The organism is Chloroflexota bacterium, assembly GCA_026708035.1.
Lineage (GTDB): Bacteria > Chloroflexota > UBA11872 > UBA11872 > UBA11872 > JAJECS01.
In genome coordinates this window covers 1-56,489 of the sequence record JAPOVQ010000019.1, presented here as the reverse complement: position 1 = coordinate 56,489, position 56,489 = coordinate 1, and the positions used below count along the sequence as shown (strand labels likewise).

Genomic DNA, 56,489 nt, shown 5'->3' with positions numbered 1-56,489 from the left:
CGCTACGACCGGTTAATCGCCGACGACTCGACGGGCGACGGGGTGCGGCTGCACGTGCGGCGCCGGGGCGAGGACTTTTCCGTCGCCGTGGGCCACCCGCTCAGCCGGGGCACGCTGCAGCAGATCTACCTGGCCTTGCGCTTGGCGATGGTGGACCAGGTGGAGGGCGAGGACGCCGAGCGGCTGCCGCTGTTCATGGACGAGATGTTCGTGAACTGGGACCCGTCACGCACCGGCCGCGGCATGGCCGTGCTGCGCGAGATCGGCCGAACACGGCAGGTGTTCCTCTTCACCGCCGATCCCGCCTGGGCGGAGCGCACGAGCACGCAGGCGGATGCGGTCGTGGTCGCCACGCCAGGGCTCGCCGGGTGAGACCGGCAGGAAAACTCCGAACAGTATGGATCAGATGGCGTGCAGGGGGCCCGAGGTCGTAGCCAGACCTGCCTTTGTTCCAATCCGGCAACTCTGTCCCGGAGCATGCCGTCCGAGGGCGTGCGGACAGGCTAGCGGGGCGGACCGCGCTTCACCAGAGGCGGCGAATGGCGTAGCGGTCGAAGGTGGACTCGTTGGAGACGAGCACGAGGTCGCGTGCGAGGGCCTGGGCGATGAGCATGCGGTCGAAGGGGTCGTTGAGAGGGCCCGACAGCGCGCCGGCGCGCGCGGCTTCCGCGACGGTGATCGGCAGCTCGTCGAAGCCTTGGTCGGCGATGGCGCCGGGAACGTCGGAAGCGATCGGGTCGGCGCCCGGCAGCTTGCCCAGGCGGTGCTTGGTGGTGATCTCCCACGCCGAGGCGGCGCTGATCAGCACCTCATTGTTGTCATCGTCCACCGCCTGTCTCGCGGACCAGGACATCCGGATGCTCCCCTCGTACCACCAAAGGAACGCATGGGTATCGAGCAGCAGCCGCACGTCTCAGCCGCCTTCCCACAAGCGCAGCTCCTCCTCCGGAAGTGGGTCGAAGAAGCTGTCGTCGACCGTAATCTTTCCCTTGAGAGCGCCGAACTGCCTCTTGCCCCGCGGCTTGCACGCCACCAGCCGGGCCACGGGCTTGCCGTTGCGGGCGATGGTGACTTCTTCACCCGCCTCGACCTGCGCTAGCAGGCGCGACAGGTGGGTCTTGGCTTCGTGGACGTTTACCGTGACCATGACCGACTCCTCGGGTACCTCAGCCGTTTACTTGACTAAGAATATGACTAACACCGGAGCTCAGCAAGAATCGGGTAGTGGGTAACTCTGCCTGAAGGTATCCCACAGTGAGCTGTCGGCCAGGGCGAGACGCCCGGCGCCCCCGATTGGGTCGCAAGTGAGGTGGGGCATGGATTCCCGCCTCCGGAGAACTTTGCAAGAGCCGGTAGGGAGGAGTCTGAGACACGCCCGGCCCCGAGCATCCGGCGCGCCTTCAGATTCGACCGAGCTGGATTCCGGCCTCTGCCGGAGTGACGGAGGGGTTACGCAAGGGTCTCCCTTCCCGGGATTGACGGACTCAAAGTCCGCCACTACCGACGCTTTGACGCGGTGGATGCGGTTGGGTAGCGTGCGGGCAAGCCGGTTGGGCGGACCGGTGGGGTAAGGAACGGCTTTTGCCGAACAGTTCTGTCCTTGCCTGACACCGTGGCGCCGCCGCGGGATCGGCAGGGCGGGGGAGCATGCCGATGGCCAGCGTCACGCTTGATAACGTCACGAAACGGTTTGGCGACGTTGTCGCCGTCGACGACGTGTCCATCGAGGTCCAGGACCGCGAGTTTCTCGTGCTCGTCGGGCCGTCGGGCTGCGGCAAGTCCACCACGCTGCGGATGGTGGCGGGGCTGGAGGAGCTGACCGGCGGCAACATCTACATCGGCGACCGTCTGGTGAACGACGTGCCGCCCAAGGACCGCGACATCGCCATGGTGTTCCAGAGCTACGCCCTCTATCCCCACATGAGCGTTTACGACAACCTGGCGTTTGGCCTGAAGCTGCGCAAGACGCCCAAGGCCGAAATTCAGCGGCGCGTGGCCGAGGCCGCCGACATGCTGAACATCAGCGAACTGATGGACCGCAAGCCGCGCGCGCTTTCCGGCGGTCAACGGCAGCGTGTGGCGGTGGGGCGGGCCATCGTGCGCGACCCTGCGGTATTCCTGATGGACGAGCCGCTGTCCAATTTGGACGCCAAGCTGCGCGTGCAGACGCGGGCCGAGCTGATTCGCCTGCACGAGCGTTTGCAGGCCACCGTGATCTACGTGACGCACGACCAGATGGAAGCCATGACCATGGGCACGCGCATCGCGGTGCTGCGGGACGGCGTCTTGCAGCAGTTGGGGCCGCCGCAGGAGGTCTACGCGGCGCCGAGCAACGTGTTCGTCGGCGGCTTCATCGGCAGCCCGGCGATGAACTTCTTCGACGCGCGCATCTCGGGCGAGGACGGCCTGTGGGTTGAGACGGAAACCCTGCGAATTCCCGTGCCGCCCGACCGGCGCGATGCCGTGGCGCCCCATGCCGGCAAGGACGTGATTTTCGGCATACGTCCGGAGAACATCGCCGACCCGCAGTTTGCGGCCGGCGGCGTGAATCACGAGACGACCATCACGGCGACGGTGGACGTGATGGAGCCGCTGGGCAGCGAGGTCATTCTCTACATGCTGGCGGGCTCGGACTCATTCGTCGCCCGCGTCGACCCGCGGACCACGGCACAGGCCAATCAGCCCTTCGAGCTGGCCTTCGAGATGGACCGCATGCACCTGTTCGACCGCGCGACGCAGGAGGCGATTGCGTAGCGCGGGACGAGCCTAAGCGCCGCGGGAAGCGGCGGCGCTCACCTCGGGACTGCGCGGCTCAGCAGTCCCGCAGCCCGAGTTCGTCGAGATCGTTGAAGCGTATGGGCGGCATCCCTTTGGGTAGGCATCCCGTGAGCTGATTGCTGCCACCCAGGAACAGAAGTGTGAGTTTGGAGAGGTCGCTGAAAGCGGCGGGTATTTCGCTCACGAGCTCGTTTGCGCTGAGGTCGAACAGCAGCAAGTGGACCAGGCGGCCCAACTCGGGCGGAATGGCGCCCGTCAACTGGTTTTCCTGGAGCAACAGGTGTTCCAGCCAGATGAATCCGCCCAGCTCGGGCGGGATCTCCCCCGTCAACTCGTTGGCATTGAGATGCAATCTGAGGAGGCCGCGAAGATCGCCGAGCTCCGACGGAATCGATCCGGTGAGTTGGTTCCTGCTGAGCGACAGCTCAACCAAGTTGTAGAGACGTCCCAACTCGGGGGGAATCGTGCCCGTGAGCTCGTTCTCATCCAGACCCAACACCGTCAGGCTGGAGAGATTGCTCAATTCTGGCGGTATGTTCCCACTGAGGCGGTTGCTCTCGAGGACCAGCAGCTGCAGGCCGGACAGACCCCCCAGTTCGCGCGGAATTGAGCCGGTGAGCCGATTGTCGTTGAGCACTAGGAATTCGAGATCGGCAAGGCTACCCAGCTCGGGCGGAATCGAGCCGGTGAGTTGATTGTCGTTGAGCACCAGGTATTTCAGCTTGGCAAGGCTACCCAGCTCGGGCGGAATCGAGCCGGTGAGCTGGTTGTCGTCAAGGGCCAGAGTCTGCAAGTTGCCGAGGCGGGCCAGCTCAGGGGGGATGGCGCCAACGAGCTGATTTGTCCCCAATCCCAAACTTTCCAGGCGGGACAGATTTGCGAGTTCCGGCGGAATCTCACCACTCAGTTGATTCTCGCGGAGGCCAAGCCCGACGAGTTGCGATAGGCGCCCCAGCTCCGCCGGCAGCATTCCTCGAAGCTGATTGTCGTTGAGCACCAGTTCCGTGACCCGGCCGCCGTCGTCGTCCGTCGATATGCCGTGCCAGGTGAAGAGCGGCGACTCGCTGAGCCAGTTGGTGTTGTTGATCCAGTTCGGACCGTCGGTCGCGTGGTAGAAGGCGACCAACACGTCGCGGTCGGTGGCGGGTGCATCGACTGGAATTCGCGCCGATTCCGTCACCGGACTCGGCGCGGGTGTGGCGGTTGGGGTGGGGCTGGGCGTCGCCGTCGTCTCAGGTGCGAGTGTCGGGCTCGGCGTGGGCATCGGTTCGGGCGTGGGAGTTGGGTCTGGCGCCCCGGTCGCGTCGCCGCAAGCCGCCGCCGCCAGCGCAAGGACGAGAATGAGAGACAGCGCGGCGGCGTGAACGGTCGCGGGCAATCCATCCGCGGCGCCGCACGCGCCGTCAACTGTTCGCCGACCCAGGTCCATGGCGACAGGCTTACACAGTCGCGTCTTGCCGTCGTCCTCGCTCGCGCTCCGCCAAATCACCGAGCGGCGACTTCCGCTCGCGCCCGACCCCAGCCCGGCGTGCCGTATTCACACTCGATATGGGGATCGGGATTCAGTTCGGGCCGCAGTTCGGCAGCCCGAGCGAATCCAGGTCGTTGTTCTCCGTATCTTCCAACTCGTCCGGGATGCAGCCCCTGAATTGGTTGCCGCCAAGGCCCAGCCACCGCAGGTTGGCGAGATCGCCAAGAGTGGCCGGCACCTCGCCGACGAACTGGTTGTTCCTGAGGTCCAGGGTTTGCAGCCTGCCGAGGTCTCCCAACTCCGGCGGGATTTCCCCCTGCAGCCGGTTCTCCGCGAGCAGCAGGGCTCGCAGGTTGTCGAGGCTGCCGAAGTGGCGAGGGATCGTCCCGTGCAACTGGTTTCTCGTGAGCACCAGGTCTTGCAGGTTGGTGAGGAAGCTCAGCTCGCGGGGAATCGTTCCGCTCAGCCCGTTATCGCTGAGCCACAGCTCCCGCAGCCTGGCCAGGTCTCCCAGCTCCGGCGGGATCTCCCCGGTCAACTGGTTGGACTCGAGCCGCAACAATTCCAGTCTCGACAGCTCGCCCAACTCGGGGGGGATCGGACCCTTCAGCTGGTTGCCCCCCAGGGAGAGCTGGACGAGGCTGTACAGGCGGCGCAGCTCAGGCGGAATCGATCCACTCAATTGGTTCTCATGCAGATTCAGCACCTGCAGGTCGAGAAGGCTGCCCAACTCCGGCGGAATCTCGCCCTGCAACCGGTTGGCCCCGAGCTCAAGGATTTGGAGACCGAAAAGGTTGCCAAGCTCGGCGGGAATCTCTCCCTCCAGTTCGTTTTTCCAAAGGTGCAGCTCCTTGAGGTACCCGATGTTGCCCAGCTCCGGCGGGATCGGACCGCTGAGGCGGTTCTCCTGGAGCCACAGTTCCTCGAGGACGTAGATGCGACCCAACTCGGGCGGAATCCGCCCCTGCAACTGGTTCGCCCCAAGCGCCAAGATATTCAGATTCGAGAGGCTGCCCAGGTCGGCGGGAATCGCCCCATGCAACGCGTTGTCGGAGAGGCGCAGCTCGATGAGTTCGGCCAGCTGGCCCAACCCGCGTGGAATCCGGCCGCGCAACCCATTCTGGCTGAGGTCCAGGCTGGTGACCCGCCCCCGGCTGTCGGCGACCACGCCGTGCCAGCCGCTCAGCGGCTCGTCACTGAGCCAGTTTGCGTTGTTGGTCCAGTTCGGACCGTCGGTCGCGTGATAGAGCGCAACCAGTGCGGCCCGATCGGCGCCGGATTCGGGCGACGGCGTCACGGTCGGCGGTGGGTCGGCGGCGCTGCAATCCGGTAGTCCCAGGTCGTCCAGGTCGTTGTATTGGATCTTCTGCATCCACTCCGGAATGCACCCCGTCAGCTGATTGCCGCCGCCGAGAAACAGCACTTGCAGCCTGGTGAGGTCGTCGAGCTCGGGCGGTATGGCCCCAACCAGCATGTTCTCGCGGAGCATCAGCGTGTGCAGGTTGGTGAGATTGCCCAGCTCGGGCGGTATCAATCCGGTCAGCTGGTTCGCCGCGAGGCTCAGCGTTTGCAGTCGGTACAGGCGGCCCAGCACCGGCGGAATCGCGCCGGTGAGGTGGTTCCCACGGAGACTCAACTCCTGCAGGCTGAAGAGGAAGCCCAGCTCAGCCGGAATCGCGCCCGTCAGCTCGTTGTTATCCAGCCGCAACCCCGCGAGGCTTCCGAGGTTGCCCAGCTCCGGTGGGATTTCCCCGGTGAGCTGATTGCCGTCGAGGAACAGCGCCCCCAGGCTGAAGAGGCCCTCCAACGCCGGCGGAATTGATTCGGTGAGCTGGTTGTCGCTGAGCAGCAGCTGTTTAAGGTTGGCCAGGCGGCCCAGCTCGGGCGGGATCGATCCGGTGAGCTGATTGCCCTGGAGCAGCAGGTATTCCAGCTTGGCGAGGCGCCCCAACTCCGGCGGAATCGAGCCCGTGAGCTGGTTGTCGTGCAGCGCCAGGAATTTGAGGTTCGCCAGGCGGCCCAGCTCGGGCGGGATTGAGCCGGAGAGCTGGTTGTCCTCAATCGCCACAAACTCCAGGTTGGTTAGGCGACCGAGCTCGGTGGGGATGACTCCAATGAACTGATTCACCCCTAGCCCGAGCCCCTTCAGGCGGGTGAGATTGCCCAGGGCGGCTGGAATCTCGCCACTCAGCGCGTTTTCGCGCACGGAAATACCCTCGAGGTGTGACAGGTGTCCCAACTCCGACGGCAGCTCCCCGCGTAGTCCGTTGCCGTGGAGCACCAACTCCGTCACCCGGCCGCTGTCGTCCGTGGTGACCCCGTGCCACTCGTCGAGCGGCGCCTCGCTGAGCCAGTTGGTGTTGTTCGTCCAATTCGGTCCGTCGGTGGCGTGGTAGAACGCGACCAGCGCCTCGCGGTCCGAGATCGGTTGGGGTGCGGGCGTCGGGGTCGCCGCTTGGACGGTCGCGCTCTCGGGGGGCGCACAAAAGGAAAGGCCGGTTTCGCCAAAATCATTGACGCGTACCTTCCCCAGTTCGAGGGGAATGCACCCCGTGAACTGGTTGTCGCCGGCGAGGTGAAGCGTGACCAGATTCGCAAGGCTGGCGAGCTCGAATGGGATTTCCCCACCAAGCTGGTTGTAGCCGAGATTCAGCCATTGCAGGCTGGCAAGGCGGCCTAGCGACGACGGGATCGCACCTTGCAACTGGTTGAAGCCGAGCGACAGCCACTGCAGATTTGCGAGCTGGCCCAACTCCGGTGGGATTTCGCCGCTCAGCTCGTTGTCCGTGAGATCGAGGAGTTGGAGGCTGCTGAGACGGCCCAGCTCAGACGGGATGGTCCCACTGAGCTGGTTTTGGCTGGCTTCGAGCACCGTGAGGGCTGCAAGATCGCCCAACTCCGGCGGAATAGGCCCGCCGAGCTGGTTATTGCCGAGCGTCAGATGCGTCAACGTTTGGAGGCGGCCCAGTTCGACCGGGATGGTCCCGCTGAACTGGTTCTGGCGGAGGTCGAGCAGCACGAGAGCCGCGAGATCGCCAAGCTCCGGCGGAATCTGCCCGCTCACCTGGTTACTTTCGAGCGACAGCACCTGAAGCTTGGCAAGGCGTGCCAACTCCACCGGAATCTCGCCACTCAACTGGTTCTCATCAAGCACCAGCCCTTCGAGATTGGCGAGGCGGCTCAGCTCCGGCGGAATCGTCCCGGTCAACTGGTTCTCGCTGAGCACCAGCGCTTCGAGGTTGCCCAGGCGGCTCAGCTCCGGCGGAATCGTCCCTCGTAGGTGGTTGCCGCGCAGGCGGAGCTGTTTCAGCTTGGCCAGCCGGCTCAGCTCCGGCGGAATGGTCCCGCTCAACTGGTTCGCACTGAGATGCAGCACTTCGAGGTTGGCCAGTCCGCTCAACTCAGGCGGGATCGTTCCGCTGAGCTGGTTTGCGCTCAGCCTGAGGAATAGGAGGCTGGAAAGGCCGCCCAGCTCAGGCGGGATATGGCCGCTCAATGCGTTGTCGTTGAGCACGAGCTGTTTCAGATTGTCCAGTCCGCCCAACTCCGCCGGGATCACCCCAGTCAACTGGTTGTGGCCGAGCCCCAGCGAATTCAGTTGCGTGAGACGCCCCAGCGCGGGCGGGAGCTCCCCTTGCAGCTGGTTGTCGAACAGCCAGAGTTCCGTGATCCGGCCGGCGGCGTTCGCGGTGACGCCGTGCCAGTCGTTGAGCGGGGCGTCGCTGAGCCAGTTGGTGTTGTTCGTCCAATTGGGTCCATCGGTTGCCTGGTAGAAGGCAATGAGCACCCTCCGGTCGCGGTTGGGAGCAATTGTCGGCGTGGCGGCCGGCGTCGGGGTTGGGTCGGGTGCAGGCGTCGGCGACGGCGCAGCCGTGGGGCTAGGCGTTGGCTGGGGCGTCGGCGTGGGCGAAGGCGCGATCGTGGGCGTGGGATTGGTCCTCGCGGAGGATGGAGTCGCGACCGTGGGCGCTGGCGTTGGGGTTGGGTTGGCCCTCGACGCGGGCGACGCGGTCGGCGCCTCGGCCGGGACGCGCGTGGCAGCGGGCGAAGGCGTCTCAGCCGCAACTGGCGTTGGCGCCGGATCCGCCGGCTCGGCCCTTTCGGCAGGCGCGTCGCCGCAGGCTGCCGCAGCCAGCGCAATGACGAGCGTTAGCGAAAGGGCAGCCGTGCGAACGGTCGCGGGCAATACCGCCACAGCGCCGCGCGCGCCGTCGAGCATTCGCCGACCCAAGACCATGGCGACAGGTTGACACAGGCACGTCTGGCCGAAGTCCTTGCACGAGCCACGCCAAATTACCGGGCGGCGTCATCCAATAGTGGCCGCCCTCGGCTCCAGCAACCCGCCGACGCGCCCGGCCGTGCGCGCAGGATTTAGCTTGTTCCGCAGAACGGCAGGCCCAGCCCAGTGAGATCGCTAAAGACGAGATCAAGCAGACCGTCGGGAATGCATCCCGTCAATTGGTTGCCGGCGAGTTGCACCCACGTGAGATGGGCCAGGTCTCCCAAGCCAGGTGGAATCTCGCCGCTGAGCTGATTGCCCTCGAGCAACAGGTCTTGCAGGTTGGCGAGGTTCCCGAACTCGGCGGGGATCGGCCCCTGCAATTCGTTGAACGAAAGGCTCAGCTTGGTCAGATTGGTGAGGCGGCCCAACACCGGCGGGATCATTCCGCTGAACTCGTTCGCCAACAGCACCAGCTGTTCGAGATTGGCGAGACCTCCTAATCTTGGCGGGATCGCACGGCTCAGGCGGTTATTCGCCAAATCCAGCACGGCGAGATTGGCGAGGTCGCCCAACGCCGGTGGGAGGTCACCACGTAGGGCGTTGTTGTCGAGCCGTAGCTCTTTCAACTTGGCGAGGTTGCCGAGCTCGGGCGGGATTCCGCCGCGCAGCTGGTTATCGCCGAGGTCCAGCACGGTGAGACCGGCGAGGCCGCCCAGCGCAGGAAGAATGTAGCCGCGCAGCCGGTTACCTTCGAGTTGCAGCTTTGAGACCCGGCCGCCGTTGGTGGCGACGCCGTGCCAGTCGCTGAGCGGCGCGTCGCTGAGCCAGTTGGTGCTGTTCGTCCAATTGGGGCCGTCGGTGGCGTGGTAGAAGGCGACCAGCACATCGTGGTCAGAGGTGGGCTGGCGGTCGGCGGTTTCACCGCGCGCCGATCCGGTCGTGGCGCAGAGCGGCAAGCCAAGCGCGTCGAGGTCGCTGTCCTCGATATCCCGCAGCCCGTCGGGGATGCACCCCGTCAGCTGGTTGCCACCGCTGAGCCTGAGCCACCGCAGGTTGGCAAGGCGGCCCAGCTCGGGCGGGATCGCGCCGCTGAGCTGGTTTCTCGCGAGTCCCAGCTGTTGCAGTTTGGAGAGGTTGCCCAACTCGGGCGGTATCGCTCCCTGCAGTTGGTTGTCCCAAAGCGCCAGCGTGCCGAGATGGGTGAGGTCGCCCAACTCAGGCGGAATCGTCCCTTGGAGCTGGTTGTCAAAGAGCGCCAGCGCGAGCAGGTTGTCGAGGCTGCCCAGCTCGGGAGGGATCGTCCCACCCAACTGGTTGTGCATGAGCAGGAGTTCTTCGAGGCGCGTGAGAAAGCTCAGCTCACGGGGAATCGTTCCGCTCAACGCGTTGTCGCTCAGCCACAGTTCCCGCAACCTGGCCAGGTGTCCCAATTCCGGCGGGATCTCCCCAATCAACTGGTTGGTCTCGAGCCTCAATATCTCCAGTTGTGACAGCTCGCCCAACTCCGACGGAATCTCTCCCCGCAGCCCGTTCTGACTGAGCTGCAGCTCGGTCACTCGGCCGCTGTCGTTCGTGCGAACGCCGTGCCACTCGCTGAGCGGCGCGTCGCTGAGCCAGTTGGCGTTGTTCGCCCAAAAGGGTCCGTTGGTCGCCTGGTAGAGCGCAATCAGCACGTACCGGTCCGGGCTGGACCGGGGCGTGGGCGTAGGTGTAGGCGTCGGCATGGGCGTGGGCGCTGCGGTCCGCCGAGGATCCGGGGTCGTCGTGGGTGTTGGGGCTGGCGAGGGGGTCGGTTGGGTCGATATCGCCGGGGTTGTGGTTTGGCGGCCTTGGTTTCCGGCAGCCTCGCAAAACGGCAGCCCGAGCTGGTCAATATCACTCGCCAAGTCTTGCAAGGCGTCCGGGACGCAGCCCGTGAATTGGTTGCCGCCACTCAAGCTCACGTATGCCCGTCCGGCAAGATTGCCCAACTCCGGCGGGATAGCGCCTGTCAATGAGTTGCGATGGAGCAGCAGCCGTACCAGCCGAGGGAGGCTGCCGAGGTCGGGAGGAATTGGTCCAGTCAAGTTGTTGTCATTGAGAAACAGCTCGCTCACGTTGGCGAGTCCGCCGAGCTCGGGCGGAATGGATCCGGAAAGCTCGTTGTGATTGAGCGCCAACTCCCGCAGTTCGGAGAGACGTCCCAACTCGGATGGAATGCGCCCGGTGAGGGTGTTCGCGTTGAGACGCAACACCCAGAGATTGGAGAGGTTGCCCAACTCGGGCGGAATCGCGCCGCTGAGCCGGTTGCGCTCAAGTGCCAGGATCCCCAGTCTTCCGAGATTGCCCATCTCGGGCGGTATTTCACCGGTGAGTCGGTTGCCCCACAGCACCAGGTATCCCAGGTTGGCCAGGCGCCCTAGCTCGGGCGGGATCGTTCCGCTGAGCTGGTTGTCTTCGAGCGCCAGATCTTCCAGCTTGGCAAGTCGGCCCAACTCGGGCGGAATCGCGCCGACGAGCTGGTTGTCATTGAGCACCAGCGATTTCAAGTGGGCCAGATTGCCCAGCTCGGCAGGGATGGCCCCGTGCAATCGGTTGCCCCAGAGCGAAAGCTCCGCAAGCTTGGACAGCCGGCCCAACGCCGACGGCAACTCTCCCCGCAGCTAGTTCTCACGCAGCAGCAGTTTGATGACCCGGCCGTCGTCGTCGTCCGTCGTTACGCCGTACCAGGTGAAGAGCGGCGCGTCGCTGAGCCAGTTGGTGTTGTCCGTCCAGTTCGGACCGTCGGTCGCGTGATAGAAGGCGATCAGCGCTTCGCGGTCGGTGGCGGGGGAATCGGCCCGAGTCTGGGCCGCGTCCGTCACCGGACTCGGCGAAGGTGTGGCGGTCGGGGTGGGGACTGGCGTCGGCGTCGTTTCGGGCGTGGTCGTGGGGCTCAGGATCAAAGGACTGGGCGCGGGCATTGGTTCCGGCGTGTCGGTCGCATCACCGCAAGCCGCCGCCGCCAGTGCAAGGACGATCGAGAGCGCGAGCGCGGCTGCGCGAATGGTCAGCGGGCATCTCTCCGTGGGGTCACTCGTGCGGTACGGCACGCGCGGACCTGCGACTGTAGGAAGCCTCTGAATAGGAAGCGCCTCATTTCGTGCAAGAACCCAATCCGTTCGATAAGCCCATCGACAAGCTCAGGGCGAACGGATTGGGGTATTGCCAATGCCCCGATTTCGACCCTTCCTAGCGACAGGTTGACACAACTGCCACTCTCCGAATCCCTGGGGTCGGCCTGGCATCGCCAAGGCCAGTTGGCCCGACCCCCGTGGCCGAACGCTACGCTGGGGCGTCGCACGCACTACCTCCGAGGCGCCATGTTTCTCGCCTATGCCCCCGATCGGATCGCCAAGGACATCGGCGCCGATCGCCAGCTCTTCATCGACGACGACGTGGTCGCGGTGGTCAAGAACATCACCCGCCGCTTCCACCACCCGGTCAAGCACCCGGCCAACCCCCTGATCGAGAACGATCAGCCGTGGGAGGTGGTGCCCTATTTCCGCAGCTGCTCGTTCAACGTCCTGCAGGATCCGGAGGACGGGCTCTTCAAGTGCTGGTACGAGGACTATCCGAACTATTGGGGCAGCAAGGGCGTCCCGCGCCTGGGCAGCCGCATCTACTACGCCGAGTCGACCGACGGCATCACCTGGGAGAAGCCGCTGCTGGGGCGCCACACCATCGACGGCCGGGACACCAACACGCTCATCGTGTCGCCGGACGCCAACGACGAGTCCACCCTGTTCCCGTCGATCATGCTGGACCCGATCGAGACGGACCACAGTCGCCGGTTCAAGAAGGTCCACGTCTACCGCGTCGGCAGGCGGGGGATGGGGCTGGGCCTCGCGATGTCGGGCAACGGCCTGGACTGGACCCGCCATCCCGCCAACCCGATCATCCCGGAGTGGGCGGCCGACTGCCAGGTGCTGACCTACGACTCGATCGATGAGAAATACGTGCTCTGGGGCCGCTACGGCGACTCCGCGGGCGAGGCCTGGCACCCCGAGTTCGACCACTGGTTCGCCCCCGTGTGGCCGAGCCAGCCGGAGGGCGTGTGGGGCACCCGCCGCCGCGTTTGGCGGCAGGAGAGCCAGGACCTGGTCAACTGGTCGCCTGCGGAGTTGATCTTCGAGCCCGGCGCGGCGGACAACCTGGACGACGGGCACTACAGCTTCGTGCCCTGGCGCGCGGGCGAAATGCACCTGGGCATCCTCAACATGCTGCACACGGTGGACGACACGCTGGACCTTTACCTGCACTACAGCCGCGACGGGCACAACTGGCATCGGTTCAACGACCACCGGCCGTTCATCCCGCGCGGTCCCGAAGGGTCCTACGACGCGCTGGACAACGAGACGACGGTGCAGCCGCTCGTGGTCGGCGATGAGCTGTGGTTCTACTACGGCGGCAACAACATTCACCACGACTGGTGGATCATCGGCAGCGGGCAAGGTCTGGACGTGCCGGAGGTGCACGACCCGAGCATCGCCGAGAACGGCCACCACCTGTGCCTGGCCACGCTGCGCTTCGACGGCTACGTGTCGCTGGACGCCACGGTGCGCGAGGGTTACGTGGAGACCAAGCCCGTGAGGCCGTCCGCCGGCCAGCTTTTCATCAACGCCCGCTGCGAGCCGGGCGGCTACATCGAAGCCGAGGTGATGGACCCCTACAACGACGTCTGGCCGGGATTCGAGCGCTCCGCCTGCCAGCGGTTCGAGGGCGACAGCATCCGCCACAACCTCACCTGGTCAGGCGGCGCGCCCGGCGACCTGCGGGGCGGCCTGAAGCTGCGCTTCCACCTGCGCGGCGCCGAGCTGTATAGCTTTGGCTTCGGCAGCGACTGACGCGGCTGCTGGCGCGTCCGGTACCGTGACGGCCTGAAGGGCGGCCACGGGAGAACGCCATGACGGAACGAGAGCTTGGGTCGACGGGCATCCGCGTGAGCAGCCTCTGCATGGGGTGCTGGGAGATCGGCGGTCTGTCGTGGGGGCCGATGGCCTCGCTGGATGCGGTGGCGCTTGTGCGCGCGGCGTTCGACGCGGGCATCACGACCTTCGACACGGCGGAACAATACGGCGGCGGACGCAGCGAGACCGTGCTGGGCAAGGCGCTGGAAGGCGTGCGCGGCGAGACGGTGCTGGTGACCAAGGTCGGGTACCTGCCCGGCAGCGACGGCGCCCAGGACCTGCACCTGGACTACGAGCCCCAAGACTTCTCTCCGTCACGCATTCAACAGGCGTGCGAGCTGTCGCTGCGGCGTCTGCGCACGACCTACATCGACGCGCTGCTGCTGCACGACCCGCCGCTGGACATCGTGCGGCAACCCGAACCGTTCGAGGCGCTGCGGCGCTTGCAGCAGGCGGGCAAGATTCGCTGGTGGGGCGTGTCCGCGTCGGCCCCGGCCGCGGCCGAGGCCATCCGTCTGTGGGACGCGCCGGTCGTCGAGTCCCCGTTCAGCCTCGCGGACGACGGCGTCGCTCGACACGTGCTGCCGCTGGCCGCCGAGCGCGGCACGGGCGTGCTGGCAAGGTCGCCGTTCGGCAGCGGCGTCCTCATGCTCGACGAGGCGGGCATCGACCGCCTGCCGGTCACCGACTGGCGCCGCCGCGAGTCCTTCCGCAATCGCGTGCGCCAGCTGGCCGGCCTGCGCGAGCGCCTGCATGCCACGGCGGACGCGCGGGACGAGCCCGCGCACGAGACGGCCATTCGCTACGTGCTCGGGCACGAGGCGGTGTCGTGCTCGATCGTCGGCATTTCGAGCGAGCTGGACATCCAACGCAACGCGCCCGCCGGGGAACCGCCCCACCTTAGCGCCAAGGAGATCGTGGAGCTGCAGGGAGACTAGGAAACCTCCGGCGAGACTCATTCCGTTTCACGCGGACCCACTCGTCATTCCGTCGGAAGCCGGAATCCAGGTCCGCTCAATCTCGCGCATGAAGTTCGGGCGGGTTTGAAACCCGCCCCTACCGGACGATGCCGATATCTCCCGCCGGCAGTCGGTCGGGACGGAGGTGGTTCCGGACACTCCAGACGGCGCACGTCTGCCAGCCGACGTCGATAAGCCGCCGTCAGCCCTGCTCCGCCCGGAACCGCTGGAAGAGTCCGTCGATGTCCATGTCGTCCGGTCCGCCGTCGTGGGCCACGAACCGCGCGCCGAGGGTGAAGGACTCCCCCGGGTCCAGCGTCATGGCACTGTGCCGCCACGGTCCCACGTAGATCGGGCCGTAGTCGCGCGTGAACCAGGGCGTATCCGCGACCTCGGGATAGGGAAAGATGGCAATGCCGGCGACGTGGTCGTTCGTGACCGGACCGGAGTAGTCCACCCAGTCCGCGTGCGTGTCGAACGTCGCGGGCTCGTTGCGGGCGCCCGTCGCGCTGAGAATCTCGCCGCCGTCCAGGACGTCGATCTGGTCGGCGATGCGCAGAGCCAATCCGGCGTCTTTGTCCTGGCCGAACTCCACCGGCGCATCCGGAGCCGTAAGGGTGGAAACCACGTCCACGGCCACGTGACCGGCCCAAAGGCGCACGCCGGTCCGACGCCGCTCGCCCAGCACCAACCCGCCATCGCCGTCGACCCACTCGATGCGCTGATCGAATTCGACACCCTCGGCTGAGACATCGGTCCGGGTGTCGCGGACCAGGATCCGCGGCGGTGGAAAAATGCCCAGCGTCTCGGGGGCCCAGAAGTTGAGGCCGTTGACGTCCGTGTGCCCGATCCAAAGCGACAGATGGTGCGGGTGGTCCGCCGGACCGGCCTGCGTGACCAGGTGGCCGTGCACGGTTCGCACCGGAAAGACATAGGGCCGATAGAGCCCCTGCTGCACGGCCGCCAGGTACCGCCCATCGGCATATACCTTCAGCTGGCGCTGGCGCTCGAAGACCTCGTAGGTGGGCATGGCCGTCCTGATTGGGTCGGTCGATTGACAGGCAGTCTACGCAAGTGGACGTGACGGCTCCGACTACGACGCCACCAGCCCCACGCAGTCCAGATCGACAACCGCGCCGGCGATGCGTTCGGCCAGGACGTCGAACACCGACCAGCCGGCTGTGCCTTCGGGCAAGACTCGCGTCGTAAGCACGACGATGCGCGAGAGCACGTCCGCCATGGCAAGCCGGTAGTCGGTCAGGCACTGCTCGGCGGTGTAGCCGGTCACGCCGCCATGCGCCAGCGCCTGCCGATAGGCGCGCAGCGTGTCCATTTCCAGCCAGCGCCGCGTGTCGCGGTCCGTCGCCGACACCAGGAAATAGGCGACGTCCATAAGGCCCGGCCCGCGGAGCATCACCTGCCAGTCGACAAATGCCGCCGGAGCGCCGCTTCCGCCCGCGGCGAACATCACGTTGTCGGGGCGGAAGTCGCCATGCAGCAGGGTCGGGGACGCCTGGGACAAAGCGCAGCGCACGGTATCCAGGCCGTCGAGCAGTGCGGGTCCGACGCGGTTGCAAAGGCCGGGGAACTGACCGCGATATCGGTCCACGAACTCCGGCCACGCCTCGCGGCAGATTGCGTGGCGCGTGGCGGTCAGATCGGCGAACTCGGGTATCCAGTCGAGTGAGGCGAGCGCCGGGCTATCCCACCACGCGGCGTGCATTCCGGCCACGTTGGCGACGGCTGCCTGGCACTGCTCCGGGGAGCATCCCGCCGCCGGATCGCCGGCGCGGGCCGGGGCGAGGTCTTCCAGCAGCAGGACGTAGCGCTCGCCGTCGTGGGCCGCGAAGTGGAGCGACGCGGTCGGCACGCCCGCTCGAACGGCCAGCTCGCGGTAGAAGCGGATTTCGCGCGATGCCGCGCCGATGCGCTGGATCAGCTCGCGCGTGATGGCGTTTGGGCTGTGCAGCTTGACGATGAAGCTCGGCGGTGCGCCGTGCGCCTTGCCGTCATAGGTTGTCCGCAGTCGCCGCAACTGCCCGGCGAACCCCTGGCTGCCGCCAAGTGGTTCGACCTGCACGGACGCAACCGCTCCATCCGTCAGCATCCCGCTCGACTGCAGCGCGCGCGTGAGCCAGGCCGCGTCGATGGCCGCCGCGTCGGCGGGAATGTCAGGCATGGGCGGTTTCATGAAGGGATCGAGCGAAACACTGCCTACTCATGATGCCTGCCTCCGGGTGACCAGCTCGCACAGCAGCGGCCGCTACTCCGTCATTCCGGCGAAGGCCGGAATCCAGTTCGGTCGAATCTCGAGGCACGCTGAATGCTTGGTGTCGGGCGGGTCTGAGACCCGCCCCTACCCGACTTTGCCGTGGTCTCCCGTCGCGGGAATGCCGGACGGGTGTGCAACGGCCTCTGGAAATGGGAATCCGGGCTCACCTCGTTCGCGGGGCAACAGCACTCGCCGCACCCCGGCACGCTGTGGACGACTACACTCTGGCCGCGCCACCCACACAAGCCACCCGCAGGCCCCCGCCATGCCCAACCACGCATTCACCTACAGCCTGGTGATCAACGAGGTCAGCGACGACCTGGACCAGTCCATGTCATTTGCTCGGACCCACGGCATGACGGCCCTCGAACTAGACACGGTGTGGGGCGTGCCCATCGAGACGGCTGACGCCGACGACCACGCGCGCGTCCGGGACGCCCTGCAACGCACGGGACTGGAACCGGCCATGGTGCTCTCGCCCGCCTTCAAGGCCCTGCGGCTGGCCGACGCCGATCCGGAGGACATCGCCTCGCTGCCCGGCTGGCGCGAGCACCTGGACGAGCTCGAAGCGGCGATGGACTTCGCCTCGGCCATCGGCTGCCCGCGCGTGCGGCTGTTCACCGGACGCCGCGACGTGGGCGGCGACAACCCCAGCCCCCGCCTTCCCGACGGGGGCGGCCTGCCCGCCGCGCGCCGGGCCGCGATCCGGGCGATCTTGCTGGATGCCGCCGGTCGCGCCGAGGACGTCGGGCTGACGCTGTGCGTGGAGAACGTGCGGAGCTGCTTCGGGAACACCGGCCGCAACACGGCGGCGATTCTGGCGGCGGTGGACCATCCGTCCGTGCGCGCCATCTGGGACCCGGCCAACGACTTCGTCTCCGGCGGCGATGACTTTCGCGCCGGGTACGAGGCGGTCAAGCCCTGGATGGTCCACGTCCACGCCAAGGACGCCATGGAGGTCGATCCTGCGACCGGGCTCACCGCGTGGACCGCCATCGGCCAAGGCGACCTGGACTGGCCGGCCCAGATTCGCGCCTTGATCGACGACAGCTACGACGGCCACATCAGCCTGGAAACCCACTGGCACCCCGAAGGCCGCAGCCGCGCGCAGAATTCCCACGACTCGTTCATGGGCCTGCGCCGGGCGGTTCAAGACGCTGCCGGCCTCGGCTCCTCTGGGAGTTGACAGGCGTCAGCCCCCTAATCCTCGATCGAATCCTTGCCTATCCGTCAATCCGTGTCGGGACGGCCCTCGTGGCTGCCCTCTTCACCGGCGGAATGGGCGCCCACTAGGGGCGCCCCTACGCGGCGGCCGCGACCGTGGGCGCAATCTCGGGCGTCGGAGCCCCTCACCCCGACCCTCTCCCCGTGGGAGAGGGAGCCGGATCCCAGTGGGCACAGTGGGAAATCCGTCAGGCAAAGGGTGCCCACCCGGGGCGCCCCGACGAATCCAGGCACAGGCCGCTCGATGGTCGAGGACCGGTATGGGACCAAAGTCCGGTCCGGTCCCCTCTCCCGCGGGGAGAGATGCATGCACAGGCCGCTCGCTGGGCGAGGACCGGTGTGGGGTCAAGGGTCGGTCCGGTCCCCTCTCCTGCGGGGAGAGATGCATGCACAGGCCGCTCGCTGGGCGAGGACCGGTATGGGAAAAAAGTCCGGTCCGGTCCCCTCTCCCGCGGGGAGAGGGTTAGGGTGAGGGGATAATCGGCTATCGGCCCGCGCACAATTTCCGCAACGTTGGATAATGGCCCCGGCACACCGCCGCGATCCGGCGTATCCGACCGTGCGGATCGACCCGAGGGGGGACATGGCCGAGGAACGCCAGCAAATCCTCATCCTGCATGCGAACAGTCTCAACCTCACGGCGCCGGTGGTGGCCTGGGCGCTGTTCGACGGCGCGCAGCCCAAAGACGAGCAGATGAAGACCGGCGACGCGGACGAGCCGCCCTACGGCAGCGTGTTGGACGCCATGCGCGATGGCTGGCGCGTCATCCAGCTACCCCAACCGCCCAGCGAGATTGATCCCGGTTATCTCGACCACGAATTCGTGCTGGAGAGGATGGTGCCCGCCCCATGACTACCGCCGCCCCGCCCGCCGAGACCGCCGCGCGTCTGGATATGCGCCAGATGGCCCAGTTCGTGATGGACGGGTTCATCGAGTTCGACGACCTGGTGCCGGAGGACCTCAACGCCAAGGTCTACGAGGAGCAGCTTCGCGCGCCCACCGACGCCCGCTGGGAGCCCAAGATTCCCGACGCGTTCCTGGACACCTCGCCCGCCACGCAGGCCGTGCTCGAGCTGCCGCGCGTGAAGGCGGTCCTCGCCACGCTCATGGGCCCGTCTTACATCCACGACCACTCCTATCTACACATCACGCCCGCGGGCCAGCGAAGCGCGCAGTCCTGGCACGTCGATCACGATCGGGACGGGCGGCGGCTGACGCGCGAGGACTTCTACCGCTTCAACATCCTGATCGCCTACTTCACCCACGACGTGCCGCGTGAGATGGGCCCCACGCTAATCCTGCCGGGGTCGCACCTGCGCCAGGTAGGCCACGACATCGCGCGCTACCGCAACATCGTCGGACAGAAGCACCTCTCCGGTCCCGGCGGGCGCATCGCCTTCATCCACGACGCGATCTGGCACTGCGCCCAGCCGAACCTCACCGACCAGCCGCGCTTCATGTTCAAGGTGCGCTACCACCCCGCCGAGCCGCAGCGCGGGCACTTCGACGCGACCGGCTGGGACAGCCACGACATGTGGGAATTGTTCCGCGACAACGTGAACCGCCACGCCTGGCAAGGCTCCGCCAGCGACCAGGTCGCCGCCGTCCGCGACGACTGGTGGCGCTACCTCTGCGGGGCGGACGTCGAGGATGTAGCGGCGTAGGGGGCGAGGTCAGGCGGTCGGTTGACGCTTCCGCAGCCGCGCGACGACCTCGGCGGCGGGCTGAACCTCACCCGCTGCGATCTGCCGGTCGCCCAGGGCCAGGATCTTGAGCAGCGCCAACGTCTCCTGCAGTTGCTCGTAGCTGATTGGCTGGATTCGGTCAGATTGCCGCACGGCCCGCCTCCCTTCGGACCATATGTAGACCAGATTTCGCCTCGACCACGCGACGGTCGAGCGCGCAGTGTGTTGTCGAAGCGGCGTCCACGGTGCTCGCGAGCCCGCGCGGGTCGCGATAGGCCTGGCCGGTCGCTATGTTCACCTCCATGGACCACTTGCCTTCGGGCCTGACCTTCCGTTCAGTCGAGGCGGCGACGTGGGCGGATTTGGAGCGGCTGTTCGAGGCGCGGGGCGGGCCGTCCTATTGCTGGTGCATGCCGTTTCGGGCGACGCCCCAAGAAAACCGGAACCTTGACCGCACGACCCGGAAAGACGGGATGCGGTCGCGGGTGATGGCGGGCGTGCCGGTGGGCATACTGGCCTACGCTGGCGACGAGCCCATCGGCTGGTGCTCGATCGCGCCGCGTCCCACGTTCCCCAGGCCCAACACGTCGGCGGTGCCCGGCGCCGCCCGCGCCGACGATCCGTCGGTCTGGGCGCTCACCTGCTTCTTCGTTCCGCGGCGGTTGCGCGGCAGCGGTCTGGCGTCGCGCCTGCTTGAGGCCGCGCTCGACTATGCCGGCGAGCAAGGCGCGGCGGCGGTTGAGGCCTATCCCGTCGATCCCGACTCGCCGAGCTACCGCTTTGGCGGGACCAGGCCCATGTTCCAGGCCGTGGGCGCGCGCGAGCTCGGGCCGCTGGGACTGCGACGGCACGTGGTGCGGATCGATCTGACTGGCGAATCCCCCTCACCCCAACCCTCTCCCACGGTGGGGAGAGGAGCCTCGGACGACCCGCGCGACTGAGCCCCGACCACACTCGGCGTGATCGAATCCCGGCCTGCCCGCAGCCCGGGCCACCGGCCATGTACCCGTGGTGACCGGGAGCCGTGTCCGGTCCCTTGTCCCCTGGCGGGAGAAGGTGAGGATGAGGGGGAATCGCGCCGAGAGTCGTGTGACCGTCCTGGTATGCGAGCCTATCCGCCGTTATGGGATATCTCGTGGCAGCCGTGGCGCTGGCGGTGTCGTTTGGGCTGATTCAGCGTGCGGCCCAGCGGCGGCGCGGGCACTACTTTTACGTGTCCGTCACCAACTACGCCGTCGCCGCGCTGGTGGCGCTGGTGTGGGTGGCCATCCAGGGCGGCTGGGAGGCGTCGGCGCTGGCCTATTGGGTGGGCGCGCTGAACGGCGTCGGCTTCGCCGTGCTCTTCGTCCTGCAGTACTTCATGCTCGGGCAGCGGGGCGTGGGCGTCACCTTCGCGCTCGGCTCGCTGGCGCTGCTTGCGCCAATCACCGTGTCGCTGGTGGTGTTCGGGGAGCCGGCCGAAGCGGTCACGCTGGTCGGCATCGCCTTGCTGGTAGTCGCGGCGCCCCTGATTGCCTACCGCCGCATGCCCATGCTGCCGGCGACAAGAGTCGGCTTCTATTGGGCGGTGGTCGCCGGTTTGCTGGGATTCACCGCCGCGACGCTGATCTCGTGGAAGGTCATCAACGAAGTCACGCCCGCCGCCGATCGCGGAGCGTTCGTGCTGGCGACGTTCGCCGGTGCGACGGTGACTGCGGGCGTGACGCTGGCCATCCGACGCTGGAGCGAAGGTCCGGGTCCGCCGATGCGTCGGCAGGGACAGGCGAACGCGCTGGCGTGGGTCCCGCTGCCGATCGCGATGGGCGTAGGGCTGGGCCTGTGCAACGTGGTGCAGCTGTGGCAGTTCTTGGCCGCGCTGCGCGAGGTGCCGGGCGCGGTGGCTTTTCCGGTGCACAGCGCCGGCACCGTGCTCCTCATCACCCTGGCCGGCTGGATCGTCTGGCGCGAACGGCACGGCCCGGTGACGCTGCTCGGCATCGCAGCGGCGCTGGCGGGGCTGGTGCTGGTCAACCTCTGAGCCGGGCGCGGAATCCCCTCACCCCCGGTGTCGCGGTACCGCTCCGGCTCCAACCCGATTCGATTGCGGGACCTGTACACGGACTCGTAGGGGCGTCCCTTATGGGCGCCCGTCCGGGTGGATTCGGGCAGCCACAAGGGCTGCCCCTACACGGACTGACGGATTCGCCGAGCACGTATCCGGGGAGCGGCGGCTGGATGCCCGATGCCGGTCAATCGTTGAAACGGACGGCGTCGTATTTGGCCCGACTTAGCATCAGGTCGAGCTCGGCGTCGCCCTGAAATCCGCCTGCATCTACGCCCGCCTCGACCGCGAACCCCAGCGACGCGAACATGCGCCGGCTGCGCGCGTTGTCGGCGTCGACGCAGGCGTAGATCACGTCAACGCCCTCTCGGCGGAAGCCGAAATCGAGCAGCAGGCCCACCGCCTCGCGGCCCAGCCCCTGTCCCCACAGCGCCGGCAGGCCAATAGCGATGTCGATGCGCCGAACGTCCTCGTCTTGGTGACGCGCGACCAGCCGCTCCAGGTTCATGCGCTGCAGCCAGCATTCGCCGATGGGCTCGCCGTCCAGCTCCATGAGAAAGCAGTGCGCGTTGACCGAGATCGCGCGGTAGATGCGCTGCACCTCGTCCAACGTGCGCGACTCAATCTCGTCGCCTTCGGCCCACGCCAGCACCTCGGGATCGTTGTTCCAGGCCAGCAGCGGCGCCCAGTCGTCTTCCTTCATCGGGCGCAGCACCAATCGCGGTCCGCGCAGCGTGACGTCGTGCGGCCTGAGCGTTGCCGGCGGACGCGCCAACGCTTCCCGATGCTCGTCGGTCGTGGCGTGAGCGTCGCGGGACATGGTGGGCGCGCCTATACTCCGCCCAGTCGAGCGGCAGGTTGGCGAGTCTCCCATGAAGCTGCGCAACGTCAACACCACCGACATCGCCGCCGCCATCGAGGCGGGCACACGCACGATGGCGAGCGTGTTCAACGCGGACGACGACGACATCCCGTTCTTTGGCTCGCAGGTTTGGCCCGAGCCGCGTCTCGCCTTCAGCCCCGTGCACTCGGAAGCGCATGTCCCCGGGCGGCATCTCAACGCCCTGCTGACGGCCGAGTCCCTGGGCTTTCCCATCGACGAAGCGGCGGTCGATAAGCACGCGCGGGCCGCGTTCTTTTCATATAGCGGACCGCTGCCGCTGCCGCTCAACCGCGAGCGCATCGACGGTCCGCTGGTGAACTTTCCAACGCACAACGTGCGCGAGGGCTTCCACGCGCTCTACGCCCTGGCGCAATTCCGGGACTCCGCGCAGGCACACGACGTTGCCGCGGCGAGTATCGCCGCGATCAACGAACTCTGGGACCCCGACCGAGACTGGGATGACGAAGGCGTCGCCCGCGCCCACGGCATTGACGTCAATGTCGAACCCACCTTCATCCGCGGACTGGGTCGCGCCATAGGCCCGCTGGTCAAGTACTACCGCGCGGCGGGCTACGGTCCGGCGTTGGAGCTGGCCATCCGGCTCAAGGACAAGGCCGTGGCGGACCATTTCACCGCCGACGGCAGCTACTCCACCGAGCGCTTCGGCTCGCACACGCACTCCACCACGTGCGTCATGTCCTCCTTGGCGCAACTGGCCGACCTGCTCAACGACGCGCCGCTGATGGAGCGCGTGAGGACGTTTTACAGCCGCGGGCTGTGGGAGATCCGCGACGAGCTTGGCTGGGTCATCGAGAGCAGCCTGCCGGACGCGGCGCCCGATTTTGGCGAGGTCAACAACACCGGCGACATCCTGGAAACGGCGCTCATTCTGGGACGCTGGGGCTATCCCGAGGCATTCGACGACGCCGAGCGCATCCTGCGCGGGCATTTGCTGCCCAGCCAGCTGCGCGACGTGTCATGGATCGGCGAGCCGTCCGATCCGGGGGGCGGCGATGGTCGCCGCGACGTGGCCCGGCGTCACCTCGGCGCCTACGGCTTCCCCGCGCCGTACGGGCACCGGCCAGTCGAGGCCGACCGCATCTCGTTCAACATGGACATCGTCGGCGGCGCGGTGGCGTCGCTCTGCGAGGCCTACCGCGACGTGACCCGCTTCGACGCCGCGGGCCACTGGGTCAACCTGCTATTCGACCACCGCACCGAGGACATCGAGGTCGAGTCGCCCTATCCCAGCGGCGTGCTCGGCGTCACGATCAAGCGTCGGGGGCCGCTCTTCGTGCGGGTGCCCGCCTGGGCGAACCCGCACGACGTCGTGGTCGAGGGCGCGGTCGCGACCGCGCCGCGCACGGGGCGCTATCTCATGGTGCCCGAGCCGCCGTACGGCCGGCGCATCACGTTCACGCTCAATCCACCGCCCAGCGAGATCGTCCTGCGGCACCGCACGCGCGACATCAGAGTCAAGCTTCGCGGCGACGCGGTCGAGGCCATGGACAACTTCGGCCAGGACCTGACCTTCTTCGATCCGATCGACTAGCCGCGTCAGCCGGTCGAACGGAGCTCGCTCACGATCCGGCGCCGCCGCGCGCGCATGGCCAAGTCGAGGTTTGGCGTCTGAGTATTGGCGGCGAACGCGGCGATCACCTCCCGCATTCCGCCCACCGACTCCAGTGACACGCCCTGCGTCTCGGCCCACTCCGCCACCGCTTCCAGCGCGGCAATCTGCGGCTCGCGCGCCAAGCGCGAGGCCAACTCGTCCCGACGGTCGCGATCGCTTGACAGTTGGGCTGGGGCGCCCACCGCCGGTCCTGCGCGCGCCATCCGGAACCGCCTTGCGAATCGAATTGGGAATCTGGTGACCACCCTCGGCTTGCGAGATACTACCATTTATGGTTGATTTTGCCAAAGTAGACGAAATTCTTAGGAAATGATACCGTTCAGGTCAGAATGAACCTCGATTCGCACGTCAGCAACGATCCCCGGCCGGGGCGGAGTGAGTTCGCCCGGCGGCTGCGGGCCTACATGGGCTACGCCGACCGCACGCTGGATGAGGTGGCGGCGGAGCTGCAAGCATCCGGCGTCAGCGTGAGCCCTAGCACGGTCAATCGCTGGGCGCGGGGCCAGGGGGCGCCGAGCGTGTTCGCCGCGCGCGAGTTGGGTCGGCTTGTCGAGCGGGCGGGGCTCGCCGCCGAGGGCGGCGGCACCGCCTGGCTGCTCGGCGAAGCGCCGGTGGTGACCGCCGCCAGCCCGGCGCTCGATCGGGTCGTGCGCGCCTGGCGTTTCCGCGCCGCCGACGCGGCGCTGGCCGACGCATTGGGCGAGCGGGGCATCCCCGCCGGCTACCGGGCGCCGCTCGCGGAGCTACTGGCTCGCCTGCTCGAAGAGCTGGCCGACGACCCCGACGGCGCCGGTGACTCTCCGGACCCCCTCACCCCATCCCTCTCCCACGGTGGGGAGAGGGAGTAGAGCCGCCGACTTGGCCTGAGGGCCACCCCAGCACCTTGGCTGCCTGGACGGCCCGGCCCGCCGGCCCTATGCCTTTGGGGAACCAATCAGCCGGGTCCGGTCCCTTCTCCCTGGGGAGAAGGTGAGGATGAGGGGATTCGTTGACGGCGCGAGCGATGGCCGGGCCGACCCCCTCACCCCATCCCTCTCCCACGGTGGGGAGAGGGAGTCGAGCCGCCGCCTTGGCCTGAGGGCCACCCACGCACTTCGGCTGCCTGGACGGCCCGGCGCGCCGGCCCTACGCCTTTGGGGAACCAAACCGCCGGATCCGGTCCCTTCTCCCTGGGGAGAGGGTGTTGAGCCACCGAGATCGCCTGAGCGCCACCCACGCACTTCGGCTGCCTGGACGGCCCGGCCCTGACCGGCGGCGGCTCGCGCTAGAATATCGAGCGGGCCGGTCCCGCCCGGCGGAAGTGGCTCAGTGGTAGAGCATCTCCTTGCCAAGGAGAGGGTCACGGGTTCGAATCCCGTCTTCCGCTCCAACGGCCCGTCCCAAACCTGTTGGGAGCCCGCTGCCGAGGGGATCCGGGTCATCCCTGGGTCGTCCCGATGTCCAGGAATGTAGGCGTCCAGGTCCCGCGCGGCCGCCCGCTGCGAGTTCGGGAGCGCGTGCGCGTAGAGGTTCGCGGTCGTGGTCTTGTCCCCATGTGCGAGCCGCTCGCTCACCACGGGCAACGCGTGGCCGCGCGCCAAAAGCAGCGTGGCGTGTGCGTGCCGAAGGTCGTGCAGCCGCGTGTGCCTCGGGAGCCCCGCCCGTGCGAGCGCCGTCTGCACCCAGCGGTAGACCGTGCTCACCGGCAGCGGCTTGCCCAGGGCATCCGCTGCCACCAGGTCATGCGTGGCGTAGCCGTCACCTAGCTGCCGCCGCTGCGCAGCCTGTCGTGCGCGCTGGTCCCGCAGAACCGCGAGACCAAACGGTCCCAGTTCGACGATGCGCACCTGATGGGTCTTGGTCGGTCCAACGACCAGTCCTTGGCCCTGCACCGGCGTCAGGCTCCGGCGGACGACCACAAAGCCGCGCTCGAAGTCGACATCCCCCCAGTGCAGGCCCAGCAGCTCGCCGCGTCGGAGCCCGCCGAGCACGGCCAGGACGAGCAGCGGGTAGACCGGTTTCGACTTGTTCGCTTCGAACAAGCGCCGGAGTGCCGGCTGATCCAGGACCGAGACGGCGCGTTGCGGGATGCGTGGCAGTTCGACGGCGTCAGCCGCGTTGCGCGGGACCATCTGCCACGTGACCGCCTGGGCCAGCGCCTTGTGGATGACCGCATGCACCAGATGTACGGTTGCGGGCGCATAGCCCTGCTCGATGGCCCCGTCGCACAGGTGCTGGACGTCGGCCGGCGTGATCCGGCGCCATGGCAGATTTCCGATGTCGGGAACGATGTGGCGGGCGACGATGCCGGCGTTTCGAGCATGCGTACTGGGGCGCTTGTGCAACCGTACGTGCGGGAGCGAGCGCTCGTGCAGGTAGCCGCTCAGGAAGGACCGGCCGGCGCCAGCGACGACCCCGAGATCCACCTCGGCCGGCGGGTAGCTGAGGCAGGAATCGAACCTGCGGCCAAGAGCTGATGCGTTAGCCGATCGGCAGTGGGGAGAGGGCATTGGCGTCTCCTCGTCACGGCCTCGACGAGGCTACGCTACCCACGCGAGCCCTGAGTTCCGACGCAACGGCTACTATTCCCGCGCGCCTCTTCTGGAATCTCGATCTCGGTCATGCAACCTGAGCCGGTTCCCACCGCCTACGTCGGCCTGGGCGGTCGCGGCATGCGCTACCTCCGCGCCTCACATTGGGTCGGCGGCTTCACGCCCGTCGCTTTGGTGGACACGGACGCGGAGCGGTTTGGCGAGGCCCGCGAGTTCACTGAGCTGCCCGAGCTCGCTTGCCACGCCTCGCTCGCCGCCGCGCTGCAGGCGCATGAGATTGCGGCCGTCTTCGTCTGTGCGCCGGCGTCGGCGCACGCCGCCATCATCTTGGAGGCCGTCAGGGCCGGGGCGCACGTCTTCACCGAGACGCCGTTCACCACCAATTACGCCGATGCCGCCGAGGCCGTGAAGATCGCCGCGGCGAAGGGCCTGGCGATCGTGGTCGCCCAGCAGTACCGGCTCGCGGCGGTGGAACGCACCATCGCGAAACTCTTGGCGCAGGGCGCGTTGGGAGGGGTCGGCTTCGGATACCTGCGGCACGATCTGCCTGCACGCGAGCGGGCCGCCGAGGACGGGACTTCGCGACTCTGGCAGGCAGACGTCCACACCATCGATTCGCTCATTGCGATGATGCCCGGGAGTCCGACGCGCGTCTTCGGCCGCCTCTTTTCGCCAGGATTCAGCGATGCCGCGGCGCCCAGCTCGCTGCAGGCGACGCTCGAATTCGACGACGGTTCCGTGGTCCAATACTTGTCCAACTCCGAATCGCACCAGCCCGGCTATAGATTTCGGATCGACTGCGAAGCCGCAACCTTGGTGCACCGCGCCGCGCATCCGGGGCGCGGTGACGACGCGGCCGAGCTGATCCAGATTGCGCTCAACGGCAGCCAGCAACCGGTGATGCTCGATACGAGCTACGACGACGCCTGGTTAGAGGAGACCCTTGCCATCTTCTTCAGGGACTCCGTCCGGTTGGGCAAGGAGCCTCCCAGCAGCGGGCGTAACAATCTGGCCACCATGGCCGTGCTGCAGGCGCTGCTGCGCAGTTCCGAGACCGGGGAGGCGATTGACGTCGCGGATGTCGCGCCGGAGGCCATTCGTGAGCGTGGCTGAGGTGCCGGCGGAATCTCCTCCGCGCGCCGCGTTCATCGGCATCAGCCGCGATCACGCCTGGGGCAAGGCCGAGGCCATTCGTCGCTCGCCCCGCTTGGACGTGGTGGGCGCGTTCGAACCCGACGCCGCGGAATGGGAGCGCCAGCGCGCACGCGCGCAGTTCAGCGACGTTCGCCACTTGGCGGCGCGTGACGTACTGGAGGACCCAACGATTGAGGTCGTCTTCATCGAGACCCGTCCGCACGACAACCTGCGCTGGGCGCGGGAGGTTCTCGTCCACGACAAGCACGTGGACATTGACAAGGCGCCTGCGCCTTCGCTCAACGACTTGCGCGGCGTGCTCAGCCTCGCGGCCGATCACGGCCGGCACGTGCCGATCGGCTACCAGTTCCGCTAGGATTCGTCAGATCTCAGGCCGCTGGCGTGGCGTTCGTCGCGGGATTTTTTGCTGTTGCCCGCCACCGTGTTCATGGGTAGCCGGTCGCGCACACCCGCCAGCTCCAGCTCCTTCGCGCGGTGACACGCGACCCAGTGACCCTCCGCCACCTCTTCCCAGACGGGCGTGTCGGTCCGGCACACGTCCTGCGCATAGCGACAGCGGGGGTGGAAATAGCACCCGGACGGTGGCGCCGCCGGATTCGCGACCTCGCCCTCCAATACGATGCGCTGCGAGCGCCTTCGCGGGTCCGGCTCCGGCACCGACGACAGCAGCGCCTCCGTGTACGGATGCCTCGGGCAGTTGAACAGACGCTCACGATCGGTCATCTCGACCAGGCGGCCCACGTACATCACCGCCACCCGGTCGCTGAGGTGCTTCACCACACTCAGATCGTGCGCCACGAAGAGATACGTGAGCCCGAGTTTCTGCTGCAGGTCGAGCAGCAGATTCAGGATCTGCGCCTGCACCGAAACGTCCAGCGCGGATACCGGCTCGTCGGCCACGACCAACCTGGGGTTCAGGGCCAGCGCCCGGGCGATTCCGATGCGCTGCCGTTGCCCGCCGCTGAAGGCGTGCGGGAATCGGCGCATGTACTCAGGACGCATACCCACCAAGCGCAGCAGCTCTTCCACCCGCTCCTGCCGTTCCCGGCGGCTGCGCATGCCGTTCACCAGCAGCGGCTCACCGACGATCTCCAGCAACGGGAACCGCGGGTTCAGCGAGCTGAAAGGGTCCTGAAAGATCATTTGCATGTCGCGACGCAGCCGCCGCAGCTCGCGCCGCGTGCTTTGCGCCACATCGAACACCTTGTCTTCGGTCGGCCGGAACAGAATCTGGCCATCCGTCGGGTCGATCGCGCGCAGGATGCAGCGGGCCGTGGTCGTCTTCCCGCAACCGCTCTCACCCACCAGCGACAGCGTCTCGCCCCGGTCGATGTGGAACGACACATCGTCCACGGCTCGCACCGCGCCCACCTCACGGCGCATAAAGCCCTTCCGGATGGGAAAGTTCTTCTTGAGGCGTTTCACCTCGAGGAGAGGGTGTCCGTTCGGCCCTTCGATGGTCATGCCCGCTCGTCCGTGGGCTCGTGATACAGGAAGCAGCTCACCAATTGATCTGACGTTCGCTCATCGAGCGCCTGGAGTTCGGGCACGTGCCGATCGCACGTTCCCGGAATGAATTGTGGACAGCGATCGTGGAACGGGCAGCCCTCGGGCCGGTTGTAGGGATGCGGGATGGCGCCGCTGATGGTGGGCAGCGGGACACGCGCCTCTGAATACAGGCTCGGGATCGACTGCAGCAGCAGGCGTGTGTAGGGATGCTTGGGATTGTGGAAGATCGCATCCACGGAACCCTCCTCAACCACCCGTCCCAGATACATCACGACAACGGTGTCGCACATCTCGGCCACCACGCCCAGGTTGTGCGTGATCAGGATGATCGCCATACCGAGGTCGGTCTGAAGCTGCCGCAGCAGGTCCAGAATCTGCGCCTGCGTCGTCACGTCCAGAGCCGTCGTGGGCTCGTCGGCAATCAAGACTCTCGGCTCGGCGGACAGCGCCATGGCGATCATCGCGCGCTGCCGCAGACCACCGCTCAGCTGGTAGGCGTATTCGTTAAGGCGCGCCTCGGCTCGTGAGATGCCGACTTGCCGCAAGAGGTCGGCCGCACGTTCACGGGCTTCGCGCTTGCCCAACGGCGAGTGCAGCCGGATGGCCTCGACGATTTGGCTCCCGATCGGATGCACCGGACTGAACGAGGTCATGGGTTCCTGAAAGATCATCGCGATCTCGCCGCCGCGAATCTGCCGCATCTCCGGGCCGTCGGCCGAAGTCTGCGCCAGATCGAGTTCCACCTCCCGTCCGTCGGTTCGATGTAGATAACGAATCTCGCCTTCCACGATTTCGCCTGGATGTTCGACGATGCGCAATATCGAGCGTGCGGTCACGCTCTTTCCGCAGCCGCTCTCGCCCACGATCCCGAGGGTCTGGCCGGCGCACACCTCGAAGCTCGCGCCGTCCACCGCGCGCACCGTGCCCTCATCTGGGAAGAAATAGGTCTTGAGGTTGTGCACGCGCAGCAGTGGCCGCCGTTTCCCTGCGGCAAGGGTGGCCATCAGCTAGGTCCCGTACGGATCCGCGGCGTCCCGCAGACCGTCCCCGAGGAAATTGAACGCCAGAATCGCGACGATCACCGGCAGCGCCGGCAGCAGCAGCCAGGGAGACAGCGCCAATGTCTGGATGTTCTGCGCCTGCTGCAGCAGCACCCCCCAGGAGATGGCGGGCGGACGCAGCCCTAGACCCAGGAATGACAGCGAGGTCTCGCTGATGATGATGGTGGGGATGGCCAGCGTCGTGGCCGCGATGATGTGGCTCAGGAACGAGGGCACCATGTGTCGCAGGATGATGCGCATGCGGCTGGCCCCGGCCAGCTCGGCGGCCATCACGAAGTCCTCTTCCCGCAGCGAGAGAAAGCGGCCGCGCACCACGCGCGCCAGTTCGGTCCACAAGATCAACGCCAGCAGGATTGTGATCGCGAAGTAGATCTGCTCGATCGACCAGTCCTTCGGCACCGCTGCGGCAATTCCCATCAACAGCGGAATCTGCGGGATCGAGCGCACGATTTCGATGATGCGTTGAATCACGGTGTCGATCAGGCCGCCGAAGTACCCCGACACGCCGCCGATCACGATTCCCAGAACCTGACTGATCGCCACCGCGATCAGCCCGATCGTCATCGAGATCCTGGTCGCGAAAACGATCCGCGACCACATGTCGCGCCCTTGAATATCAGTGCCCAGCAGCGACACATGCTCCTGCGCCAGCGCGCCACCCGCGTCGTCGCTCACACCGATCAGGTGCCGGTCCCACGGAATGATGCCCAAGATCTCGTATTCCAATCCCTGCGCAAAGAACTGCACCGAGATCGGTTGATCGCCGAGGATTTCGTACACGCGTTCGAAGGTTTCCGGATCGCGACTTCCCTCGAATGCGAGCACATGCGGGTTCCACCCGTCGTCATCGAACAGGTGAATCGGCTGCGGCGGCAATAGACCGCGCTTGGCCGCCGGCAAGTTCGGATCGGCGTAGGCGAAGAAGTCCGCAAACAGCACCACCACGTAATACGTGATCAGCACAATCGCCGCGATGTTCGCGACCTTGTGTTTGCGGAATCGCCACCAGGTGAGTTGCCACTGTGTGGCGACCGAGATGCGCTCTTCCTCGCGCGCGCCGCCAACGGCCACTTTGCTCTCAATCGTTCGGGTGGTGTGGTCCTTAGCCACCGCGCGCCTCAAACTTGATTCGCGGATCAAGAATCACCAGCAAGATGTCCGAAATCAGCGTGCCGACTACCGTGATGACGCCCAATAGCAGAATGATCGTCCCCGCCAGGAAGGAGTCTTGCGCGATCAGCGACTTTAGGAGAATCGGCCCGAGCGTCGGCAAGCTCAGCACGATCGATACGATCACGCTGCCTCCCACGATGTCTCGCAGCACGAAAGGTACGATGCTCACGAACGGATTGAGTGCCACGCGCACCGGGTACTTGAGCACCGCCCGGTTGTTCGTCAGGCCCTTCGCTCGCGCGGTCACCAAATACGGCTTACGCAGCTCATCCAGCAAGTTCGCCCGCATGATGCGAATCAGGAACGCGGTCCCCGCCAGTCCCAGCGCCAGCGCGGGTATCGGCATGTGCTGCATCAGATCCCAGAACTTGTCCCAGCTCCAATCCGCCTGGGCGTACTCCGGCGAGAAGAGGCCACCGACGTTGGCGTCAAACAGAACAAATCCGAAATACATCAACACCAGCGCCAAGAGGAACCCCGGAATCGCCAGACCAATAAACCCGATGAAGGTGAACGCATAGTCGCCGATGGAGTACTGCTTGACGGCCGAGTAGATGCCGATCGGCAGCGCCACGATCCACGTGAGCAGCAGCGCCGCTACCGACACCACAATAGTCAGCAGGAAGCGATCGCCGATCACATCCAGAACCGGCCGGTTAAACTCGAACGACACCCCGAAATTCCCCTGCGCCATCAGGCCCAGCCAGCGGAAGTACTGCAAGATGACCGGCTGATCGAGCCCGTAGAGATCGCGCAGCGCCTGCGCTTCGGCGTCGGTGAAGATGGTGCCCTGCGACTGCAACTGCGCGATGTATGAGGTCACGTAATCGCCCGGCGGGATTTGAATGACGAGGAACGACAGCATCGAAATCGCCCACAACGTCGCGAACGCAAACAGCGTTCGGCGGATCAGCCAGCCTGCCATCGGATCATTTCAGCCCCAGCCTGCCATCAGATTATTCCAGCCCCAGCACGGGCGGCTGGCCAAGCGTGGCCTGGGCGCAGCCGAGCTAGAACCGCCCGGCCACCCAGCCGTCCGATACGCGCCGGGCGGCCGCCGCGGCCGCAGCGGGTTCGATGTGGACTTCGAACGTCCACGCACCATCGAAGCCCATGGTGGTCAACGCCGCGTACAACTCCGCCCAATTCACGTTTCCCTGGCCAGGCATCCAGTGCCGGTCCGCCACGCCGTCCGTGTCCTGCAGATGCAACGCCATGAGGCGCTCGCCAGCGACGCGCGCTTCGGCCGCTGGATCGAGCCCGCTCATGTACGCGTGCCCGGTGTCCAGGCAGAGTCCCACCTCATCGGGGTAGCCGTCGATCACGGCCCGCACCTCTTCCATCAGGACCCCCGGCCGGGGCCGGCCATGTGACGGCATGTTTTCGCAGGCGAGGCGAATGCCGAGCGTCTCGGCTATCGGCAGCAACTCGTCCAGCGAGCGACGAAAGGCATCCAGGTGCGCCGCGCGGTTCCCTTCGTCCCATTCGAGTGACTTGTTAGGTGGAACCCCACTGCCGCTGGGATGCACGATCGCCGCGCCGCCGCCCAGCGCCGCGTAGGGCTCGAAGCACGCGCTGATCTCCGCTACCGAAGTCTGGCGGTGGTCCTCGTCCAGCGCGCCCAGATTCGTTGCGCCGATTGGTGGGTGGATGGTTGGGGCCTGCACGCCATGCCGATCGAGCACCGATCGCACCAGCGCGACATCGACAGGGGGCTCCACGTGCTTGAAAGAGAGCTCGCAGGCGCGGATTCCGGCTGCGGCCAGGCCGCGCACAATCGGCTCCAACCCCCCCGCACGCTCATCTTCCACGAAATACGTCGACGAGATGGCCAGGCCGAACTTTGGCACGTCTATAACCCCCCGTATCGTGCGCCTACTGCGAGACTCGGTCGATGGTCTGGTGTGAATGCCGGCGATGATGGGCTGTCGCCACTTGAACGGCGAACGCCGCACCCGCTCACCGAGCGCCTGCACGAGCCGGCGCGGCCCGGCCGCCAGGGGATATTGCCGCGCTCGCCGTCTGTCCGCTCATGCGCCAATGTCAGCAGGCGGATCCGAATCCTCTTCCAGCAATGATGACTACGCCCGCGCGATGCACAGCCCCACGCGGCACTGAGAGCCGAGAACTCACGTCTGCATTCGCTGCTTTCCTAGCGTACTTCGCAGAGAAGCCTAACGAAACCGCAAAGCGTCGGACTGTTGACCACCACAGATCACGGATCGCCGAGCGCTGACGAACCCCAGAGGCGCCGCGTCCGATGAACCAGCGGCGCCTCCCGGATACCGTATACGAGAGGGATGTTCACCAACAAATCGTACTCAGCGGCAGACGCAGTCTGACCGGCCCTCACAGGTGGCAGCGTACGCATCGCCTGCGTTGACGCATCAGTGGTACCCGCATACGCTATGCGCACGATTACGCAGTGCGCACGATATTGGGATCGTCATCGGGATCGGCGCACCGGTTTCAGGCATCTCCGGTCGGCGCAAGCGTGATTGTTGAGCAAAGCGGGTATCGCATCCGAGGTTGGTACCGGGGAGGTTGATTATGAAACGCCTGTCGCGTCGACATTGGCTTCGTTTGATCGGGGGCGGCGCAGTCGGAGTAGCGGGCGTGCCGATTCTGATGGCCTGTGGCGAGACTGAGGTCGCCACCAAGGAAGTGCCGATCGAGACGACCGTGATCAAAGAGGTCCCGGTCGAGAGGGTGGTGATCCAAGAGAAGATCGTCACCAAGGAAGTGGAAGTGCCGGTCGCGACCACCGTGATCAAGGAAGTTCCGGTCGAGAAGGTCGTAGAAAAGGTCATTGAGACCGAGCGGGTGATACCGGCCCTCCAGCCGGCCAGTGGTGAGAACGTCGACGTCGTGACTGGCTTCATTCCGGAGTCGTTCTCCGAGGCGCCGCAATGGACCGCGTTGGTGCAGGCCGGGAACCTGCCACCAATCTCGGAGCGGCTGCCAAAGGAGCCGTTGGTCTACCGACCGCTGCGGCGAATTGGCAAGTATGGCGGCACAATGCGCCGGGCGTTCACTGGGCCCGGCGACCTCGCCAACTTTGACCGCATCCTCCACGACACGTTCTTGTACTGGAACAGCCAGCTAACCAAAGTCGTCCCTTATATCGCCAAGGGGTGGGAGGTCAGTGACGGCGGGACCACCTTTACTTTCTTCATGCGCGAGGGGCACCGCTGGTCCGACGGCACGCCGCTTACCGCTGACGACGTCATGTTTTGGTACGAGGACTTGTATCTGAACGACGACTACCACCCAGGCGGGTCTACCTGGAATGCCGACTCCCAGGGTGAACAGGGTACGTGGGAGAAGGTGGACGACTACACCGTCAGGGTCCGCTTCGGCGCACCCAACTTCGTCTTCGTCGAGCAGCTGGCTTCGAACCCGCCTGGCGGCGCGTTCTCCTCAAGTCACCTCGGAAATAGCATCTGGGCACCCAAGCACTACCTATCCCAGTTTCACCCCACGTACGTCGGTGACGACAACGCCGCGAAGCTCGCCAGCGACGCCGGCTACGAGAACTGGGTCCAGCACATGAAGACGGTCGCGCACCCCGTGCGCAACCCGGGGTGTCCGGTTACAACCGCCTGGAAGCCTCTAACCGCTAACAGCACACCGCAGGTATTGCTGGAGCGAAATCCCTACTATCACGCTGTGGATATTGAGGGCAATCAGCTGCCCTACATCGACCGAATTCGGACCGATCTTGCCGAGGACTTGGAGGTACTAAACCTCAGGGCCGTAGCTGGCGAACTTGACTTTCAGGTCCGGCACATCGTCATCGGCAACGTACCCGTCTTGAAGGCCAACGAAATCAGAGGCGGCTACACCGTGAGCTTCTATAACGGGAACCACGGCACCGAGGGTGGCTTTCACTTCAACCAGGCGTGGCAAGGTGATGACCCGGAGATCAAGAAGTGGCTCGAGACCTTTGACTTCCGGCGGGCGCTGTCGCACGGCATCGACCGCGACGAACTAAACGAGATTCACTGGGTGGGCCTGGGTTCGCCCGGCACGACCTCGCCAGCCCCTGGCTCGCCGTACGCCCCTGAGCCCGAGTACCGCACGAAGTATGCCGACTTCGATCCTGCGAAGGCCAACGCGATCCTTGACGAACTGGGCCTGGCAGAACGCGATGCCGACGGTTTCCGATTGCGCAGCGATGGCGAAGGCACGTTGATTCTGGATCTTGTCTCGGTCGCGGCGTCCTTTGTGGACTTTCCAGGCATCGCTGAGTCCGTGGGTCAGATGTGGGAGCGGAACCTCGGCATCCGCGTCAACTTCCAGGTGCTCGAGCGCAGCTTGTTCAACGTGCGACGGGCAAATGGCGAGTTGCAAATCTGGATTTGGTCGCTGCACGGGAACGACACACCGCTCCTCTACCCGGGATCCTCCCTCATGGCCTCCGCGGCCTCTGCCGCCCCGCTCTACGGAATCTGGTACGAGACCGGCGGCGCCAGAGGGTTGGAGCCGCCCGCGGGCAGTGAGATCCGGCGCCAACAGGAACTCCACCAGCGAGCCAAGGGAGTCTCCGTCGAAGAAGCCCGGGAACTCGGCAAGGAGATCCACCGCATCATGGTGGACAACCTGTGGGTCATCGGGACGGTCGGCCTGTCGCCGGCGCTCATTGGTGTGCGAGTTCGGAGCAACCGGCTTGAGAATGTGGCGGAGGTTCTCCCATATGGGCAAGCGGCCTATAGCCCGGGCCCCGCGCGCCCCGAGCAGTTTTTCTTCAAGGACGCTGAGCCGGTCGAGCTCGATTTCGGCGGTTGACGCAGGAACCAAACTCCGCCGCAGGCCGGTCGGCCTGCGGCGGAGACGCCTGCCGCCCGATATCCCTTGAGGAGTTTAGGCGGTGACCGTCACCAGGTCGCGCAAAGCGCCACAGGAGGTAGGACGGATGAGCGCCAACGCGCGGGGGCTCAGCACGGGCCAAAGGGACTTCTTCGACCGCGAAGGGTATCTCGTCATCGATGATGTCTTCGACCCGGCCCGCGATTTCAAGTTGCTCAACGAAGAGCTCGGCAACATTCTAGACCGGATCGCCCGCCGCCTGCTTGAGGCCGGCGACATCGAACACTACGTTTTTGAGGAGTCCTTCGGGCAGCGTGTCCTACAGGTTCTCCGCGCCCCCGGCGCCTTTCCCGCCCAAGAATTCGACATCTCTCTCCCACAGAGGAGATCAATCGACGCCGACACCCCGATTTACCTCGGGAACGGCGCCTTTAGCATCCTCACACACCCGATCCTGCTCGACCTTGTCGAGTCGATCGTCGGACCCGAGATAACCTCCAGCCCAATCCAACACATCCGCGTCAAAACCCCTCTCTCACTCGCCAGGACTGACAATCAATGGAACGGCATCCCTGATGAAAACACCCTCACCACGTCGGTCCACCAGGATATCGGCGTGCAATCCGCCGATGCCGACGCCAGCGAGGTCCTCACCGTCTGGATGCCAATCACCGACGTCTCCGCCGAGATGGGTTGCCTTGGCGTCTGGCCACGGCGCCACCGGGGCGGAATCCTCAATCACTGCCCCGGCAACGAGGGCCTGGCGATAACTCCACAGGCACTGGATAGAAACGACTTCTTGCCACTCCCAATGCGCGCCGGGTCGGTCCTCCTGATGACGCGCTTCACGCCCCACTGCGCTCTTCCCAACCTCAGCGACAGCGTGCGCTGGAGCATGGACCTGCGCTATCAGCCCACTGGCCAGATCAACGGCCGCGCCGACTTTCCCGACTTCGTCGCCCGCAGCGCTACCAACCCGGAATCCGCCCTCGCCGACCACAACGCCTGGCGCGACCTCTGGTTTGACGCCCGCGCCCGGCTGGCCGGCCAGCCCATCCGCAGTTTTAACCGCTGGAGTGCAGACGCCCCCTGGTGCGCCTGAAAGAGTCACGGCCGGAACTAGGAATGGCGTGGGGCTTCCAAGAGACGTCTGAACAACAGGGGTGCCTGAGCGCCAAGGCTTGAGCGCGGGTCCGGGATCACGGCTTGAGGCAGCGCGCCGGCTCGATCCGCCGTCTCTATCCGTTGCAGGGGTGCGATCGTCCCCGCGCGGAGCGCAGTGCGCCCGATTAGGCCGGCGCGGTGCGTGCCGCCAGCAGCAGATTTGCGAAGCCGAACAACTGGCAGTGCCGGGTGCGGTTCTTGGCCAACCCGCGACTAAATCAGAGGCTTCCTAGGCCTCGAATACGCCCGTGCGCTCCTCGGACGGCAAGTGCGACACCTCATTCCACCCAGTGACGACGACACCCCACGGCGCACTCTGAAATGTCGCCATCGCGGTGTTCTCGACGTTGAATCGCCGCATGTGCGTGCGCGGGTCCAGGCCGAGCACTGCGCAAATCGAAAGCTGTATGGGGCCGCCGTGGGTGAAGACGGCGACGTGGCTGTCGTCGCGCGCCACGATCTCCTCGAGCGCGACGCGGACGCGACGATCCACGTCGGCGAGGGACTCGCCGTCCTCTGTCTTGGCCGCGAACCATCCGGCACCCTCGAAATCGAACACTGCGGGATAGCGAGCGCGCGCCGCATCCGCCAGCATCCCGTCGGCGCCGCCAAAATCGCGCTCGCGCCAGACCTGCTCGAGGGTCGCGTCCACTGCGGACCCAAGGACGAGACGAAGCGTTTCGGTCGCGCGCGCGAGGTCGCTGGCGATGATCCGCGCACCGTCGAATCGATCCCTGTGCTGAGCCAGGAAGGCGCATTGCCTGCGGCCGCGGTCGGTCAGCCCGGTATCGTGCCCACCGTACCTATTCGAGAAGTTCGCCTCGGACTCGGCGTGCCGGACGAGCGTGATGCGCATGACTCGATCTGCTCGCGACTGAAAACGCGGGCCATCAGCGTACCGAAGCCGACTCCGCCGGCGCATGAGTCGCGGAGGCGAGCTTCGTCGCAGGCGGCCGAGACAGCGCTCAGCCGGAAGTCGTGCTTCGGCTGCCTCGTGCGCGGACATGGCAGCTTCGGCCGCGTCAAGAGTCGCACCTCCGCTCCGGCGTCGGGCACTGACAATCCGGGTTGGTACGATCCCATGACCGCTCGGCCCCATCGCATCGAGCGGATCGACGCAGGCGCGGGGACGCAAACCATGCCCCTCGTCGAAACCGACACCCTGACCAAGCAGTTCGAGCCGCGCGTGCCGCGCCGGCGGCCCTGGGATTTCCTGCGCCGGCGCGAAGCGCGCAAACGCGCCGCCAAACCGATCATCGCGCTGGACGGCGTGTTGCTGGCCATTGAGGCGGGTGAGTGCTACGGGCTGCCGGGGCCCAATGGCGCCGGCTGTTCCTTGCGCGCTGGCACGGGCTGATCGCGGAGATGGGAACGAGCTAGGGAGCGTCGAGCACGGGATACGTCGCCTCGTTGTGCTCCGTGGTCTGAAATCTGACAGAGCCCTCGAATCCCGTCTTCCGCTCCATCCCCCGGCGGAAACCTGTTCATGCTCTCCAGCGCTGCGTCGCCCTGCAAACGATCCGGCGCTCTCACGGCGTTCAGCCGTCGTCGGACTCCTCGCTTCCGCCAAACGGATTGAACACCTCGACGCCTGCGGGCTCGAAGTGCCTGGTGTTCCGACTCACTACAGTCAGGCCGTGCTCCAGCGCCGTGGCCGCGATGATCAGGTCCGCGGATTCGTGCCCGAGGTCACCGGACATTCGACCCCAGCGCCGGGCGGTCGGCACGTCGACACCGAGCACGCGGTCGCCGTACCAGGTGAGCACCCGGTCCAGCCAGACTGACAGCTCCCGCGCAAACGACGGATCGCGGTGCTGCTGCCGGGCGATGCCGCGTTCGATCTCGCCGACGGTCACCACGCTCAGGAACACGTCGGACGGCCGCTGGGCCTGAATCCAGGCGATTGGCCCCTGGTGACGGTCGGGCCGGCGCAGGGCGGAAACGACGTTGGTATCAAGCAGATACATCACCACTCCACGTCGCGAAGCTTTACCGGGGCCTGATCGAACAGGTCATCCGGCCCGCCCTTGGGGATGGCGAGCAAATGGTCGATGAACGTGGGCGCGCCAGCCTTCTCAGCCTGACACAGCCGTTGGTACTCCTCGACGGCCAGCACCACGACCGCGGGCTTACCCCGGCGGGTCACTCGCTGGGGATCGCCGGCGAGGGCCGCATCGACCAGGGCGCTGAATCGGTTCTTGGCGTCATGCAGGGGCCAATCGGTCATGGCAAACTCATGGCTAGATTAAATGGCTAGATTGTATGGGCTGTGAAGCCGACCTTCAAGCTGCCGCGCCACGGCTACGCGGCAGCGCAGACGCCGGTGGCGCCCAGGATCGCCAGCACCGCAAAGACCACCACCACGATCAGGCAGCCCCAGCTGAGGCAGCCGGAGGGGTCGTTGACGGGGCCGGGCGAGGGGTCGTCCATCGCTCATCCCCCGCCCACTGCTTCGCCGCACCGGTACGAAACTACCATGGGCCGCGTGAGAGTGAGGCGTTGCGGGCACAATGCGCAAGGACCCCGAAGAGAATGACCCGATGAACCGCCCGGACCCGATCTCCGACCAGCCGCTGGAACGCAACGACCCGTTCGGGCTGTCGACGTTCTCCATCCGGCGCTACTCGGTGCAGCACATGGTGCTGCTCTTCACGGTGATCGGGCTTCTGGTCGGCACCAACGTCGTCGCCGCGCTCCACGGGAACACCGTCCTCATCGTCCTTGCCGGGGCGCTGCTGGGTCTGACGCTCGCCATGACGGCGCTGGTCCTCCACGTCGGCATTCGAACCGTGGCGGTGGAGATCTGGATTCGCCGCCTGGGCATGGGCGATTTCGAGTACCGCATCGAGCCCCGGGGCAACGACGAGGTGTCCAAGGCCTGCCTGGCCCTGGAGACGCTGCGGCAGAGCTCCATCCGGGCCATGCAGCTCGACCTGGTGCAGAAGCTGTCCGACGAGCTGCAGGAAAAGAACGCCACGCTGGAAGACACCCTGGACGAGCTGCGGAAGAGCCAGGACCGCATCGTCAGCCAGCAGAAGCTGGCGGAGCTGGGCGAGCTGTCCGCCGGCGTGGCGCACGAGATCCGCAATCCGCTGCAGTTCATCCGCAACTTCGCCGCGAATTCCGAAGTCATCGCCGGTCAGATCAAGGAAGCGCCCGAGCAGCCCGACGACGGCGATCTCGAGACGGCGGACGAGTTGACCGAGGACCTGGTGGAGAACATGCGGCGCATCGTGATGCACAGCGAACGCGCCGACCGGATCATCGCGGACTTGCTGGCGATGGGACGGCGTGGCGCGGGGTCCTTCGAGCCGGTGGACCTGAATCCCCTCCTGGCGAAGCAGACCGGCCTGGCCTACCAAGCCGCGCAGGCCCAAACGCCCGGGTTCACGGTTGAGATTCGCCAGCAGTTGGACCCGGACGTGGGCCCGATCGTCGCGGTGCCGGAGGACCTGGCCCGCGTGTTCACCAACCTGGTGGCCAACGCCTGCCACGCCGTGGCGGAGCGGGCGGGGCTCGACGGTGACGACTACGCGCCCGAGTTGCGGATCGGGAGTCGACGAACGGCCGAGGGCGTTGAGGTGGCAATCCGCGACAACGGCGTGGGCATGTCGCCCGAGGTCACGGCCAAGATCTTCAGCCCCTTCTTCACCACCAAGGAAAGCAGCCGGAGCACCGGGCTGGGATTGACGCTGTCCCACGAGATCGTCCGGGAGCACGGCGGGCAGATCGTCCCGGAGTCCCGGCCCGGCGAATACACCGAAATGACGGTGCAGTTGCCGAGGAATCCCGGATAGCCGGGCTCCATGAGGGAGCGGCTGGCCCGGCGTCCGACCACAGACCTGGGCGTCGACGCCGCCGTGTTGATTGCCGAGCAACGCGCGATTCGCGACGCGGAATTGGGCCGATCGGCCAAGTCGTTGTCTTCCCCAGGAGATGCGTGACCGGGCGTCAGTTTGAATTGACTCCGGCGATAGGGCAGGGCCATTCGAACGGGCAGCCACAAGGGCTGCCCCTACGTGATCTCGTTTGCTGTAGGGGCGCCCCTGGTGGGCGCCCTCGGGAGGCCGCGGCGGGCAGCCACAAGGGCTGCCCCTACACCGAGAGGATTCGGGTAGAGCCGTCCCTACGGCGCGTCTTGGTCGGCGAGCGGCAGCGCCTCGTTCATCGAACCTGAGCGGAAGCCCTCCAGGTCCAGCGTGACGAAGGCGAAGCCGAGCGCCTTGATGCCGTCGACGATCCGACGGCGGCGCTCCGGGTCGTCCACGAGCCGCGGCAGCGCGTCGGCGGGGACCTCGATGCGGGCGATGGCGTCGTGGTGGCGCACGCGCAGCTCGTGCAGTCCTTCGGCCCGCAGCAGCGCCTCGGCGCGCTCGACCTGGCTCAGGCGCTCCACGGTCACCTCCGTTCCATAGGCCACGCGCGAGGCGAGACAGGCTTGCGCCGGCTTGTCCCAGGTTGGCAGGTCGAAGCGGCGGGCCAGCTCGCGCACGTCGGCCTTGCGCAGCCCGGCTTCCACCATGGGCGCGCGCGCGCCGCGCTGCCGGCTGGCGGCCATGCCCGGACGGAAGTCGCCCAGGTCGTCCACCACCGGGCCGTAGACCATGTAGGGAATCCCATGCGTGTCGGCGTAGCGTTGCAGGCAGTCGAACAGCTCCGCCTTGCAGTGGAAGCAGCGCATGCGGTCGTTGCGGCGATAGTCGGCGTTTTCGAGCTCATGCGTCACGATCAGTTCGTGGCGAATGCCGATCTCCGCCGCTACGGCCGCCGCCTCGACACGCTCGGATTCGGCCAGACTGGCTGAAAGAGCCGTGACGGCCACCGCCTCATCGGCGAGGACGTCGTGCGCGACCTTGGCCAGCAGGCTGCTGTCCACGCCGCCGGAATAGGCCACCACCACCCGCGCCATGCGCCGCAGGCTGTCGCGCAGCGCGTCGAGCTTGTCGTCGAGCGGGGCGTCGACGGCCATGGTGGGCGCGTAGCTGCGCGCCGGCGCGGCAGTGCTAATCGGCGCCCTCCTCCGAGACGATCACCAGCAGCTCCTCGTCAATTTCCCCGCCCGTGAGCCAAAACGAGCGCGCCACGGGAGCGCTCGGATCCGCCAGCGAGACGATCACGAAGCGCGAGACCTCGCTGTAGCCCGATTCCAGCGCGTGCCGGAGATCGGTGGCGGAGGGAAACGCCTCGCTCGCGGGGTGGGAGTGATAGAAGCCGAGCACGTCCCACTCGCGCACGTCCTCGATCTCGCGCGTGACCCGGTAGTGGTCCTCGGGATGGATCGTGTAGTGCACCCGGCTCTGGTCGATGTTGCGCGTGCGGAAGGTCGCGTGCGCGCGGTCGCCCGTGCCGCCAATGATGCCGCAACACTCCAGGGGCGCCTCGTCGCGGGCGTGCGCCACCATGTCGTCCAGCTGGCGGCGGGTGATCTGCAAGGGCATGGCTAGATGCTGTAGGCGGGCCGCTCGCGGGCTTCCTGCATGTCGACGGCCAGCTCGGCCAGGCTGACCGCCTCGAGCGAGGTCAGGATGGCTGTCCGCACGCGCCCCCACACGGGTCGCTGCGAGCACGTGTCCGTCAAGTCGCAGGCCGAGGCGTCCTCCAGGCAATCGAGGATCGGCAGCGGGCCTTCGAGCACGGTGACGATGTCGCTCATGGTGATGGCATCGGGTCCGCGCGCCAGCTCGTGGCCGCCCTGCGGTCCGCGCGTGCTGCGCACCAGCCCGGCCTTGCGGAGCGCGCTGAACACCTGGTCCAGGTACACCGGCGGAATGGACATGCGCCGCGCCACGTCCGCGCTTTGGATCGGTCCTTGCCCGTGGTGCATCGCGAGGTCCGTGAGGGCGCGGACCCCGTAGTCGCTTCGCATGGACAGGCGCATGGCTCAGGCCGCCTCGGCAGGGATGGCTTCAGTGTGGCACGCGCTGAGAAACCGCCACAACGCCTGCGAGTTTCAAGTGCAACGTGGAGCGGGTTGCGACGACCCTAGGGGCGCGCCTCCGATTCCGGATAGGCATAGCGCTCGAACCGGATGCCCCATCGGGTGAAATCCGTTGGTGGGACGACGTCGATGCGCGTCGGCCCCGGATAGAGCGAGGCCTCGACGTGATCGCCCACCGCAAACGACGCATGCGTCGTTTGGCCCCAGGTCATGGTGCTGCGCCCGTCGAGGGTTCGCATGGTCACGTCGAGGTCCGTTGTGTCGCCGTAAACCAAGGCGACGTAGACGCCGGCGCCAAGCTCCAGCGTCTGTGAGTCGGGGCCGACGCCGCTGATGTTGACGTTCTCGGCGCCAAAGGATGGGAAGGGCGCGCTGGCGCTCGCGGCCGGGGGCGCCAACGCCAGCGGTTCCGCCAGGGGCGCCAGCGGCGCGCGGTCCAGCTCATCGCGGACCAGCGGCCACAGGATCGCCATAATGACTACGAGTGCTGTAGCCAAATACACGACCCGCTCGAATCGAGACAACATGAGGCGACGATATTACCTCATAACAGTGAAAAGTTCTTTAGGAGCTAGTTGATAGATGAATTTTTGCGAGCTACGGTGCCGATAGGTGGTCAATGACGATCGCCTAGAGGAAGGAGGCTCCGATGCCTCACGTACTCACCCGCACACGGGCCGCGGTCGGCGGCGGAATCCTGGCGGTGCTCCTCTTGGCCTGTTTGGTCGCGAGACGTTGACCCTCGCGCGTTCCCAACTACGGAACGTGGACCTTGGCGTCGTCAACGGGACGCTTGAGGTCATCAAACAGAAACGAGAGGAGACCAGTCATGAAAAAACTCGCCCTGCGACTCAGCCTGCTGCTGGTGCTCGCGGTCTTCGGCGTTGGGACCGCCGGGGCGCAGACGCCATCGGGCGAGATCCCCGAAAACGTGACCTTGAGCCGCGATGCTGAGGGGAAGCCGATAGTCACGATCGACGATCAGCAAGTGGGCACGACCATTCGCGTGACACACGATGGTCTGACGGTCGTGTCGACGGTTGAAGAGATCGACGCGAATCTCGTACCGGGCGACTGGCTGATGCATCATCAGACCTGCTGGTCGCACTATCTCCGCCACTCGGATGAAAAGGGCTCCTACTGGACCAAGACCCTCTGGTGCGCGAACAACACGACCAAGATCCTGACCTGGAAGGAAGTCACCGGGGACATCGATTCCGTCAATTGGCCGTGGACCGCCTATGACGACCATGTGGAGACGACGGCTGGCGGGGTTGGCCACAACTACCACGAGGACACGGGGCGTGGGAAATTCCGCCTCTGCCCCCCGCTTCAGGACTGCGTGAACGTTCTTGACATCACCAAGATCTGGAAAGAGCAGTACGGGGACGGCGTCACCGACAGCGAGGTCACCTACGAGTCGGAGTGGCTCTAGATGCCGGTCGGGGCTGTAGTTGGTACAGCCATCTCCTCGGCGACAGTGGATGAGGCGAGCGCGCCGAGCGTTCGGGCTGCCTGAGGAGTGGCCACATGCGCCGGGCCGGTGGGACTAACCGCTCACCGGCCCGGCCACAGGTTCTTCAAAGCACCGTGACCGTCGACAAGATCATCTTGAGAACGCTCGCCACCGGGGCTTCGTTCTCAACGGCATTGAAATGCTGATTCTTGGCGGGCGGCTCATCATCGCCGTTCTCGCCGATCGTCGATGGCGTGCGACGGTGACGATTGAGCGCCCGGGCAGTGCCGATGACTAACCGAAGGAGACCCTCATGCGCCTACCACGACCCACGCTGACCGCCACCGCCATGACGGTGGCGACCCTCGCTCTGGTGCTGATCGGCGCCGCCGTCGTCTTCGACGCCGTCGGCGCCGAGCTGCAGCGGCGAACGTTTACGCGGCTCGCGCAAACCGGATATTCCAATGACCCGATCGAGGTCGAGTCGATCGTGCTTGACGGCAACCAGCACATTGAAGGCGATCCCGGCGAGGAAGTGACCATCGAGTTGGGCCCTGGGGTATGGCAGGTGCTGGGCGGCGGCGGCGAGGAACATCCCGTGACGCTGGCCAGCCACGTGCGACCCGTCATCAGGACCTGGACGGGCATCCAGAACGTGATCAGCGTCCTGCCCCTCGACGAGGCGGATCGCGCGAGGATCGTCGATACGCCTGTCCTGCCGGCGGGGCCCATGACGCTGAGCGTGGACACCGACGAGGCGTGGGTCGTGGACTTTCGGCGGCAGGTGTGCCCCGGCGACTATGCGAGCAGCTAGGAGATTCACCATGAAACGACGACTCCTCACCGCGACAGCCCTGATGGTCGTCCGGGTCTGGCTGGCGGCAACGGCCGTGGTCAGCGCGAGCATCGCCGGGTAAGCCATGGAGCACCTGGGACCGATCGAGTTCCTCATCATCTTGGTTCTGGCGCTCATCGTCGGTGCCGTGATATGGCGCGGCTTTCGACGCTGAGCCACAAACGAAAGTGAGTGACCGATGACGCACCTCACCCGGATCGAGCGCGTTCTGCTGGTGCTGGCCGCCGTGGTGATCGCCGGAGCCCTGTCGGCGACGGCGTTGTTCACGGCCGCCCACCACTTTGCGACGCTACACACCTACACCCTGGCCGGGGATTTCTTCGAGCTGGCCACGGGCCAGGTGGGGGAGTTTACGAGCGAGCCTCGGCTCGTGACAGAGGTGGTGCGGGAAGTCCCGGTTGAGAGCGTCCCCGTGCGCCCCATTCGCGGCTCCATGGAGATGACCAGCACCGTCACGCAGGAGTTTCGGAGTATTGACGGTGTCGGCTCGGAGCCCACAGAGCCACTCGAGCTGCTGTCCGAGGGCTTATGGCTTGTCAGCGTTCGCTTCGTGGACGACGAGCCGCCGGACGTAGAGCCATTCCCGAGCGTGAGCGTGACCAGCATCAGCGGCGATGGCGGAGTCGCCTGGTCGGAGGACTGGTGGAATCGCCTCTATGTCACGGCCGACAGCGATTGGGCGCAAGTCCTGGGCGAGCGGATGGCCGTGTTTGCACCCGGTGAGGTCGTGGTTCAGATCTCGGACCTTCCGGACGATGTCGCCTGGTGGGTGGAGTTTGAGCGACTTGGCGAACTCAAGATGCCCCAGCGCTAACGGGCGCCGGTGGGCGGTGGGTGGCTTTGGGGTGCACGATTGACAAGGAGCTGGGCCCGATTGAGTTCCTGATCATCCCCTTGATGGCGTTGTCCGTCATCGCCATCGTCGTGATCGCCGTCGCTGCGGGCGGTGGCGCTAGCTGAACCAGCGGCGCGCGGTCCAATTCATCGCGGACCAGCGGCCACAGGATCGCCACAATGACCACCAGCGCCGTGGTCAAATAGACGCCCGCTCAACACGCGACAGCATGCCGCGACGATAGCACCCGACATCTGTGTAAGAACCTTGACGACGGAGTTGCTATATGGAATTCTGCGAGCTACGGTGCCGATAGGTGGTCAACGACGATCGCCAGGAGGAAGGAGGCCCCGATGCCTCACGTACTCACTCGTGCACGGGCCGTGGTCGGCGGCGGAATCGTGGCGGTGCTCCTCTTGGCCTGTCTCGGCGCGCGTCTAGGCGCGCAAGATCCAATCGACCCCGTGCCCGGCTCCCGACTGCCGATCACCCTGCCGACCGCTCAGCGACTCGCCGTGGCGCTCGGCATCCCCCTGGTGATCGCGGGGGTCGTGGCGCTGTGGCGCACGTTCCGAGTCCATCGGTCGTCATGACTCGTAGCCGAGGCGCGTCGGGCCGGCGGGTTTCCGGTCCCGCGGGCCCGGTGGGACGGACCGGAAAAGGAGCCCGACCATGAGACGCCGTCTTCTCGGAGCGATGGCCTTGATCGTCGTGGGAATCTGGCTGGCGGCTACCGCCGTTGCCAGCGCGGGCGTCGCGGGGTAAGTCGTGGGCCCGATTGAGCGGCCATTGATCGTCGTCCTGCCGGCCGTGCTGAATCTACGGAAACGTCCGCCGTGAAGACGCGGCGGCGAGGCGCGGCGCCTGGAAGGCTCGTCCGTGCGCCGATCCTCGCCGTGACGGCCCAATTTCCACCGACGTCCTCGCGGCCACCGTGAGACGGGTGAACGAGCGGCGCCAAGCGAAGGGCGGGGACGCGGATCGTCCCCGCCCTTCGCTGACTTAACGGAAGGAGCAATCCCAATGGAACATCTCAGTCGCATCGAGCGCGGCCTGCTGACGCTGGCCGCCGTGGTGATCGCCGGAGCGCTTTCAGCGACGGCGTTGTTCACGGCCGCCCACCACTTTGCGACGCTGCACACCTACACCCTGGCCGGGGAATTCTTCGAGCTGGCCACGAGTCAAGTTTCGGAGTTCACGTCGGACGCCGAGATCGTGATATCAGAAGTGATTCGCGAAGTCCCGGTCGAGACCGTGGAGGGCGGCTTCACGTCTTCCGCCGTGGTTCGTGAGATCGAAAGGGTTCGTGAGGTCCCGGTCGAGGACGCTGACCCGCGCGAGCTCCCACCGAGCGAGCTGGGTCGCGGCTTCACGGAATCGACCACCACCGTCACGCAGACCTCCACGCAAATCCGCGGGACCGGCCCCGAGCCATCGGAGCCGGTCGAGCTGCTCTCCGAGGGCCTGTGGATCGTGGACGTGCGATTCACCGACTACGCGCCGCCGGAGGTCGGCAACATCCCGACCGTCAACCTCAATAGCGTCAACGGCAGGGGCGGTGCGGGCTGGTCGGGCAGCACTTGGGCGCACATTTACGTCGCCGCTGACAGGGAAGGGGCCCAGGACCTCGGGGAGCGGATGGCCGTCTTCACCCCCGGCGAGGTCGTGCTGCACATCTCCGACCTGCCCGACGACGTGGAGTGGTGGGCGGACTTCGAGCGGATCGGCGAACTCGAGGCGCCGGAGCGCTAACGGGCGCCGCGCTGGCCAATCATGCTTGACGCTCGACTTGGGCGCTCCCTACAATTTTGCGGACGGACCTAGTGCGCAATTCGCACCAAGACACCCCAAAGCCCTTGCCGTGGCGTCGGGCGCCCTCGCCGGCAGAATGCGAGAGGCCCCGACGCGCATGCACCGATAACGGGCTGGTCGGAGGAACGACAGCATGCCGAAAGAGATCCTGCTCGATACCGAGGCCCGCGCCAAGCTGGTCAAGGGTATCGATACGGTGGCCAACGCCGTCAAGACCACGCTCGGCCCCAAGGGTCGCAACGTGGCGCTGGGCAAGAAGTACTCCGGGCCCACCGTCACCCACGACGGCGTCACGGTTGCCAAGGACATCGATCTCGAGGACAACTTCGAGGACATGGGCGCCCAGCTCATCAAAGAGGCGGCCAGCAAGACCAACGACGTCGCCGGTGACGGCACCACCACCGCCACCGTGCTGGCCCAGGCCATCATCAAGGCCGGGCTGCGCAACGTGGCCGCCGGCGCCAACCCCATGATCATCAAGCGCGGCCTGAACACCGCCGTCGAGATGGTCGTCGAGCAAGTGAAGGCCGACGCCAACCAGGTGCGCGGTCGCGAAGAGATCGGGCAGATCGCCTCGATTTCCGCCAACGACGAGCACATCGGCCAGCTCATCGGCGAGGTGATGGACAAGGTCGGCAAGGACGGCGCCATCACCGTCGAGGAGTCCCGCGGGCTCGAATTCGAAATCGAGTACGTCGAGGGCATGAAGTTCGACCGTGGGTACATTTCGCCCTACTTCATCACCAACCAAGACCGCATGGAGGCGTCGATTGAGGACGCCCTGATCCTCATCACCGACAAGAAGCTCTCCTCGGTCAGCGACATCCTGCCCACGCTGGAGAAGGTGACCCAGGCCGGCAAGAAGGAACTGGTGGTCATCGGCGAGGACGTTGAGGGCGAGGGCTTGGCGACCCTGGTGGTCAACAAGCTTCGCGGCGTGCTCAACGTGCTGGCGGTCAAGGCCCCCGGCTACGGCGACCGCCGCAAGGAGATGCTGCAAGACATCGCCGTCATCACCGGCGGCACGGTCATCTCCGAGGACATGGGCCGCCGTCTCGACGGCATCATCCTGGAGGACCTCGGCCAGGCCCGGCGCGTGGTGGCCGACAAGGACGACACCACCATCGTCGAGGGCGCGGGCGACGAGGCGGCCGTGCAGGCCCGCATCACGCAGTTGAAGGGCCAGCTCGACGAGACCACCTCCGACTACGACCGCGAGAAGCTGCAAGAGCGTCTGGCCAAGCTGGCCGGGGGCGTTGCGGTGATTCGCGTGGGCGCGGCCACCGAGACCGAGCTCAAGGAGAAGAAGCACCGCGTGGAGGACGCGCTGTCCGCCACGCGCGCGGCGATCGAGGAAGGCGTCGTCCCCGGTGGCGGCATTGCCCTGCTCAACGCCGCCAGCGCGCTCGACGGCGTCGAGGACACTCTCGGCGGCGACGAGCTGGTGGGCGCGCAGGCGCTGCGCCGGGCGCTCGAAGAGCCGCTGCGCTGGATTGCCACCAACTCTGGCGCCGATGGATCGGTCGTCATCGAGGAGGTTCGCCGACGCCAGGAATCCGAGGGTTCCAGCAACATCGGCTTCAACGTGGTTGACGAGGACTACGTGGACCTGGTCAAGGCCGGCGTGATCGACCCGGCCAAGGTGACGCGGTCCGCGCTCGAGAACGCCGTGTCGATCGCGGGCATGATCCTCACCACGGAAGCCCTGATCGCCGACGCGCCGGAGGACGAAGACGCCGCCGCAGCCGCTGCGGCAGCAGCCGCCGCCGGCGGCGGCATGGGCGGCATGGACTTCTAGTTCAATCCGCCGAACGGTCGAGGCCCCGCCATCGCGCGGGGCCTCGGTCGTTAAGGGAGTTAGACCCATAGCGGCCGGTGTTCCGCCTCGGCGAGTTGCGCCACCGGACGGGCGCCCACAAGAGGCGCCCGTACAGGGGATCAGCCGGACGTCACGGGCGCCCACAAGGGGCGCCCCTACTCGGGATGAGTCGGCATCGGCGGTAAGCGGGTGTAGGGACAGCCCTTGCGGCTGCCCCAAATGCGCGGACGGGCGCCCACAAGAGGCGCCCCTACGGGAAGTGAATCGGTGTAGGGGCAGCCCTTGTGGCTGCCCGTATCGAGGCGGGGTCTGTGGCGGCCGGATCGCGCCGTGGCCGGCATCGACATGGTCGGGCGCGGGCGGGTTTGAAACCCGCCCCTACGTCCCATTGGCACTCACGCACCGCTGCCGCCCGCCGTCGGCGTCCTACTCGTCCGGCAACACGAATACGCGGTCGGAAACCGATCGGCCCAGGTGATGGGTGCGCTCGCCAAAGCGAATCTCGAGCGGACCGTCGAACGGCAGGCGCTCACACACGTCGACGCGCACGCCCGGCACCAGGCCGATCTCGGTCAGGTAGGCCAGAATCGCCCGGTCACGGTCGGATACCCGGGCCACGGCGACGCGCTGACCGGCGGTGGCGGACGTGAGCATGAAGGCTCCATCGTCCACCGCCTCGAGAGCCTCGGTTGGAATGGGATCTCCGTGGGGATCGGTGGTGGGATCCGACACCCTGGCGGCGATGCGGCGCTCCAACTCCTCGGAGATCGCGTGCTCCAGGCGGTCGGCCTCCTCGTGGACGTCGTTCCAGTCGTAGCCGAGGAACTCCACCAGGAACCGCTCGATCAGGCGGTGGTGACGCACCATTTCCAGCGCCATGCGCTCGCCGTCGGGGGTCAAGCGCACGCCCTTGTAGCGCTCGTAGTCCACCAGGCCGCGCGCATGCAGCCGCTTGACCGCCACGGTGACCGATGCCGGCGAGTTGCCCGCCACCTCGGCCACGCGGCCCATCGCAATCTGCGCGCGCGCGCCTCCGGCGTCATAGATGGCGCGGAGGTGATCCTGGTCGCTCTCGGTCAGTTTTGGTGCGGCTACCAATTCGGCTTGCCCGCTATAGTGCGAAGGCGTCTCTGCGAATGAGTCACGAGGGTATCAGCTTGCCGTCGCCGGACTGTGGGCGTCGGTGAGACACCCCACACCTGTTGGCGTTCCGCGTCGACGCGTGCTCATGAGCCTGGGAATCGCCGTCGCGGGGATGGCGGCCGGGGCCTGTGGCGAGCCCGCCGAGCGCGACGACATCAACGTCTTTACCACGGCGACGGAGTTCGTGGTCGGCCCCAACCGGTTTCCGTTCACGGTGGTCACCAACGACGGCGTCGGCATTGACCAAGCCGCGGTCGAGGTCCGGTTCTCGCTGCTCGAGGGTCCGGCGACGCACTTCAAGTTTTCGCGGCCCGCGGCGTTTCACGAGACCCGCTCTTCGACCCCGCACATCCACGACGACGGATTCGTCCACATGCACGTCGACACGCGGGGCTACTACGTGGTGGCGGCGGCCGAGTTCGACACGCCGGGCATCTGGTCCGCCGAGCTGACGGTCGACCCGCCGGATGCCGCTGCGTTCCGGGCGCAGGCCGCGTTCAACGTCACTGCGCAACCCTCGGCGCCTGGCGTCGGCACGGCGGCGCCCCCGATCGACCACCCCACGCTCGACGATGTCGCCGATGTCGAGCAACTCTCCAGCGCTGAGGAACCCGTGCTGGGCATGTACGCGGTCACCGTGGCGGAAGCGCTAAGGGAGGGACGGCCGCTCGTCGTGCAGTTCAGCACGCCGCGCTTCTGCGTCTCCCACATGTGCGGGCCGGTCTATGAGGAGCTGGCGTCGCTGCACGAGACCTACACCGACCGCGTGCGCTTCGTCCATCTGGAGCCCTTCGACCTGGCGATTGCCCGCGCTGAGGGGCGCCTGGCGCCCACGCCGGCCTTCAAGGCCTGGAGTCTGCAAACGGAGCCGTGGACGTTTGTGATCGATGCCGCTGGAGTGGTCAGCGCGCGGTTCGAGGGATTGGTCGGAGCGTCGGAGCTCGAAGCCGCGCTGCAGCGCGTGGTGGGCAGTTTGGGATCCGCCTCTAATTCCCTCTCCCTGGAAGGGAGAGGGCAAGGGTGAGGGTCATCCGCGACTCAGCGGTGGCACGTCGCCCCCTCCGTCACTCTCACCCCCGCTGTCATTCCGAGCGCAGCGAGGAATCTCAGACGCTCGCTCTCGGCCGCCGAGAACGGCGCGTCGCCCCCTCCGTCATTCCGGCGGAAGCCGGAATCCAGTCCGTTCGAACCGTGAGGCGCGTCCTCTGGGCAAGGCGTCGGACCGCAGCCTTGATTGTCGTGGCCCTCATCATGCTCGCCCTCCCCAGCGCCGCCGCCGCCCACGGCGGCAGCCTGGTCTACAGCGGCGACCGCGGCCCCTATCAAATCCGGGCCTTCGCCATTCTCAACGAGGGCTGGCTCGACTACTCCATCGACCTGCGTGAGCTCGGCAGCGGCGAGCGGGTGACCGACGCCCAGGTCTCGATCATGGCCCTGACGCCCGACGGCCTGCTGGGTCCCTGGGAGGCGATCTACACCGGCACGGTCTACGAGATGATCGAGCGCGCGCCGGACGACGTGGACTGGACCATCCAGGTCGACGTTTCCGGCGGTCCCGGACCGATCACCTACGCCCACCGGCTGCGGATCACGCCGGGCACCTGGATCGGGCCCACGGTCGCGATTGGGGTGGCATTCGTCCTCGCCGTCGCCGCCCACGCCTACAACGGGCGCAAGCGCCGTGCCCGCGCCAGGTCTCGCCAGGAGCGCGTGGCGGCGCGCTGAAGGTCAGAGTTCCCGCATTCCGGCTGGGTCGTGGGCGAAGATGGACTAGACTAGACTAGTCCAAATTCGACGGAGGGCCTGCCCTTGAGCGCTGAAGCATCAGACCGCACCTGGACCGTCGCCGAGGCGAAGGCCAAGCTATCGGAAGTCTTGCGGCTGGCCGAGGAGGAGGGACCGCAGCGCATCGGCCTGCGGCGGCCCTTTGTCGTCGTGCCCGAACGCGTGTGGCGGGAAAAGTCGCCTCCCGCGATGCACTTGGGCCGGTGGCTGATCGATAACGTGCCGCGGGGCCTGAACTGGGAAGTCCCCCGTGAACGGCGCTCGAATCGACCGATTCCCTATGCGGATGACGACGAACGTTGACGGGTTTTCTTCTGGACACGAACGTCATTTCCGAACTGACTAGAGACGAACCCGATGCGCGGGTGGTCCGGTTTCTCAATGACGAAAACGACCTATGGCTATCGTCCGTCGTCGTGTTCGAGATGGAATACGGCCTGGCGACACTTACCCCGGGCCGGCGCCTGGAAACGTTGCGCGCCCTGCAAGCGGATATCCTCGCCGCCTTCCACGACCGGCTGCTGCCCCCGGACCAGTCGGGCGCCGAATGGGCGGCCAAGCTCCGCGCGCAGGCGCGACTCGCGGGGCACGCCGTCGACGTCGGTGACGCGCTCATCGCCGGAACGGCCAAGGCCAACGGCTTGGCCATCGCCACCCGGAACGTGCGGGACTTCGACGGGATGGACATCGACGTCGTCAATCCGTGGGACTACCCATGACCACCATCAGCGAAGCTGAGTTTGAGGCCGCCGCTCGCGGCCAGTGTGAATACCTCGGTTGGCGCGTGACTCATGGTCCAGAAAGCGCACCTGACACGCCGGGCGCGCGACGTTTAAGCTCTGGCGGTACAGGAGGTGGTCGACCATGAGCTGGCATGAGCACATATCCGTTGATCCGAATATCTGTCACGGCCAAGCCTGCATCGCCGGCACCCGCGTGATGGTCACGGTGATCCTGGACAATCTCGCCGCGGGATTGACCGCTGAGGAGATCGCCGAGAGCTACCCCTCCGTTTCGGCCGACGCAGTCAAGGCGGCCCTGCAATACGCAGCCGAGTTGGCCAAGGAGCGGATGACCCCGTTGGGCGCATAGGGAAGCCCCGTGCGCTTCAAGCTCGACGAGAATTTGCCGCTTCAGCTCAAGCGTCACTTCACGGAATCGGGCCACGACGCCGTCACGGTCCTCGACCAGGGCATGGGCGGAGCCACGGATGCAGAAGTCGCCTCAGTCTGCCTTGGCGAGGAACGAATACTGGTAACCCAAGACATCGACTTCGCGGACATCCGGATGTATCCGCCAGGGCAGTTTCCGGGATCGTGGTCTTTCGGCTGACCAGGCAAACGCGTGATGATCTCTTGGACATCGGGGCAATGTTGATTGAGACGCTTGCCAGGTCATTCGCAAAAGGCCAGCTTTGGATTGTGGAAGACTCACGGGTCCGAATCAGGGAGTGACCGTGACTAGGCTCGCCGAATCCGATGTCGAGCAAGCCGCCCATGATTGGCTCGAGGGACTCGACTGGCAGAGGGCGCACGGGTCGGATGTCGCCCCTGACGCTCCCGGGGCTGAGCGCGCGGACTCCGGCCGGATCGCGCTGAAACTCCGCCAGGTGCACATGCCGGCGCGTTGACGGTCGGCGTGGCGGCATGCAACGGTTCGGCGGGACGCTTGCGCGGGACTCTGGCCATGCGGATTGCCATCGGCGCCATCGCGCACGAATCGAGCTCGTTTACGCCCGTCGCGACGCCCTATGAGGCGTTTTCGGAGACCGGGCGCGGGCTGCTGCGGGGCGACGAGATCATCGACGTCCATCGCGGCGTCAACTCGGGCGCCGGGGGATTCATCGCAGGCGCCGAGGAGTTCGACTTCGAGCTGGCGCCGGTGCTGTGGACGTTCGCCGAGCCGTCGGCGCCGGTCGAGGCCGGTGCCTGGCGGCGCCTGAAGGGCGAGTTCCTGGAACGCCTCGCGAACCTGGGGCCGGTGGACGGCGTGCTGCTGGACCTGCACGGCGCGATGGTCATCGAGGACGTCGAGGACGGCGAGGGCGATCTGCTCAGCGGCATCCGCGGGGTGATCGGCGACGACCCGCCGGTCATCTCCACGCTGGACCTGCACGGCAACATCACCCAGCGCATGTGCGACGCCACCACCGCGCTCATTCCCTGCGACAACTACCCGCACACCGACTTCCTGGAGCGGGGTCTCGAAGCCTCGCAAATGATCGTGGGGACGCTGCGCGGCGAGCTGTCGCCCGTGATGGCGTGGCGGCAACTGCCGATGCTTTGGACGGGCGGACAGTTCACCGGGCGCGAGCCGTTCGACACCATCGTCGCCCGCGCCCACGCGCTGGAGACGCAACCCGGGATCCTCACCGCCTCCGTGGCGCCCGGCTTTCCGTGGGCCGACATCCACGACGCCGGGGCCTCCGTCATCGTGGTCGCCGACCGGGACGCGGATCTGGCGCGGCGCGAGGCCGACGCGCTCGGCGGCTGGATCTACGACCAGCGCGACCTTTTCCTGCCCGACCTCGACTCCTGGGACGACGCGTTGCGGACGGCGCGGGCCGTGAACCGCTGGCCGGCCGTGTTTGGCGACCCGCAGGACAACCCGGGCGGCGGCGCGCCGGGCGACTCGGTGGGCATGCTGCGGGCGTTCCTCGATGCCGGTCTTTCCAATGCCCTCATCGTCACGCTGTGCGATCCGGAAGTTGTGGGCATTGCCCAGCAGGCCGGCGAGGGCACCGAGATTACCGTGGACATCGGCGGCAAGTCGGCCCCGGACCAGGGACCGCCGGTGCACGCCACCGCCGTGGTGGAGCGGCTGCTCGATCTGCGCTTTTCGATCACGGGTCCGATGTATACGGGGATGGTGCAGGACTTCGGTCCGTCGGTGCTGCTGCGCATCGGCGGCGTCCACGTGGCGGTGACGACGCTCCGCATGCAAGTGTTCGACTTGGAGGGACCGCGCATGCTCGGATTCGAGCCCGAGCGTCTGTCGTGGATCGGCGTCAAGTCGGCCAACCACTTTCGCGGCGCCTATGAGCCCATCGCCGGCAGCGTGCACCGGGTGGCGTTCCCGGCGCAGCATCGCTTCGACCCGCGGGAGCACCGCTACACGCGGCTGCGGCGGCCGATTTGGCCGCTGGACGAGGTTGAGCTTTAGCGCAGGTCTGTTGTCGGCCGTCGGCTCTGCGGCAATCCGTTCGATGGCTCTTTCGGGAAGACCTTTGCCTGAATCGTCGGCATTCCACGCCCAAGCCTCGGATGCCCCTCTCCCTAACCCTCTCCCAGAGGAGACCTTTGCATAAACCCAGGGGCGGGGCGGACCATGGGGCGTCGCCAGGCGG

At 66.5% G+C, this 56,489-nt stretch carries 57 protein-coding genes, 1 tRNA gene and 1 pseudogene (1 of these 59 running past the window's edge); 34 read left to right on the top strand and 25 right to left on the bottom strand.

Going from position 1 to position 56,489, the window contains the following annotated elements; translation table 11 throughout:
- Positions 1-372, top strand: partial view of an AAA family ATPase gene (locus OXG33_08930; GenBank protein MCY4114046.1) — the 3' end only. It extends 2,622 nt beyond the left edge of the window; the window shows 372 of its 2,994 coding nt (coding positions 2,623-2,994); the start codon falls outside the window, past its left edge; its stop codon occupies positions 370-372.
- A gap of 151 nt (positions 373-523) precedes the next feature.
- Here OXG33_08930 and OXG33_08925 read toward each other — a convergent pair whose 3' ends face one another.
- Together OXG33_08925 and OXG33_08920 are read right to left on the bottom strand one after the other, a co-directional pair.
- A complete protein-coding gene (locus tag OXG33_08925; protein MCY4114045.1) occupies positions 524-910 on the bottom strand; it encodes a type II toxin-antitoxin system VapC family toxin in 387 nt (128 codons plus the stop codon).
- A 3-nt stretch (positions 911-913) separates the two neighbouring features.
- A complete protein-coding gene (locus OXG33_08920; GenBank protein ID MCY4114044.1) occupies positions 914-1,147 on the bottom strand; it encodes a type II toxin-antitoxin system Phd/YefM family antitoxin in 234 nt (77 codons plus the stop codon).
- Between the two features lie 506 nt (positions 1,148-1,653).
- Here OXG33_08920 and OXG33_08915 point away from each other — a divergent pair.
- Entirely contained in the window at positions 1,654-2,754 is a 1,101-nt protein-coding gene (locus OXG33_08915; protein MCY4114043.1) for an ABC transporter ATP-binding protein, read from the top strand.
- 58 nt (positions 2,755-2,812) lie between these two features.
- Here the strand turns inward: OXG33_08915 and OXG33_08910 are convergent, their stop codons facing one another.
- A complete protein-coding gene (locus tag OXG33_08910) occupies positions 2,813-4,207 on the bottom strand; it encodes a hypothetical protein (protein MCY4114042.1) in 1,395 nt (464 codons plus the stop codon).
- 133 nt (positions 4,208-4,340) lie between these two features.
- Positions 4,341-8,036, bottom strand: coding sequence for a hypothetical protein (locus OXG33_08905; GenBank protein MCY4114041.1), 3,696 nt, complete (start codon positions 8,034-8,036; stop codon positions 4,341-4,343).
- Here OXG33_08905 and OXG33_08900 point away from each other — a divergent pair.
- Entirely contained in the window at positions 8,029-8,499 is a 471-nt protein-coding gene (locus OXG33_08900) for a hypothetical protein (protein MCY4114040.1), read from the top strand. The genes OXG33_08905 and OXG33_08900 overlap by 8 nt on opposite strands.
- A gap of 121 nt (positions 8,500-8,620) precedes the next feature.
- Here OXG33_08900 and OXG33_08895 read toward each other — a convergent pair whose 3' ends face one another.
- Together OXG33_08895 and OXG33_08890 are read right to left on the bottom strand one after the other, a co-directional pair.
- Positions 8,621-11,101, bottom strand: a complete 2,481-nt coding sequence (locus OXG33_08895; protein MCY4114039.1) for a hypothetical protein — start codon at positions 11,099-11,101, stop codon at positions 8,621-8,623.
- A 12-nt stretch (positions 11,102-11,113) separates the two neighbouring features.
- On the bottom strand, positions 11,114-11,542 hold the full coding sequence (locus tag OXG33_08890) for a hypothetical protein (GenBank protein ID MCY4114038.1): 429 nt from the start codon (positions 11,540-11,542) through the stop codon (positions 11,114-11,116).
- 270 nt (positions 11,543-11,812) lie between these two features.
- Between OXG33_08890 and OXG33_08885 the strand changes: the two genes are divergently transcribed.
- On the top strand, positions 11,813-13,336 hold the full coding sequence (locus OXG33_08885) for a hypothetical protein (protein MCY4114037.1): 1,524 nt from the start codon (positions 11,813-11,815) through the stop codon (positions 13,334-13,336).
- A 59-nt stretch (positions 13,337-13,395) separates the two neighbouring features.
- On the top strand, positions 13,396-14,337 hold the full coding sequence (locus tag OXG33_08880; protein ID MCY4114036.1) for an aldo/keto reductase: 942 nt from the start codon (positions 13,396-13,398) through the stop codon (positions 14,335-14,337).
- A 223-nt stretch (positions 14,338-14,560) separates the two neighbouring features.
- Here the strand turns inward: OXG33_08880 and OXG33_08875 are convergent, their stop codons facing one another.
- Together OXG33_08875 and OXG33_08870 are read right to left on the bottom strand one after the other, a co-directional pair.
- Positions 14,561-15,388: a PmoA family protein gene (locus OXG33_08875; GenBank protein ID MCY4114035.1), complete on the bottom strand. Its 828-nt coding sequence runs from the start codon at positions 15,386-15,388 to the stop codon at positions 14,561-14,563.
- A 63-nt stretch (positions 15,389-15,451) separates the two neighbouring features.
- A complete protein-coding gene (locus OXG33_08870; protein ID MCY4114034.1) occupies positions 15,452-16,537 on the bottom strand; it encodes a phosphotransferase in 1,086 nt (361 codons plus the stop codon).
- Between the two features lie 358 nt (positions 16,538-16,895).
- Between OXG33_08870 and OXG33_08865 the strand changes: the two genes are divergently transcribed.
- The 3 genes from OXG33_08865 (at position 16,896) to OXG33_08855 (ending at position 19,519) form a co-directional block, all read left to right on the top strand.
- Positions 16,896-17,816, top strand: coding sequence for a sugar phosphate isomerase/epimerase (locus tag OXG33_08865; protein MCY4114033.1), 921 nt, complete (start codon positions 16,896-16,898; stop codon positions 17,814-17,816).
- 621 nt (positions 17,817-18,437) lie between these two features.
- Positions 18,438-18,707 carry a hypothetical protein gene (locus tag OXG33_08860; GenBank protein MCY4114032.1) on the top strand — a complete coding sequence of 90 codons (270 nt, stop codon included), beginning with the start codon at positions 18,438-18,440 and terminating at the stop codon, positions 18,705-18,707.
- Positions 18,704-19,519: a phytanoyl-CoA dioxygenase family protein gene (locus OXG33_08855; protein ID MCY4114031.1), complete on the top strand. Its 816-nt coding sequence runs from the start codon at positions 18,704-18,706 to the stop codon at positions 19,517-19,519. Before OXG33_08860 ends, OXG33_08855 begins: the two co-directional genes overlap by 4 nt.
- A gap of 9 nt (positions 19,520-19,528) precedes the next feature.
- Here the strand turns inward: OXG33_08855 and OXG33_08850 are convergent.
- Positions 19,529-19,663 (bottom strand): annotated as a pseudogene (locus OXG33_08850) (antitoxin, Phd family protein).
- Between the two features lie 179 nt (positions 19,664-19,842).
- Here OXG33_08850 and OXG33_08845 point away from each other — a divergent pair.
- Both OXG33_08845 and OXG33_08840 read left to right on the top strand, forming a co-directional pair.
- The gene (locus OXG33_08845) at positions 19,843-20,481 is read left to right on the top strand and encodes a GNAT family N-acetyltransferase (protein MCY4114030.1); all 639 of its coding nucleotides are present in this window, start codon (positions 19,843-19,845) and stop codon (positions 20,479-20,481) included.
- Positions 20,482-20,675: 194 nt separating this feature from the next.
- Positions 20,676-21,557, top strand: a complete 882-nt coding sequence (locus tag OXG33_08840) for a hypothetical protein (protein MCY4114029.1) — start codon at positions 20,676-20,678, stop codon at positions 21,555-21,557.
- 211 nt (positions 21,558-21,768) lie between these two features.
- On the opposite strand, the gene OXG33_08835 is transcribed toward OXG33_08840, so the two are convergent.
- The gene (locus OXG33_08835) at positions 21,769-22,401 is read right to left on the bottom strand and encodes a GNAT family N-acetyltransferase (protein MCY4114028.1); all 633 of its coding nucleotides are present in this window, start codon (positions 22,399-22,401) and stop codon (positions 21,769-21,771) included.
- A 52-nt stretch (positions 22,402-22,453) separates the two neighbouring features.
- Between OXG33_08835 and OXG33_08830 the strand changes: the two genes are divergently transcribed.
- Entirely contained in the window at positions 22,454-24,016 is a 1,563-nt protein-coding gene (locus tag OXG33_08830; protein MCY4114027.1) for a hypothetical protein, read from the top strand.
- A 5-nt stretch (positions 24,017-24,021) separates the two neighbouring features.
- Here OXG33_08830 and OXG33_08825 read toward each other — a convergent pair whose 3' ends face one another.
- Positions 24,022-24,300, bottom strand: a complete 279-nt coding sequence (locus OXG33_08825; protein MCY4114026.1) for a hypothetical protein — start codon at positions 24,298-24,300, stop codon at positions 24,022-24,024.
- A gap of 126 nt (positions 24,301-24,426) precedes the next feature.
- On the opposite strand from OXG33_08825, the gene OXG33_08820 reads away from it, so the two are divergent.
- The 5 genes from OXG33_08820 (at position 24,427) to OXG33_08800 (ending at position 28,138) form a co-directional block, all read left to right on the top strand.
- Positions 24,427-24,945 carry a helix-turn-helix transcriptional regulator gene (locus tag OXG33_08820; protein ID MCY4114025.1) on the top strand — a complete coding sequence of 173 codons (519 nt, stop codon included), beginning with the start codon at positions 24,427-24,429 and terminating at the stop codon, positions 24,943-24,945.
- 446 nt (positions 24,946-25,391) lie between these two features.
- Positions 25,392-25,466, top strand: a tRNA-Gly gene (locus OXG33_08815).
- Between the two features lie 460 nt (positions 25,467-25,926).
- Complete coding sequence (locus OXG33_08810) at positions 25,927-26,553, top strand: hypothetical protein (protein ID MCY4114024.1); 627 nt, start codon at positions 25,927-25,929, stop codon at positions 26,551-26,553.
- 144 nt (positions 26,554-26,697) lie between these two features.
- Positions 26,698-27,741, top strand: coding sequence for a Gfo/Idh/MocA family oxidoreductase (locus tag OXG33_08805; protein ID MCY4114023.1), 1,044 nt, complete (start codon positions 26,698-26,700; stop codon positions 27,739-27,741).
- Positions 27,728-28,138, top strand: coding sequence for a Gfo/Idh/MocA family oxidoreductase (locus OXG33_08800; GenBank protein ID MCY4114022.1), 411 nt, complete (start codon positions 27,728-27,730; stop codon positions 28,136-28,138). The genes OXG33_08805 and OXG33_08800 overlap by 14 nt, the downstream gene beginning before the upstream one ends.
- On the opposite strand, the gene OXG33_08795 is transcribed toward OXG33_08800, so the two are convergent.
- From OXG33_08795 to OXG33_08775, 5 genes are all read right to left on the bottom strand, one after another.
- On the bottom strand, positions 28,135-29,247 hold the full coding sequence (locus OXG33_08795) for a dipeptide ABC transporter ATP-binding protein (protein ID MCY4114021.1): 1,113 nt from the start codon (positions 29,245-29,247) through the stop codon (positions 28,135-28,137). The genes OXG33_08800 and OXG33_08795 overlap by 4 nt on opposite strands.
- On the bottom strand, positions 29,244-30,296 hold the full coding sequence (locus OXG33_08790; protein ID MCY4114020.1) for an ABC transporter ATP-binding protein: 1,053 nt from the start codon (positions 30,294-30,296) through the stop codon (positions 29,244-29,246). The genes OXG33_08795 and OXG33_08790 overlap by 4 nt, the downstream gene beginning before the upstream one ends.
- Positions 30,297-30,299: 3 nt before the next feature.
- Positions 30,300-31,424 (bottom strand): ABC transporter permease, encoded by a 1,125-nt coding sequence (locus tag OXG33_08785; GenBank protein MCY4114019.1) that lies wholly within the window; start codon positions 31,422-31,424, stop codon positions 30,300-30,302.
- Positions 31,425-31,455: 31 nt separating this feature from the next.
- Complete coding sequence (locus tag OXG33_08780) at positions 31,456-32,451, bottom strand: ABC transporter permease (GenBank protein ID MCY4114018.1); 996 nt, start codon at positions 32,449-32,451, stop codon at positions 31,456-31,458.
- A gap of 85 nt (positions 32,452-32,536) precedes the next feature.
- Positions 32,537-33,376 (bottom strand): sugar phosphate isomerase/epimerase, encoded by an 840-nt coding sequence (locus OXG33_08775; protein ID MCY4114017.1) that lies wholly within the window; start codon positions 33,374-33,376, stop codon positions 32,537-32,539.
- A gap of 766 nt (positions 33,377-34,142) precedes the next feature.
- Here OXG33_08775 and OXG33_08770 point away from each other — a divergent pair.
- On the top strand, positions 34,143-36,314 hold the full coding sequence (locus tag OXG33_08770; protein MCY4114016.1) for an ABC transporter substrate-binding protein: 2,172 nt from the start codon (positions 34,143-34,145) through the stop codon (positions 36,312-36,314).
- Positions 36,315-36,441: 127 nt separating this feature from the next.
- A complete protein-coding gene (locus OXG33_08765) occupies positions 36,442-37,437 on the top strand; it encodes a phytanoyl-CoA dioxygenase family protein (GenBank protein MCY4114015.1) in 996 nt (331 codons plus the stop codon).
- 291 nt (positions 37,438-37,728) lie between these two features.
- Here the strand turns inward: OXG33_08765 and OXG33_08760 are convergent, their stop codons facing one another.
- Positions 37,729-38,355: a histidine phosphatase family protein gene (locus OXG33_08760; GenBank protein ID MCY4114014.1), complete on the bottom strand. Its 627-nt coding sequence runs from the start codon at positions 38,353-38,355 to the stop codon at positions 37,729-37,731.
- On the opposite strand from OXG33_08760, the gene OXG33_08755 reads away from it, so the two are divergent.
- A complete protein-coding gene (locus OXG33_08755) occupies positions 38,332-38,856 on the top strand; it encodes a hypothetical protein (protein MCY4114013.1) in 525 nt (174 codons plus the stop codon). The two genes, OXG33_08760 and OXG33_08755, sit on opposite strands and share 24 nt — an antisense overlap.
- 181 nt (positions 38,857-39,037) lie before the next feature.
- On the opposite strand, the gene OXG33_08750 is transcribed toward OXG33_08755, so the two are convergent.
- The 3 genes from OXG33_08750 to OXG33_08740 all read right to left on the bottom strand — a co-directional run bounded on the left by OXG33_08750 (position 39,038) and on the right by OXG33_08740 (position 39,929).
- Positions 39,038-39,466 (bottom strand): type II toxin-antitoxin system VapC family toxin, encoded by a 429-nt coding sequence (locus OXG33_08750; protein ID MCY4114012.1) that lies wholly within the window; start codon positions 39,464-39,466, stop codon positions 39,038-39,040.
- A complete protein-coding gene (locus OXG33_08745; protein ID MCY4114011.1) occupies positions 39,466-39,726 on the bottom strand; it encodes a type II toxin-antitoxin system Phd/YefM family antitoxin in 261 nt (86 codons plus the stop codon). The genes OXG33_08750 and OXG33_08745 overlap by 1 nt, the downstream gene beginning before the upstream one ends.
- 74 nt (positions 39,727-39,800) lie before the next feature.
- Positions 39,801-39,929, bottom strand: coding sequence for a hypothetical protein (locus OXG33_08740; protein ID MCY4114010.1), 129 nt, complete (start codon positions 39,927-39,929; stop codon positions 39,801-39,803).
- A 110-nt stretch (positions 39,930-40,039) separates the two neighbouring features.
- On the opposite strand from OXG33_08740, the gene OXG33_08735 reads away from it, so the two are divergent.
- Complete coding sequence (locus tag OXG33_08735; GenBank protein MCY4114009.1) at positions 40,040-41,296, top strand: ATP-binding protein; 1,257 nt, start codon at positions 40,040-40,042, stop codon at positions 41,294-41,296.
- 329 nt (positions 41,297-41,625) lie between these two features.
- On the opposite strand, the gene larE is transcribed toward OXG33_08735, so the two are convergent.
- From larE to OXG33_08715, 4 genes are all read right to left on the bottom strand, one after another.
- Entirely contained in the window at positions 41,626-42,468 is an 843-nt protein-coding gene (gene larE, locus OXG33_08730) for an ATP-dependent sacrificial sulfur transferase LarE (protein ID MCY4114008.1), read from the bottom strand.
- 34 nt (positions 42,469-42,502) lie between these two features.
- Positions 42,503-42,937, bottom strand: a complete 435-nt coding sequence (locus OXG33_08725; protein MCY4114007.1) for a M67 family metallopeptidase — start codon at positions 42,935-42,937, stop codon at positions 42,503-42,505.
- Positions 42,938-42,939: 2 nt separating this feature from the next.
- Positions 42,940-43,377: an Rrf2 family transcriptional regulator gene (locus tag OXG33_08720; GenBank protein MCY4114006.1), complete on the bottom strand. Its 438-nt coding sequence runs from the start codon at positions 43,375-43,377 to the stop codon at positions 42,940-42,942.
- Positions 43,378-43,481: 104 nt separating this feature from the next.
- Complete coding sequence (locus tag OXG33_08715) at positions 43,482-43,910, bottom strand: hypothetical protein (protein ID MCY4114005.1); 429 nt, start codon at positions 43,908-43,910, stop codon at positions 43,482-43,484.
- 356 nt (positions 43,911-44,266) lie between these two features.
- Here OXG33_08715 and OXG33_08710 point away from each other — a divergent pair, with 356 nt between their 5' ends.
- The 6 genes from OXG33_08710 to groL all read left to right on the top strand — a co-directional run bounded on the left by OXG33_08710 (position 44,267) and on the right by groL (position 50,194).
- Positions 44,267-44,872 carry a hypothetical protein gene (locus tag OXG33_08710; protein ID MCY4114004.1) on the top strand — a complete coding sequence of 202 codons (606 nt, stop codon included), beginning with the start codon at positions 44,267-44,269 and terminating at the stop codon, positions 44,870-44,872.
- Positions 44,873-45,206: 334 nt separating this feature from the next.
- Positions 45,207-45,707 (top strand): hypothetical protein, encoded by a 501-nt coding sequence (locus OXG33_08705; GenBank protein ID MCY4114003.1) that lies wholly within the window; start codon positions 45,207-45,209, stop codon positions 45,705-45,707.
- A gap of 220 nt (positions 45,708-45,927) precedes the next feature.
- Positions 45,928-46,563 carry a hypothetical protein gene (locus tag OXG33_08700; GenBank protein ID MCY4114002.1) on the top strand — a complete coding sequence of 212 codons (636 nt, stop codon included), beginning with the start codon at positions 45,928-45,930 and terminating at the stop codon, positions 46,561-46,563.
- 374 nt (positions 46,564-46,937) lie between these two features.
- Positions 46,938-47,177 carry a hypothetical protein gene (locus tag OXG33_08695; GenBank protein MCY4114001.1) on the top strand — a complete coding sequence of 80 codons (240 nt, stop codon included), beginning with the start codon at positions 46,938-46,940 and terminating at the stop codon, positions 47,175-47,177.
- 430 nt (positions 47,178-47,607) lie between these two features.
- The gene (locus OXG33_08690) at positions 47,608-48,336 is read left to right on the top strand and encodes a hypothetical protein (GenBank protein MCY4114000.1); all 729 of its coding nucleotides are present in this window, start codon (positions 47,608-47,610) and stop codon (positions 48,334-48,336) included.
- A 193-nt stretch (positions 48,337-48,529) separates the two neighbouring features.
- Positions 48,530-50,194, top strand: coding sequence for a chaperonin GroEL (gene groL, locus OXG33_08685; protein MCY4113999.1), 1,665 nt, complete (start codon positions 48,530-48,532; stop codon positions 50,192-50,194).
- Positions 50,195-50,641: 447 nt separating this feature from the next.
- Here the strand turns inward: groL and OXG33_08680 are convergent, their stop codons facing one another.
- The gene (locus OXG33_08680; GenBank protein ID MCY4113998.1) at positions 50,642-51,313 is read right to left on the bottom strand and encodes a metal-dependent transcriptional regulator; all 672 of its coding nucleotides are present in this window, start codon (positions 51,311-51,313) and stop codon (positions 50,642-50,644) included.
- A gap of 130 nt (positions 51,314-51,443) precedes the next feature.
- On the opposite strand from OXG33_08680, the gene OXG33_08675 reads away from it, so the two are divergent.
- From OXG33_08675 to OXG33_08640, 8 genes are all read left to right on the top strand, one after another.
- Positions 51,444-52,382 (top strand): hypothetical protein, encoded by a 939-nt coding sequence (locus OXG33_08675; protein MCY4113997.1) that lies wholly within the window; start codon positions 51,444-51,446, stop codon positions 52,380-52,382.
- 206 nt (positions 52,383-52,588) lie between these two features.
- A complete protein-coding gene (locus tag OXG33_08670) occupies positions 52,589-53,083 on the top strand; it encodes a hypothetical protein (GenBank protein MCY4113996.1) in 495 nt (164 codons plus the stop codon).
- An 84-nt stretch (positions 53,084-53,167) separates the two neighbouring features.
- Positions 53,168-53,446, top strand: coding sequence for a prevent-host-death protein (locus OXG33_08665; GenBank protein ID MCY4113995.1), 279 nt, complete (start codon positions 53,168-53,170; stop codon positions 53,444-53,446).
- Positions 53,443-53,862: a type II toxin-antitoxin system VapC family toxin gene (locus OXG33_08660; protein MCY4113994.1), complete on the top strand. Its 420-nt coding sequence runs from the start codon at positions 53,443-53,445 to the stop codon at positions 53,860-53,862. The genes OXG33_08665 and OXG33_08660 overlap by 4 nt, the downstream gene beginning before the upstream one ends.
- A 145-nt stretch (positions 53,863-54,007) precedes the next feature.
- A complete protein-coding gene (locus OXG33_08655) occupies positions 54,008-54,235 on the top strand; it encodes a DUF433 domain-containing protein (protein MCY4113993.1) in 228 nt (75 codons plus the stop codon).
- A 9-nt stretch (positions 54,236-54,244) separates the two neighbouring features.
- Positions 54,245-54,475, top strand: a complete 231-nt coding sequence (locus OXG33_08650; protein ID MCY4113992.1) for a DUF5615 family PIN-like protein — start codon at positions 54,245-54,247, stop codon at positions 54,473-54,475.
- A gap of 124 nt (positions 54,476-54,599) precedes the next feature.
- Positions 54,600-54,773 carry a hypothetical protein gene (locus tag OXG33_08645; GenBank protein MCY4113991.1) on the top strand — a complete coding sequence of 58 codons (174 nt, stop codon included), beginning with the start codon at positions 54,600-54,602 and terminating at the stop codon, positions 54,771-54,773.
- Positions 54,774-54,829: 56 nt separating this feature from the next.
- Positions 54,830-56,305 carry a M81 family metallopeptidase gene (locus OXG33_08640; GenBank protein MCY4113990.1) on the top strand — a complete coding sequence of 492 codons (1,476 nt, stop codon included), beginning with the start codon at positions 54,830-54,832 and terminating at the stop codon, positions 56,303-56,305.
- Positions 56,306-56,489: the final 184 nt, after the last annotated feature.

Bases quoted from the DNA above. Each gene is read 5' to 3' on its own strand.
- OXG33_08920 (MCY4114044.1), bottom strand. From the start codon at position 1,147: ATGGTCACGGTAAACGTCCACGAAGCCAAGACCCACCTGTCGCGCCTG.
- OXG33_08915 (MCY4114043.1), top strand. From the start codon at position 1,654: ATGGCCAGCGTCACGCTTGATAACGTCACGAAACGGTTTGGCGACGTT.
- OXG33_08910 (MCY4114042.1), bottom strand. From the start codon at position 4,207: ATGGACCTGGGTCGGCGAACAGTTGACGGCGCGTGCGGCGCCGCGGAT.
- OXG33_08900 (MCY4114040.1), top strand. From the start codon at position 8,029: ATGAGCACCCTCCGGTCGCGGTTGGGAGCAATTGTCGGCGTGGCGGCC.
- OXG33_08885 (MCY4114037.1), top strand. From the start codon at position 11,813: ATGTTTCTCGCCTATGCCCCCGATCGGATCGCCAAGGACATCGGCGCC.
- OXG33_08880 (MCY4114036.1), top strand. From the start codon at position 13,396: ATGACGGAACGAGAGCTTGGGTCGACGGGCATCCGCGTGAGCAGCCTC.
- OXG33_08875 (MCY4114035.1), bottom strand. From the start codon at position 15,388: ATGCCCACCTACGAGGTCTTCGAGCGCCAGCGCCAGCTGAAGGTATAT.
- OXG33_08870 (MCY4114034.1), bottom strand. From the start codon at position 16,537: ATGCCTGACATTCCCGCCGACGCGGCGGCCATCGACGCGGCCTGGCTC.
- OXG33_08865 (MCY4114033.1), top strand. From the start codon at position 16,896: ATGCCCAACCACGCATTCACCTACAGCCTGGTGATCAACGAGGTCAGC.
- OXG33_08860 (MCY4114032.1), top strand. From the start codon at position 18,438: ATGGCCGAGGAACGCCAGCAAATCCTCATCCTGCATGCGAACAGTCTC.
- OXG33_08855 (MCY4114031.1), top strand. From the start codon at position 18,704: ATGACTACCGCCGCCCCGCCCGCCGAGACCGCCGCGCGTCTGGATATG.
- OXG33_08845 (MCY4114030.1), top strand. From the start codon at position 19,843: ATGGACCACTTGCCTTCGGGCCTGACCTTCCGTTCAGTCGAGGCGGCG.
- OXG33_08835 (MCY4114028.1), bottom strand. From the start codon at position 22,401: ATGTCCCGCGACGCTCACGCCACGACCGACGAGCATCGGGAAGCGTTG.
- OXG33_08830 (MCY4114027.1), top strand. From the start codon at position 22,454: ATGAAGCTGCGCAACGTCAACACCACCGACATCGCCGCCGCCATCGAG.
- OXG33_08825 (MCY4114026.1), bottom strand. From the start codon at position 24,300: ATGGCGCGCGCAGGACCGGCGGTGGGCGCCCCAGCCCAACTGTCAAGC.
- OXG33_08820 (MCY4114025.1), top strand. From the start codon at position 24,427: ATGAACCTCGATTCGCACGTCAGCAACGATCCCCGGCCGGGGCGGAGT.
- OXG33_08810 (MCY4114024.1), top strand. From the start codon at position 25,927: ATGGGTCTTGGTCGGTCCAACGACCAGTCCTTGGCCCTGCACCGGCGT.
- OXG33_08805 (MCY4114023.1), top strand. From the start codon at position 26,698: ATGCAACCTGAGCCGGTTCCCACCGCCTACGTCGGCCTGGGCGGTCGC.
- OXG33_08795 (MCY4114021.1), bottom strand. From the start codon at position 29,247: ATGACCATCGAAGGGCCGAACGGACACCCTCTCCTCGAGGTGAAACGC.
- OXG33_08790 (MCY4114020.1), bottom strand. From the start codon at position 30,296: ATGGCCACCCTTGCCGCAGGGAAACGGCGGCCACTGCTGCGCGTGCAC.
- OXG33_08780 (MCY4114018.1), bottom strand. From the start codon at position 32,451: ATGGCAGGCTGGCTGATCCGCCGAACGCTGTTTGCGTTCGCGACGTTG.
- OXG33_08765 (MCY4114015.1), top strand. From the start codon at position 36,442: ATGAGCGCCAACGCGCGGGGGCTCAGCACGGGCCAAAGGGACTTCTTC.
- OXG33_08760 (MCY4114014.1), bottom strand. From the start codon at position 38,355: ATGCGCATCACGCTCGTCCGGCACGCCGAGTCCGAGGCGAACTTCTCG.
- OXG33_08750 (MCY4114012.1), bottom strand. From the start codon at position 39,466: ATGTATCTGCTTGATACCAACGTCGTTTCCGCCCTGCGCCGGCCCGAC.
- OXG33_08745 (MCY4114011.1), bottom strand. From the start codon at position 39,726: ATGACCGATTGGCCCCTGCATGACGCCAAGAACCGATTCAGCGCCCTG.
- OXG33_08740 (MCY4114010.1), bottom strand. From the start codon at position 39,929: ATGGACGACCCCTCGCCCGGCCCCGTCAACGACCCCTCCGGCTGCCTC.
- OXG33_08735 (MCY4114009.1), top strand. From the start codon at position 40,040: ATGAACCGCCCGGACCCGATCTCCGACCAGCCGCTGGAACGCAACGAC.
- larE (MCY4114008.1), bottom strand. From the start codon at position 42,468: ATGGCCGTCGACGCCCCGCTCGACGACAAGCTCGACGCGCTGCGCGAC.
- OXG33_08725 (MCY4114007.1), bottom strand. From the start codon at position 42,937: ATGCCCTTGCAGATCACCCGCCGCCAGCTGGACGACATGGTGGCGCAC.
- OXG33_08720 (MCY4114006.1), bottom strand. From the start codon at position 43,377: ATGCGCCTGTCCATGCGAAGCGACTACGGGGTCCGCGCCCTCACGGAC.
- OXG33_08715 (MCY4114005.1), bottom strand. From the start codon at position 43,910: ATGGCGATCCTGTGGCCGCTGGTCCGCGATGAGCTGGACCGCGCGCCG.
- OXG33_08710 (MCY4114004.1), top strand. From the start codon at position 44,267: ATGAAAAAACTCGCCCTGCGACTCAGCCTGCTGCTGGTGCTCGCGGTC.
- OXG33_08705 (MCY4114003.1), top strand. From the start codon at position 45,207: ATGCGCCTACCACGACCCACGCTGACCGCCACCGCCATGACGGTGGCG.
- OXG33_08700 (MCY4114002.1), top strand. From the start codon at position 45,928: ATGACGCACCTCACCCGGATCGAGCGCGTTCTGCTGGTGCTGGCCGCC.
- OXG33_08695 (MCY4114001.1), top strand. From the start codon at position 46,938: ATGCCTCACGTACTCACTCGTGCACGGGCCGTGGTCGGCGGCGGAATC.
- OXG33_08690 (MCY4114000.1), top strand. From the start codon at position 47,608: ATGGAACATCTCAGTCGCATCGAGCGCGGCCTGCTGACGCTGGCCGCC.
- groL (MCY4113999.1), top strand. From the start codon at position 48,530: ATGCCGAAAGAGATCCTGCTCGATACCGAGGCCCGCGCCAAGCTGGTC.
- OXG33_08675 (MCY4113997.1), top strand. From the start codon at position 51,444: ATGAGCCTGGGAATCGCCGTCGCGGGGATGGCGGCCGGGGCCTGTGGC.
- OXG33_08655 (MCY4113993.1), top strand. From the start codon at position 54,008: ATGAGCTGGCATGAGCACATATCCGTTGATCCGAATATCTGTCACGGC.
- OXG33_08640 (MCY4113990.1), top strand. From the start codon at position 54,830: ATGCGGATTGCCATCGGCGCCATCGCGCACGAATCGAGCTCGTTTACG.